The organism is Oryzifoliimicrobium ureilyticum (assembly GCF_037199735.1).
Taxonomy (GTDB): domain Bacteria; phylum Pseudomonadota; class Alphaproteobacteria; order Rhizobiales; family Rhizobiaceae; genus Rhizobium; species Rhizobium ureilyticus.
In genome coordinates this window covers 115,343-172,323 of record NZ_JBBBVQ010000011.1, presented here as the reverse complement: position 1 = coordinate 172,323, position 56,981 = coordinate 115,343, and the positions used below count along the sequence as shown (strand labels likewise).

Below are 56,981 nucleotides of genomic sequence, written 5' to 3'. Positions count from 1 at the left end.
TGATATTAGCAAGCTTATAGAAGCCGCAAAAAGAGCGGGCGCCGATGCTGTTCATCCTGGTTATGGGTTCCTGTCCGAACGCGCCGAGTTTGCAGAAGCGGTTATATCGGCTGGCTTGACATGGATCGGTCCTGCTCCATCCGTCATCGAAACTCTCGGAGACAAAGTGAAGGCCCGGCAGATTGCCGCAAGCGTGGGTGCACCTCTTGCCGCCGGCAGTGATGGTCCCGTTTCATCCTCAGCCGAAGTCATCGCCTTTGCAAAGGCACACGGTCTTCCGGTAGCCATCAAAGCTGCCTTCGGCGGCGGTGGGCGGGGCTTGAAAGTTGCCTGGAAGATTGACGAGATCGAAGAACTCTATCATTCAGCCGTCCGTGAAGCCGAGGCTGCCTTTGGCCGCGGCGAATGCTTTGTAGAGCGTTTCCTAGAGCGCCCCCGCCATGTCGAGGCGCAGGTGATGGCAGATCAGCACGGTAACGTCATCGTCGTCGGGACACGCGACTGTTCCATGCAAAGACGGAACCAAAAACTGATCGAAGAGGCACCAGCGCCATTTTTGACAGCAGCCCAAAGAGATGAGATCGAGGCTTCCGCAAAAGCGATTTGTAAAGCTGCTGGCTATACGGGTGCAGGCACAGTCGAATTTCTTCTCGGCAAAGACGGCACGCTCTCCTTCCTTGAGGTCAACACAAGGCTCCAGGTGGAACATCCGGTGACGGAAGAAACCAGCGGTATCGATCTTGTTATTGAGCAACTCCGTGTGGCGGACGGTCAGCCTTTGTCCTTCATCGAAGCGCCAGAGCCGCGTGGCCATTCCATCGAGTTTCGGATTAATGCCGAAGATCCAGGGCGCGGTTTTCTGCCCATGCCGGGCACGATCACGCGTTTTAACGCACCATCCGGCCCCGGTGTGAGGCTCGACAGTGGTGTCATGAGAGGTTCCGCCGTTTCCGGCTTTTACGATTCGCTTGTCGCTAAGCTGGTTGTCACAGGCAAAACGCGCGAGGATGCCATTCGTCGTGCCCGACGCGCTCTGGCGGAATTTGAAATCGATGGACTGTCGACAGTGCTACCCTTCCATCGCACAGCACTTGAGGCGCCAGACTTCACCGCGGAAAACGGGTTCAAGATATACACCCGCTGGATAGAAGACGATTTTGCATCGACGCTCGAGCCAGCCCGTCGACCGGAAGCGCCCGTCGGAGAGAACCTTATTCGCACGCATATCGAAATCGATGGCAAACGTCATCAAGTCGGAATTCCCGCAACTCTGCTCTCGCATTTCAGCGCACCGTCTTCTCCAATCGTCGCCAATGTAAAATCGGATGACAATTTGAACGACGGTATGGTTGTCGCGCCTGTATCCGGAACTCTTCAATCATACAAAGCGGAAGACGGAGATCATGTTGAGGAGGGCGATCTGATCGCGATCATTGAGGCCATGAAAATGGAAACGCAAGTGCGGGCGATCCGCAGCGGAAAACTCCTTCGGCAAGCCGTCGAAGGCGCTTATATTGAGGCAGGCGCTAGCCTTGGTCGGATTGATTAGGAAACTTTTGCCAGATGGGCAACGGCATCAATCTCGACCAGATATCCGTAGTGAAGCTCGGGTACTGGTACGACCGTGCGCACCGGTCGCACATCTTTGAGACGCTCAGCAAAGACCTTGTCAAACATCGGCCAGTTGACCACGCCAACGATATACGCAGTCACGCGCACGAGATCGGCTGGCATGCCGCCAGCAGCCTTCAAAATTGACAAAACGTTATCGATTGCCTGACCTGCCTGCGTTTCGAAGTCGCTATCATTTAATAACTTCCCGTCCGTTCTGATGGGCAGCTGGCCGGAGATGTACAGCTGGTCGGCCACACGTTTGGCCTGGACGTAATGTCCTGCAGGCCGGGGTGCTTGATCGGTATAGATATCGATGAATCTCGACATTACCAGCCTCCAAATCTTGCCCATCGGGCTTCGACCAGCTGCGATGGTCCACGCACGACATGATAGACGTCGTGCTGGGCACCAGTGGCGCAAGCATGGTTCGGTAAGATCCGTACCCGATCTCCAACCGCTAGATCCGGCAACCGACCGGTCGATCCGGGACGCAGAGCAAGGATGCCGTGCTCCTGATTGGCATCCGACATGATGAGATCGGGATAGACATGCCCCATCAGATCACAGACAAGACCGTATCCCTGGTCAACGGCCTGTTTGCTGGTGCCGCGGTCGCGTGAGAGAGACATCCATCCACCGTCGGTGATAATCCAGCCCTTTTCACGCTGATGCCCGATAACGGTTGCCAGCACGCTCAGCGCGATATCGTCGACCTCACAGATGCCAATCCCGGCCATCACCAGATCGAAAAAGACAAAGACACCGGCGCGAACCTCAGTCACCCCGTCCAAGTTCTGTGCATGATGGGCCGTTGGCGTTGAGCCCACGCTTACCACGGGGCATGGCAAATCTGCTGCGCGTAAAGCTTGAGCTGCGTCCACGACGGCTTTTCGTTCGACTTCCGCATAATGTTCCTGCGCCTTTGCTCCGCCGCCCCGATAGCTGTCACCAGCGTGCGTTAGAACACCACGCAGTTCAGCGCCCGACGCCAGTTCCTTGCCGATGGCAAGCAGGCTCGCTTGATTGCCCGGCGCTACACCGGAACGATGCCCATCACAATCCACTTCGATCATCGCTGGAATTCGTACTCCCGAAGAACGGGACGCGTCGGAAACCGCTTGTGCCTGTTCGACGCTATCGACAACGACGATGAGATCGACACCGCGGGCCCTCAGCCCGGCCACGCGCGCGAGCTTGGAGGGTACGATGCCGACGGCATAGATCATGTCGCGCACGCCAGCTGCGGCGAACTGTTCCGCCTCCTTCAAGGTCGAGACAGTGGCCGGACCTTCCGGGGATGCCATAACGCGGCGCGCAACCTCCACCGATTTTGCGGTTTTCAGATGCGGACGCAGCGTCACCCCAAGCTGACCAAGCCGATTTTGAAGCCTTGCAACGTTACGCTCCATCCGCTCGACGTCCAAAACCAGACAGGGCGTCTCCAGCGTTTCGAGCGACGTCTCCGGTGTCCCGCTGGTTGGTGCGGTGATCGAGTGTGTGTGCATGCGCATGGTCTCCGATTCACGGAAAGCTTGCCATGTCTGCATAAAGATGAGAATTAAGCTAAAGTGAATAATCCATTTAGCCTAAAGTTAATGCTGAATTCGGACGATCTTTCCTTTTTCGCAGTTATCGCCAGTTCTCGTTCGCTTGCTGAAAGTGCGCGAAAGTTGAACGTGACGCCTCCGGCAGTCACACAACGCTTGCAGGCATTGGAAGAAAAGGCCGGGGCCTTGCTTGTCGACCGCAGTGGAAAAAGGCTGGCGCTGACGGCGGAAGGCGCCCTCGTTGCCTCTCACGGCACGCTGGTAACAAGCGCTATCGAGTCACTGTCGGAGGCGCTTGCAGATCGCCGCGGCACAGTCAGGGGACATATGAAGGTCGCCGCCCCTCATGGCTTCGGAAGAAAATACATCGCCCCAGTCCTGAGCGCCTTCGCAAAGGAACACGGTTCTGCAAGCGTCTCACTAGAACTATCGGACCATCCCCTGGCTCTCGTCATGGAAAGTTGCGAGATCATCGTTCATATCGGCGCGCGAGGCCCGCTGGAACAGGTCATCACAACGCTTGCACCCAATCGCAGAATTTTGTGCGCAAGCCCTGAATATCTACGGGCAGTCTCACCAATCCTGCACCCTTCGGATCTTGTCCGCCATCGCTGCTTGGCGGTTCGGGAGAACGAAGAGGATGTGACGCTCTGGCGTTTTCGAGGGCCTCAGGAGCAACTCGCAACAGTTCGCGTCAATCCGAACATGGCTAGCAATGATGGCTCGGTGATCCGCGATTGGGCGTTGGCTGGGCAGGGAATCATGATGCGCTCGGAATGGAGCGTTGCCGAAGATCTCGCCGCCGGCCGCCTCCAGGAGGTGCTTCCCGCTTGGCAGCTTCCTTCTGCTGATATTGTTGCCATGCTCGGTTCACGTCATGGACGAACGGCGCGTTCAACCGCATTTCTTGCGATGCTACGTCAATCGCTGAAACCGCCGCCGTGGCAGACTGACAAGTCCGCGAGCTGACCAAGGCGCGACATGCTAGACCCGGCATCAATAACCGAGAATGGACTTGGTCTCCAGATATTCTTCTAGACCGTGGACGCCGTATTCGCGGCCGTTGCCAGAACGTTTGTAGCCACCGAACGCAGCTGTGCCATCCCAGGCCGGATAGTTGATATGGACCTGACCGGCGCGTATCCGGGCCGCAACCCGCCTTGCCCGCTCGCGATCCGATGACTGAATATGCGCGCCGAGCCCATAGACCGTATCGTTGGCTATGGTGATGGCATGCTCTTCATCCTCATACGGCATTATGCACAGGACGGGGCCAAAGATTTCCTCCCGAGCAATCCGCATTTCAGATGTCACGTCAGAGAAAACGGTGGGCTTTACATAATAGCCAGCGTTTAACTGAGGTGGACGGCCCTGCCCGCCTACCACAAGCTTGGCTCCATCTTCCATCCCAACTTCGATCATCGTTTGAACGCGTTCGAACTGTTGGCGATTGGCGATGGGACCCATAGTGGTCGCAGGATCAAGGGGGCTACCGACAACCATGGCATTGACCGCCTCTAACGCCAGGCCCTCGGCCTCGGCAAGCCTTTCTCTCGGCACCAACATGCGGGTTGGCGCGCTGCAGGACTGTCCCGCATTGCGCATTCCTGCGAGCAGTCCTTTGGGCACGGCCGTGCCGAAGTCAGCATCGTCAAGGAGGATATTCGGTGACTTTCCGCCCAGTTCCTGGACCACGCGCTTCACCGTTGGCGCAGCAGCTTGCGCGACCAGTACGCCGGCCCGTGTCGACCCGGTAATGGAAATCATATCCACCTCGGGATGAGATGAGAGAGCAGCACCGACAGATTCACCCGTGCCGCTCACCAGATTGAAAACGCCTGCAGGCAAGCCGGCGTCATGGATAAGTTCGGCGAACAAATGTGCACTGTAGGGCGACAGCTCGCTTGGCTTGAGAACTATTGAGCAGCCCGCTGCGATCGCAGGCGCCACCTTGGCGGTGATCTGGTAAAGCGGCCAGTTCCAGGGCGTAATGAGCGCGCAGACGCCAATCGCTTCCTTGGCAATCGCCGTTGGACCCTGGACCTTCAGGAAGGGGTAGCTCGAGAGCAACTCGGCCTGGATACGGATATGTTCTGCCGCGAAAGGGACCTGGGCGCTTCGAGCGAAGCTAATGGGCGTCCCCATTTCAAGGACCATCGCCTCAGCAAATGTTTCGGCCCGTTCAAGCACAAGCGCGTGCATTCGCTTGAGCAAGCTAACTCGTTCCGATACCGGCGACTGCGAGAAGGACGCGAAGGCTCGCTGCGCCGCGGCTACCGCCATGTCCACGTGGTGGGAAGCCCCTGCAGCAACATGGCCGGAAACTTCTTCCGTCGCCGGGTCGACGACCGGCAGACGGCTTACATCCGTGAAGGCCTGCCACCTGCCATCGATATAGAAGCTGTCATCTCGTTCTATCAATGAAATATCTCCGTAAGTTTGCCTGACGACATGGGGTGTTCCCAAACGATCAGAAGCTGAAAGGAGGGTGCAGATGGATCTGGATAGCGGGGCAACAAGTTTCAGCCCAAGGTCTGGCTGACGAGAGCATAAGTTGTAGGCGCTTGTGGCCCGGACGCAGTGTAGTCGGACAAACGCTTGCCGTAGGACATGGTGAGAACCGTATCAAAGACGCTTAGTCCACTTCCCACCAGATGAAGGGCAAAATCTCCTGCTTCGAAATGCGTATCGAGCCGCAGGAAATTCCCCACGTGATCGCCGATATGCGGCATGACAACAGCCACTGCATCTTGATCATCTGCGGCAGCAACCGGCCCGACCACATGCCCTCGTCCAAAGGGGCGGCACAAGGCAAAGGCTTGCAGAGCGCCGTCGCGAAAGAGACCGTAGCCGCGAGAGTGCTGAAAAAGCTTTTCTATCAAAATCGAGCGAGCCACGCCGAAGGCGTCGGCATCCAGCGCAACAGCGGCAGCTAGATCTTCCGGCCCCAGCAGTCGTACGTCTTTCGAGAGTGCATGGTCCTCCGGTCGCCTGGCGACGATACCTTGGCATTGGTAGACGGTTTTCTCTGGATGAAAGCCAAGCGACAGATAGAGCCTTTGCGCCGCGCGGGTGGCGTTCAACCTTAAATTCATGCCCGCGACATCCTTCAAAGCATATTCCATCATCCAAAGGCCTGTCCCCTGCGTCTGCAGACGCGGGGACGTGATGACCATACCGATCGTGGCCAGCTCGTTCGAATGGCGAAACCACATGGCCGAGCCCATGATGCGACCGATCTCGTCGCTGGCGATCACGCCTTCGCCGATATCGCGTAAAAACTGCCAGTCTTCTGCACGATGTGGCCATCCCACGGAGATCGACAGCGCATGAAGTTGCGCATGGTCAGCATCCGCCACATCTCGTATCTGCATAGCGAAGGCATCAATTTGCGCCTGTTCGCTCGGCATCAATCTGTCTGCCACCAGTATTTCCCCCGGAAGAATGTCAGTTGTCCTTGCCACACAGCGTGAATGCAGCACGCTCAGCATAAAACGCAATTTGCCGCAGCATTTGCTCGAAAATTCGCTGCAGACACAAGAATCGACCGAAAGACGCAGCAGCTTCGGCAGAGAATCCGGCTGAAAAGCTTCATTCTAAGAAAGATCGAAGCGGGCCGCAGATGGCCGATACCGCAATAGGATGAGCCATGAACGTCACCGACATCTTGGAAAAGCTGGTATCGTTTCCAAGTGTCGTCGGTACACCAAACGGCGAAATTGCCGGTTGGATCAGCGACTACCTATCTAAATTTGGCATTTCGACAGAGATATTGACCGGACCGGAAGGTGACCGCAGCAATATCTTTGCCACCATCGGTCCTCGCGACACGTCGGGCTATATCCTATCGGGTCATATGGATGTCGTACCTGCTGAAGCGGGCGAATGGACTTCCCCGCCCTTTGTTCTGCGCCGCGACGGTGAGAGGCTCTATGGCCGGGGAACGACAGATATGAAGGGATATCTCGCCGCGGTTCTGGCCACAGTGCCACATTTAAGCAAGGCAGATTTGAAGCGGCCAATCCATCTCGCCTTCTCCTATGATGAAGAAGCCGGTTGCCGTGGTGTACCTCACCTTCTTGCACGGTTGCCCGATCTTTGCGCGACCCCGTTGGGAGCCATCATCGGCGAGCCAAGCAATATGTCTGCAGTGCTTGCCCATAAGGGCAAGTCGGCAGCAAGGGTCACAATCCGTGGAAAGGCGGGGCATTCCTCGCGGCCCGATCTCGGGATGAATGCGATCCATGCGATGGCCGATGTCCTCAATGCTACCATTTCTGAAGCCGGGCGGCTGACCCAAGGTCCCTTTCAGGACGCCTTTGCACCCCCTTATTCGACCCTGTTGGCAGGTGTGATTTCGGGTGGAAAGGCGGTCAATATCGTGCCGGATCTCGCGACGCTGGAGCTTGAGGCGCGCGCGATCTCCGACGTCGATCCTGGGTCCCTGCTTGGACCCATACGGGCGGCGGCTGACAGATTGAAAGCGCTGGGGTTTGCCGTCGAATGGGAGGAACTGAGCGCCTATCCGGCTCTCGCGCTGTCCCCGCAAAGCGCGCTTGCGCAGATTGCATCGGAGTTGACGGGGCATACTCCAATCGATGCCGTCAGCTATGGTACGGAAGCTGGCCTTTACCAATCCGCCGGCATTGAGGCCGTGATCTGCGGTCCTGGCGACATTAGCCGTGCGCACAAACCGGATGAATTCATTCTCGAAAGCGAACTTCTCACCTGTCAACGCTTCGTGGAAGCGCTTGGCCGCCGCTGCGCCAAGGCATGAGCCGTTACATTGAGAGAGAAGGTCCATCCCCAAATCCACACCATGCGAAAGGTTCGATATGTCCCTCCTCAAAACGCTCGACCCAAACCCCACGTTCGCCCCACGGGAATCTGGCCCTCTGCCTGAGCGGCTGATCGCTGGCGCACCTACGTTCAAAACCTGGGCCGTGGATGAGGCAAAAGACGGCCAGGTTCGTTCCGGCGTCTGGGAGGCAACCCCGGGCGAAACAAAATCGATCAAGGGCGAAACATTTGAATTTTGCCACATCCTCTCGGGCGTCATTGAGATCACCCCGGACGGCGGCGATCCGATTATTTACAAAGCCGGCGACAGCTTTGTCATGAAGCCGGGGTTTACCGGCGTATGGAAGACCATTGAGACCGTGCGAAAAATCTACGTTGTCGTGAATTAAGCCGGGTCGGATCAGGACCAGCCAGATTGCATCATTTTCAACAATTGGAGCGGTAAAACGGATGAACACTCACCGGATCGCGTTGATTCCCGGCGACGGGATAGGTCAGGATGTCACCGAGGCCGCTTGGTCCGTACTGCAAACTGTCGCCAAGCACTCGGGTTTCGTCCTTGAAGCTACAGTCTTTCCTTGGTCGTGCGCCTTTTACAAGGAAACGGGCCAAATGATGCCGGACGATGCGATCGAAACATTGCGCAAATTCGATGCGATTTTGCTTGGCGCGGTTGGCTGGCCTGCCGAGGTGCTAGACTCTGTTTCCTTGCATGGCCTCTTGCTGCCCATCCGCAAGGCCTTCGTGCAATATGCGAACATCCGTCCTCATCGGCTTTTGCCGGGGGTACAAGGCCCTCTGAAAGCGGAAAGCTTCGACATTCTCTGCATTCGCGAGAACACGGAAGGCGAGTATTCGGGCGCAGGCGGGCGTATTCACCAAGGGACCAAGGATGAGGTCGCGATAGAAACCGCGATTTTTACACGCGTCGGCGTGGAACGCATTCTTCGCTTTGGCTTCGAACGAGCGCGGTCGCGACGGGGCAAGCTCGCCTCAGTCACCAAGTCCAATGCTCAGAAATATTCCATGGTTTTCTGGGACGAAATCACCCGGACGCTCGCTACCGAGTATCCTGACGTCGAAGTGACGAGCTATCATGTCGATGCGATGTCAGCACGGATGGTCATGGCCCCCGAAACTCTCGATGTCATTGTCGCCTCCAACCTGTTTGGCGACATTCTGACCGACCTGGGTGCGGCCATACAGGGCGGATTGGGTTTTGCGGCATCGGCAAATATCAATCCCGATCGTTCAGCTCCTTCCATGTTCGAACCCGTCCATGGGTCTGCGCCAGACATCGCCGGCAAGGGAATTGCCAATCCCATAGCGGCTATCTGGTCCGGCGCAATGATGCTCGAACATCTGGGCGAGACCGACGCCGCGGCAATGGTGATGAATGCGATTTCAGCGACCACGGCAAGCGGCATTGGAACCGTACCCGGAAAGCATACGACAGAGGCCATTGCCATGGCCGTCGCCGATGCCATCACAACCTTGGAAAGATAGTTCCATGCTGAAACTCGAAGACCAGGACCTTTTCCGCCAAACTGGCATCATAAATGGTGAATGGATCGCTGCTCGATCTGGCAAGACGGTGGAAGTTATCAATCCCGCGACACAAGCAGCAATTGGCAGTGTTCCGGATATGTCTGAGATAGAAACCCGTGCAGCGATATCTGCGGCGGAAGTCGGGTTTCACGCTTGGAGGGCAAAGACCAACGCGGAGCGTGCCGGACTTCTGGAGAAGTGGTTCGATCTGATGATCGAGAACCTGGAGGACCTTGCCCTCATCCTGACGTTGGAGCAGGGCAAACCGCTGGATGAGGCGCGCGGCGAAATCCGCTACGGCGCCTCCTTCGTGAAATGGTTTGCAGAGGAGGCCCGCCGCATCAAGGGCCACAGCATTCCCGCTCCCACGCGTGATCGTCGTATTCTCGTCCTCAAGGAGCCGGTCGGCGTGTGCGGGATAATCACACCATGGAATTTCCCGAATGCGATGATTACTCGCAAAGTCGCGCCCGCCCTCGCATCAGGCTGCACCGTTGTCATCAAGCCATCGGAATTCACGCCCTTTTCTGCACTCGCGCTCGCCGTACTGGCTGAACGCGCAGGGATTCCTTCAGGGGTCATCAATATCGTCACCGGCTTACCTGCACAGATCGGTAAGGAGTTGATGGCAAACGAAACCGTTCGCAAGATTTCCTTTACTGGGTCGACCCGGGTGGGATCGCTATTGATGCGCGGCGCAGCCGACAGCGTGAAGCGTCTTAGCCTCGAACTCGGCGGCAATGCTCCGTTCATCGTCTTTGAAGATGCCGATCTCGACCTTGCCATCGACGGGGTTCTGGCGTCTAAGTTTAGAAATGGCGGTCAGACCTGCGTGTGCGCGAACCGCATTCTCGTTCAAGATGGGATCTACGATGCCTTCGCTGCCAAACTGAAGGCGAAGGTGGAGGCAATGAGGGTCGGACCGGGTACGGTTGTAGGCGTCTCGATCGGTCCGATGATCAACCAAGCGGCCATCGAAAAGATCGAGCGGCATATCGCCGATGCGCTGTCGAAGGGAGCGAAGATCATTAGCAAAGCGCCTGCACTTCCGGACGGCAGGCAGTATACCGCGCCCGTCGTGCTGACCGATGCAACAACGGATATGCTTCTCTCTAAGGAAGAAACATTCGGTCCGGTCGCACCGCTCTTCCGTTTCAAGACCGAAGAAGAGGCCATCGCCATTGCCAATGGCACACCCTTTGGCCTTGCGTCTTACTTCTATACCGAAAATATGAAGCGCGCCTGGCGCGTCGGAGAATCTCTTGAATTCGGGATGGTGGCGCTCAACACAGGGGCTATCTCCATGGAGGTCGCTCCGTTCGGTGGCGTCAAGCAATCCGGACTGGGTCGAGAAGGTTCCGAAATCGGTATCGAGGAATATCTCGAAACCAAGGCGTTCCACATAGGTGGGCTCTGCTGAGTTTTCTTCCTTGAGCCAGTTGAATATCCCAGGTGGCGCGGATTTCTGCAATCCGCGCGTCAGGCCTCGGCAAAGTGCTCACTGAAATCTATCAAGCATCTTATAATATTGACCGACAAGCGGCAGGAACCACGGCTTGCCGAAGTGGCCGGGAACAGCGTTCCATGGATAATTGCGCATCGGATTGCGATCAGCGCGGCCAAGGATGGCGTCGGCGACGATCATGCCAAGATGCGTTGAAAGCTGCGCGCCATGGCCCGAATAGCCCATCGCGTACCAAAGGCCGTCGTGGAAGCCGGCCCGCGGGAAACGGTCAGCCGTCATGTCGATCGCCCCGCCCCAGCAGTAGTCGATATCGATCCCCGTGAGTTGCGGAAACAGACGCTCCATGGATTGGCGCAGAATGACGCCTCCCAGTTCGTCCGAGCGCTGGTCGGAGACAGCGGAAAAACGCGCTCGGCCGCCGAAAATCAGTCGATTGTCCGGCGAAAGGCGCCAATAATTTCCGACATTCATGGTGTTGACGCAGGTGCGGTTACCCGGCATGACCGAATGCAGCTCATTGTCGGTCAGAGGTCTGGTCGCGATGATGAAACTGCAGATCGGAATGATGCGGCGACGGAACCAGGAGAAGTTCTTCGTCGTGTAGGCTCCGGTCGCCACAATGACATTCGCGGCAGTGACCGTGCCACGCGCAGTCTGCAGACTATGAAGACCATTGTTGGCCTGATGCGCGGTGACAGTTGCCGCCTCAACGATCGTCGCGCCATGGCGAGTAGCCGCTTCGGCAAGCCCCGCAACATAGCGACCCATATGCATCATGGCGCTTTTCTTGGAGAGCATTGCGCCGTGGAATGGGGCGCCGACCTCCGACTTCAGATCCTCGGGCGTCATGAGTGCGGTCTCGGGGTCGCACTCCCGATGCAGGGCTTCGAAGTTTCGGACCAACGCCTCAAAATGCTTTGGTTTAGAGGCAAGCTTGAGTTTGCCCGCGCGCCGAAAATTGCAGTTGATTCCCTCCTCGGCAATGATCGATTCGATCGTGTCAATGGAATCGTCCAGTGACTTGTACAGCGCGATAGCACGCTCCTTGCCAAGCTCTGATTTCGCGGCAAGGTAGCTGTGCGCCAAGCCGTTGTTTAAATGTCCGCCATTGCGACCCGACGCACCAAAGCCGACATGTTCGGCCTCGAGAACGATCACCTTCGCTCCTGCCTTGGCAAGTTGCCGTGCAGCAGCGAGGCCTGTGAAGCCTCCGCCGATGACGGCAACATCATAATGACCGTGAACCGGTCCTTGTGCGGCACCTGCAAAGCGCGGTGCAGTATCGTGCCAGTAGGAAACGAATTTCATCAGAACAAGCTTCCCTTAAAGACCCACCACGCCCGGCAGACCGGAAATATCAGCAATCTCGGTATAGCCGTAGAAGGGATTGGCGGGCTCATGACGACGATTGACCCAGACCTTGTTCTTGATGCCGAGATCATGTGCAGACATGAGATCGTAACGGAAAGACGAGGAGCAATGCAGCACGTCTTCGGGACCACAACCTAGCATGTCGAACATATATTCGAATGCTTGAAAGCGCGGCTTGTAGGCCTGCGCCTGTTCGGCTGTATAGACCTTATAGAATGGCGCCCCGAGCTTCTCGACGTTCGACATGATTTGCGAATTCATGGCGTTGGAAAGAATGACGAGAGGAATTTCCTTGGCGACTTTAGAAAGACCCACAGGCACGTCCGGGTGCGGACCCCAAGTCGGCACTCGTTCATAGACTAGACGGGCATCCTCATCCTTGAACATGACGCCATTTGCCTTGCACGCGCGCGAGAGCGAATTGTAGACGACTTCAGAATAGGGTTTCCAAGCACCCATGACCTCATCAAGTCGATAAGCGGAGAAATTCCAGATAAATTTCTCCATCGCTTTTTCATCAAGCCGGTCGCCGTAAAGGTCGCGGGCCGCTCCCGCCATGTCAAAGTTGATAAGCGTGCCGTAACAATCGAAGGTGACATACTTCGGGCGAAAGGGGGCCATGACGTTCTTCCTCTGGCTTTCTGTTCCGTTGGAAAGATCATAGGACGGTGATGGCAGGCCGAGCAGACCAAATTGCCCCCTCCGAGAAGCATAAAGTTCTTTATCTGTGCTGCCCGTGGCAGACTATTGTGAAACCCTCGCCCTCCTATTTCCAATCCTGGCCATCTTGCGCAAGATGTCGGTGGACGCACCAGCATAAGATGCGGCGCCACCCTGCTGCTTTGGCGGAAGATATTGCGCCAGGCTCTTCTTTCAGACGAATAGCTTTCTCCTCGTGCACCACACTTTGGCGCAGGAAAGGATATGCCAATGCAAAACCAGATCGACATCGCTGCTTTCGGGCCTGAGCATCTTGACGGCGCAGTGGCACTGTCGCGCGGCGAACACTGGCCGCACCGACACGAGGACTGGATGATGCTGCAGCACTTGAGCGAAGGCGTCGTAGCAGTGGATGCCGATGGAAGGGTCGTGGGAACGACTTTCATGACCCCTTACGGTCAAGATTACGCGATGATCAATCTGGTCATCGTCGACAAAGCCATGCGCGGCCTAGGACTTGGTCGAAAGCTTATGGAGCATGCCATCGCTCTAGCAGGGAACAGACCGCAGCGTCTTACTGCAACCCAGGAAGGACTCCCGCTCTACGAGAAACTCGGCTTCGTCGCGACGGGGACGATATGCCAGCACCAAGGAAAAGTTCAGTCTATCGAATGTCCTGATGGGATCGAAATCATGTCGGGCGAAGATATTGATGGCTTGAAGGCCCTTGACCGTGAAGCTCTCTCTGCTGACCGATCCCGCCTGATCGATGCGATTATCAAGTGCGGCGAGGTTGCTGTTGCTCGCAGGGACGGCAAGACCGAAGCCTGGGCGGCAATACGCCCTTTCGGGCGCGGAGAAGTCATTGGTCCTGTCATTGCCAAGGACTTCGAGACCGCCCGCTCGTTGATTGCCTACCATGCTTCATCGCGCGCCGGCCGGTTCCTTCGGGTCGATACAGGAAAAGAAACGGGCTTATCCGCCTGGCTCGATGCGATCGGCCTCCCGCACGGCGGCGGTGGCGTTACCATGCGTCGTCCCCTTTCAAACAATCTTGCGCATGACGGGCCAAAAGTATTTGCGCTCGCCAGTCAGGCTCTCGGCTAACGCTCCTCACAACCGGTGTGGATCGACACAACAGAAGATCGTGCTGCAGGAGGACGGGTAGAGCACTCTGACACACCCTTTAAGACAATGAGGTCCATGAGTTTCCGAGAAGCTCTGTTCCTAACCCCGCTTAGACAATTCGGAGACTGAGAAATGCTCGCTAATTCCCTGATCGAACTTGATCGCGCCCATCTTATCCATCCTGTGGCCTCGTATCGAGGACATGAGCGGCAGGGTGTTCGCGTGCTTAAGTCCGCGCGCGGTGCAAGGGTCATGGAAGCAAATGGGCATGAGTTGGTCGACGGCTTCGCAGGTCTTTGGTGTGTCAACGCCGGCTACGGTCATGAGAGCATTGTGGAGGCGGCAACCCGACAATTGCGCGAGCTTCCCTATGCCACGGGCTATTTCGATCTTGGCTCAGAACCTGCGATCAGGCTTGCCTCTGAACTGGCTGAACGCGCTCCGGGCAACATCAACCGCGTCTACTTCACCCTCGGCGGTTCGGATGCGGTGGATTCGACAATCCGGTTTGTTCGGTACTACTGGCAAGCGAAGGGCAAGCCTGCACGCGATCAGTTCATCTCGATCCAGCAAGGCTATCACGGCTCTTCGACCGTCGGCGCGGGTTTGACTGCCCTTCCAGCTTTCCATGCCGGCTTCGGCGTTCCTCTCGACTGGCAGCACAAGATCCCCTCGCCCTATCCCTATCGCAACGCGGTAGGATCAGATGAGGCGGTGATCATCGCCAATTCGCTGTCTATCCTGAGAGCAAAGATAGAAGAGATTGGCGCAGACCGCGTCGCGGCATTTTATGCTGAACCAATTCAGGGCTCTGGCGGCGTTATCGTGCCGCCGAAAGGCTGGATCAAGGCCATACGCGAACTTTGCTCAGAATATGGAATCCTCTTTATTGCTGATGAAGTGATTACCGGCTTCGGTCGCACCGGACCGCTTTTTGCTTGCGAGGACGACGGCATCGTGCCGGACATGATGACGATCGCGAAGGGTCTGACATCCGGTTATGTGCCGATGGGCGCGGTACTGATGGCCGATCATGTCTATGATACGATTGCAGATGGTGCCGGCGATGCTGCCGTAGGACACGGCTTTACCTATTCCGCCCATCCGGTCAGTGCAGCTGTCGCACTCGAAGTCTTGAAGCTCTATGAAGGCGGATTGCTCGAAAACGGCCGGAAGGCCGGAGAACGATTGCGTTCTGGCCTGGAGAGCCTGAGCGACCATCCTTTGGTGGGCGATATCCGCGGTCGCGGAATGCTCTACGGTGTTGAACTCGTAACTGATAAAGCGCGAAAGACTCCTCTTCCGACATCGGCCATGCCGGCCCGACGCATCTTCGATCGAGCCTGGGACAATGGTCTCGTCATCCGGGCGTTTCCACAAGGCGTCCTCGGCTATGCGCCGCCGCTTTGCTGCACGAGCAGCGATATCGACGATATTGTCGAGCGTACACACAAGACACTTGATCAGACTTTGGAAGACCCGGACATCCGAAAGGTGATTGATTGAGGCGGCAAGCTTCACGGACGAAAGTCGCGCGAAATACCGTCACCGTCGGTAATTCGAAATTTTATGCTGCGGACCAAGTTGAATTCGAACGATACGCCCCGGACGACGTGCCAGACTGAACGTAGGAAGACTGAAGTTGGGAAAACTGGGAGTTTCCCATCGGTGCAACCGATCACGAATGGTCGCCACCGGTCAGAATGTACGAAGGTTGGGAATGTCCGCAGCAAGATGGATGACAGCCTGAAATCCAAAAAAAGGGGAATGACATGACTGACGACATCACCAATTGGACAAAAAGCGACGATGGGCGCGTCGAAGACGCCATCCGGCGCGGAGCCTCGCGCCGCGACCTCCTGAAATTGATGCTGGCGAGCGGCGTTGCCCTGTCGGCAGGCGCCGCAGTCTTCGGTCGCGCCGAGCGTGCGGTGGCGGCAACGCCGGTTTCCGGCGGCCACCTGAAAGTCGGTGGTATTTCCGCTTCCAATGCAGATACGCTGGATCCGGCCAAGGCATCACTCGGCACGGACTATGCGCGCTGTTGCGCGCTCTACAATCGCCTTACCTTCATTAATGCCAGCGGCGTCCCCCAGATGGAATTGGCCGAAAAGCTCGACACGAAGGACGCGAAAACATGGACCGCGACCCTTCGCAAGGGCGTGACCTTTCACAATGGCAAGGCACTGACGTCTGCCGATGTGGTATTTGCTCTCAAGCGCCATCTCGATCCCGCGGTCGGCTCCAAGGTCGCCAAGATTGCTGCGCAGATAACCGAGGTCAAAGCCATCGACCCCAGTACCGTTGAGATCGTCCTCACCGCAGCCAATGCCGACCTGCCATATATTCTAGCGTTGCACCATTTTATGATCGTTCAGGACGGGACTACCGACTTCTCGAAGGGCGTGGGTACCGGCGCTTTCGTGCTGGAGACCTTCGAGCCCGGTGTGCGCTCCATCATGAAGAAGAACAAAAACTACTGGAAGCCTAATCTGCCACATATCGACTCGTTCGAATTCTTCGCGATCGGCGACCAAAGTGCCCGCGTCAATGCCTTGCTGGCTGGCGATATCCAGGTTGCTTCGGCGGTCAATCCGCGTTCGGCCAAGCTGGTGAAAGCTCAAAGCGGCTTCGAGCTGATAAGGTCGACGACGGGCAATTACACCAACATGAACATCCGGGTGGATAAATACAATTCCGACTTTGTCACCGGCATGAAGTACCTCGTCGATCGCGAACAAATCATTGCGGCCGCATTGCGAGGCGACGGTGTGGTTGGCAATGATCAGCCTATTTCTCCGGTTAACAACTACTGCAACAAAGATTTAAAACCCAAAGCATTCGATCCCGACAAGGCGAAATTTCACCTCAAGAAGGCCGATGTCATGGGACAGTCGATCCCGGTTATTGCCTCCGAGGCTGCAGACGCATCTATCGATATCGCGATGATCGTGCAGGCCTCCGCCGCCGATGTGGGCCTCAAACTCGATGTCCAGCGCGTACCATCGGACGGCTACTGGGACAAATACTGGCTGAAGGCGCCGATCCACTTCGGTAACATTAACCCTCGTCCAACGCCGGACATCTACTTTTCTCTGCTTTATTCATCGGACGCTCCCTGGAATGAGAGCCAGTACAAGTCTGAGAAATTCGACAAGATGATGCTCGAAGCACGAGGCCTGTTGGATGAAGCCAAACGCCACGACATCTACAACGAAATGCAAACGATGATTTCTGAAGAAGCAGGTACGATCATCCCTGCTTACTCCATCAACTCCGATGGCATTTCGACAAAGGTCAAGGGCCTTGAGACCAACCCTCTTGGCGGCATGATGGGATACGCCCTTGCTGAATATGTCTGGCTGGAAGCCTGACCGGATTGGAGACGCCGGGAGGCGACAGCTGCCTCCCGGACCAGCTACGCATTCGCTTTGCAGCGCCTTTCGAGACTGTGATGTCTTTCCCAAAAGACGACGGATGGCTTAAGTTTGCAAAGATCGCATGATGGGCAACCTGTATGTCATGAGACATCAATTTCGCCATCGCGCGAATGTTTAATGGAAGGGCTTTGGCTAGGCTCACCCCAACGCGCTGGAGGTCCAGCATGAGATCTGTAATCCTGACGATGATCGGCAAACGGCTCTTCACTGCCGTCATAACCCTGATCATCGTTTCTTTCGCCGTCTTCTTTGCGACCAACATGCTCCCTGGTGACACAGCGACTATTCTTCTCGGGCAGGCCGCAACGCCTGAGGCTGTCGAAGGATTACGCAAAGCAATGCACTTGGACGATCCGGCTATCCTGCGTTTCATCCACTGGGGCTTCGGTATGCTGACGGGGGACCTCGGCAGATCTTATGCAAACAACATGGAGATCTCCGCGCTCATTTCGGATCGCTTCATTAACACCATGGAGTTGGCCGGCCTGACCACAATCATTGCCGTTCCGTTCGCCCTCACCCTTGGCATCACCTCCGCTGTGCTGCGCGGCACGCTGTATGATCGTCTCATAACGATTTTTACGATCGGCATTATTTCGGTGCCGGAATTCATGATCGCGTCCACGGCCGTGTTGGTGTTCGCCGTGTACCTGAAATGGCTACCCGCTATCTCCTTTGTCAACGAGGTGCACTCGCTCTCAGACGTGTTCAGGATGTATGCGATGCCGGTCGTCACACTCACCTTTGTCGTATCCGCCCAGATCATTCGTATGACCCGTGCCGCCGTCATCGAAACACTGTCTACACCTTATGTTGAAATGGCGCTGTTCAAGGGCGCCTCCCACAGCCGGATCGTGCTGCGCCACGCGCTGCCAAATGCATTGGGACCTATTCTAAATGCACTGGCTTTGTCTTTGTCCTACCTGATCGGCGGGGTGATCATCATCGAAACCATTTTCAACTATCCCGGCATCGCGAAACTGATGGTGGATGCAGTTGCCACCCGTGATCTGCCATTGATCCAAACCTGCGCTGTCATCTTCTGCGCCGGCTATCTGTTGCTGATCACGGTTGCGGATATCATCGCGATTATCTCCAATCCGAGGCTCCGCTGATGAAGCCAAGCATCTCGCTCCCCTCTACCGGGCTGTTCGGCTACACGTTCAGCCCGCTCGGGATGATAGCCCTCGCCATTATTCTTTTCTGGGCCGTCGTTGCACTTTTCGCATCGTCAATTGCGCCCTATCCGATCGGCCAGATCGTCGATTTGGACTATTTTGGTCCGATCAGCGCCAAACTTTGGTTAGGCTCGGATTATCTGGGCCGCGATATGCTTTCCCGTATCATCCTCGGAGCGCGCTATACGCTCGGCATTGCGCTCGCAGGTGTGCTGATAGCCTCCATCAGCGGTGTCATCCTCGGCATGGCGGCCGCTGTCATTGGTGGCTGGTTCGATACGCTGCTGAGCCGCTTCATGGATGCGATGATTTCCATTCCAAGCAAGCTTTTCGGGCTAGTCGTCGTTGCCGCTGTGGGTTCATCGCTGCCAGCGCTTATCCTCACGCTCGCCTTTATCTACACTCCGGGTTCCTATCGTTTTGCACGGGCACTTGCGGTCAACGTCAACACGATGGATTTCATCATGGCGGCGCGTATCAGGGGGGAAAGCACGCTTTATTTGGCCATTTCAGAAATCTTGCCGAACATCATTCGCCCAGTGCTCGCCGATTTCGGTATCCGCTTCGTCTTCATTGTTCTGCTTCTTTCCGGTCTGTCGTTCCTCGGCCTCGGCGTGCAACCACCAGCCGCGGACTGGGGCGCGCTGGTGCACGAAAATATTCAGGGCCTCTCCTTTGGCGCACCAGCGGTCATCGCCCCCTCAATCGCAATTGCCAGTTTGACCATCAGCGTCAATCTGCTGATCGACAATCTACCTCGCAAGATCAGGGATCGGAGCGCCGGACATGAGTGATGACGCAGCCAAGCTCGTTCAGATCAAGAAGCTAAGTGTCGAGGCAAAAACCGATTCAGGACGGTTGATCGAGATTATCAAGGAAGTCGATCTCCAAGTTGCGAGGGGCGAGATCGTTGCACTGATCGGCGAGAGCGGTTCTGGAAAGACGACAATTGCTCTAACCCTAATGGGCTATGCGCGCCCAGGCTGTCGGATCTCCGCTGGCTCGGTCCTTGTGGATGGCAAGGACATGGCAAAGCTCAGCAAGCCCGAAAAAGCAGCGATGCGTGGGACGGAAGTTGCCTATGTGCCGCAAAGCGCTGCGGCGGCCTTCAACCCATCACAGAGCATCATGGATCAGGTCATCGAAGTAACCCGCATCCATGGACTGATGTCGCCAGAAAAAGCACGGAAAAAAGCGATCGAACTTTTCGCTGCCCTCGCACTGCCCTCTCCTGAAACAATCGGGGAGCGCTATCCTCATCAGGTGTCGGGGGGACAATTGCAGCGTCTTGCAGCCGCTATGGCGCTGATCGGAGAGCCGAAGCTCCTTATCTTCGACGAACCGACAACAGCCCTCGATGTCACGACACAGATCGACGTGTTAAAAGCATTTAAGTCCGTCATGCGCTCCGCCGATATTTCCGGTGTTTATGTCTCTCACGATCTTGCCGTAGTGGCCCAGATCGCAGACCGGATCGTTGTGCTCAAAGGCGGCGAAGTCCAGGAAGAGGGAGCAACGGAAACGATCCTATCGACGCCGACCCATCCCTATACGAAGGAATTGCTGGCGGCTTTCGAGCCGAAAGAAACAGCGTTTGCTGGAGAAAGAGCTGAAAAAGCGCCCCCCCTCCTGAAGATTGAAAAGGTGATCGGCGGCTACGGCCCGATCCAATCCGATGGGCATCCATTCGTCAAGGCTGTCAACGCAGTCAGTCTGGCGGTGGAGAAAGGTCGAAACCTTGGCATCATCGGCGAGTCCGGCTGCGGAAAATCGACGCTGGCCCGCTGCATTGCCGGCATACTTCCCGCCGCCTCCGGCAATATGGTGCTCGACGGGCAGGAACTGCATCCTTCGGCGAGAAAACGACGGCACGAGCAACTGCGTGAAATGCAGATCGTTTTTCAATATGCAGACACGGCCCTAAACCCTGCGAAGCCTATAGAGGACATTCTGGGCAGACCCCTGAGGTTCTATCACGGTCTGAAGGGCGCGGAACAAAACCGCCGCATCGACGCCCTGTTGGAGATGGTACGCCTGCCGAAAGCGCTCCGTTATCGGCATCCAGCAGAGCTATCCGGCGGACAAAAGCAGCGTGTCAACTTTGCTCGGGCACTGGCAGCAGACCCTAAACTGATTATCTGTGACGAGATCACGTCGGCGCTCGATACGGTGGTTGCAGCTGCAATCATCGATCTCTTGAAGGAGCTGCAGCGCGAACTCGATCTTTCGTATATTTTCATCAGCCATGACCTTTCGGTCGTCGAAGCGATCTGCGACGAGATCATGGTGATGTATCGCGGCGAGAAGGTGGAACATCTGACCCGGGAAAGCGTGAAAGCACCAACGCATCCCTATTCGAAACTGCTCTTCTCATCCGTTCCGAAGCTTGATCCCAACTGGCTCGATAGACTGGTGCTGGAGCCAGAACTCGTGCAGCAATATGGAAGGACGTAATAAAATCCCAGCGCTGGTCGCCACTCTTAAACTGAAAACAGACTGGTCAGCGGCAGGTGCGATTTGACGATCGGCGACTTGAGGACCACGAAGCTGAAATACTTGTCGATGCCGATTTCCATATCTGTCAATCGCTCCATGATAGTCTGATATTCGCCGATTCCGGCCGTGACGAATTTGATCAGATAGTCATAGCCGCCCGAAACAAGATGACACTCGATGACTTGATCGACCTTTTCAACGACGGTGAGGAAGCGGGCAAAATCGACCTGACGATGATTTTTCAAGGTGATTTCCGTAAAGACGGTCAACGTTTGACCGAGCTTGCCGAGATTGATTTGTGCCGAATAGCCCTCAATGTAACCCTCCGACTGAAGGCGCTTCACCCGCATGAGACAGGGGCTCGGCGACAGATGGACGAGTTCGGCCAATTCCACGTTGGTGATGCGGCCGTTCTTCTGCAACTCATACAAAATCTTGATGTCGGTTCGGTCGAGTTTCATCATCAAGATACCGCCTGTGTTATCAAACGCATGCAGCATAAAATGCTGCACGCCATTGGGTCTGAAACTACCACAGCATTGCGTGCTGTCTATCCAAGATAAGGGCGGCAATTGACGCAGAAGATTTCAATGTGGACGTAGGCTCAAGAATTTTCTGCTGTCTCTGACGAAATTGCGGTGCCGCATATCTGGAAAGGGGGCTTACTCTTGCCGATGAACTGGAGAGTAATATGCCTGCGCCCTTGACCCAAATTGAAACCACGCCGGATTTACCGAGAACGGCTGATGTCGTTATCATCGGCGGCGGCATTATTGGCGTGTTTGCCGCCTATTTTCTGACGAAACGCGGACTGAAGACCGTCTTGCTTGAGAAAGGGCAGATCGGCGCGGAACAGTCCAGCCGAAACTGGGGCTGGTGCCGCCAGCAGAACCGCGATGCACGCGAGCTCCCTATTGCGACCAAGAGCCTTGATCTTTGGGAGCAGTTCGTTGCGCAAACCGGTGAAGACATCGGCTTCCGACGATGTGGCCTTCTTTACCTCAGCAATAACGACGCCGAGATTGCCGGCTGGGCGCGTTGGCGCGACTTTGCAAGAACCGTTGGCGTCACGACACACATGCTGTCTGCAGCCGAAGCCACCGAGAAAGCGAGAGCCACGGGCAAATCTTGGAAAGGCGGCGTCTTCTCGCCGACAGATGGTATTGCCGACCCGTCCAAAGCCGCCCCGGCCGTTGCCCGCGCCATCATGAAGATGGGTGGGACTGTTATGCAGAATTGTGCAGCCCGCGGCATCGAAACGGAAGGCGGTCGCCTCAGCGCCGTCGTCACCGAAAAGGGTGTGATTCGCGCCAAAACGGCCGTTCTTTCCGGCGGTGCGTGGACCTCTTCCTTCTGCAGGCAATTGGGCATCCGATTTCCGCAGGCGACGATACGCTCTTCGATCGTCGCTGTTTCAGGCGCCGAGGGCATACCGCCGGCGCTGCATACTTCAGCTGTTTCGCTGACGAGCCGCAGTAATAACGGCTATACGATTGCCATCAGCGGGCGGGCCAAGGTCGATATCACGCCGCAGCAGATGCGTTTCGCCCCGCAATTCCTGCCGATGTTCGCCAAACGCTGGAGACTGTTAAGCCCTGGCGGGCTTGAAGGGGTCCGGAGCGGTCACGAGTCGTTGACACGTTGGCGATTGGACCGGCCGACTCCCATGGAGCGCATGCGCATTCTGGATCCCGCCCCAGATGCCGTGACTGTGAAGTTGATGCATCGTCGTGCACTAGAACTGATTCCAGCCCTGAGGAGCACGAAGATCACAGGAACCTGGGCGGGCTATATCGACTCCACGCCGGATGGCGTGCCTGGTATCGGCGAGGTCGAAAGCCTTCCGGGCTTCATCCTGGCTGCCGGCTTTTCTGGCCACGGGTTCGGTATTGGCCCCGGAGCAGGCCATCTCGTCGCGGATATCGTCTCGGGGGCTGAGCCGCTGGTTGATCCCAGGCCTTACCATCCGTTGCGCTTTCAATCGTCTACCTGGGGTAAAGTCGCTGATTTTTAAGACCTTAAACCCAGCTCATTGGACATCTTAGCTTACTATTCACAGACGGTTCCGAAGAGATAAACCTTTGCCTCTTCATGCCGGAACGTCTCTTGCTCTGCACGTTCTCGCTACTATCTTTCCGAAATAACAACTGGGAGAGGTAGATGCAAACCGAGGACCTGCAAGACAGCCCTGCAGCAAGGATTGCTCTTTACGACTTTGCTTTCGAACATGCCCCTATCGGACTTGCAACCGTCGATACCAAGGGACGGATCATTCGCGGCAATCAGACCTTTTCCCGCCTTGTGGGTATTGAGCAGGAAAAACTTTCCGGCACACCATTCGCCGATTTCACGCATCCTGACGATCTTCACGCCGATATTACTCTGTTCAATGAGGTCTTATCGGGTCTCCGAGACGGATATACGATTGGAAAGCGCTATGTACGTCCAGAGGGAAGCATCGTCCATGTGGTGATCCATGTCGCAGCGATGCGAGACGCATCGGGAAAGGTCGTTCGCTTTCTGTCTCAAATCGAAGATGTCACTCTGCAAAAGCAACAGGAGCGGGATCTCGCAGAAAAGGCAGCACAGCTCGAACTTGCCATGGAGGCAGTGCAAGGCGGCTTTTGGCATATGGATGTGGCGACCGACCGGTTCGAAACCTCTGATCGACTTGCGCAATTTATCGACGGTCCAGCCGCAGCAAAGCTTGATCTTCAGCATTACCTGGACAAGGTGAATCCGAAAGATGTGGGCGCTGCCGACCTATCGCTGCTCTTATCCGGTCAAGTCGATCAGTCGGTGGCGGAATATCGTCTGCAAACGGTGGATGGTGAGAAATGGATCCGGTGCGACAGAAGGCTTCTGCGGGACGTCGACGGCCGGCCGCGCCGCATTGTCGGCGTCGCTATAGACTTTACGACCGAGCGTCGTCGTATTGAAGCATCGGAGCGCAACTCCGAAACGGACGCATTGACCGGGCTTTTGAACCGTCGCGGGCTCTACAATCGTTACGGTCTGATGACGTCGACGGGCGGTTGGTCGGTTCTGGCAATTGATCTGGACGGCTTCAAGGAGATCAACGACACGACCGGCCATGCAGGCGGCGATAGGGTCCTCGTAGAAGCGGCGAAAAGGCTGACCGAAACGGTTGGGCAAACCGATCTAGTCTGCCGAGCCGGCGGCGATGAATTCGTCCTCGTCGTGTCTGGCACGAAGCAGCACGGGGAAGAGGTTGCAGAGCGGTTAGTTCAGATTTTGCGCAAGCCTTTGGACGTCGGTCTCGGACCGACGCGGCTCAGCGCATCCGTCGGCGTGGTGTGGTCACCGGGAAAGTCAGACATTCAGGAACTGAATGTGCTTGCCGATGCCTTGCTTTATCAGGCAAAAGCAGCCGGTAAAAACCAATGGAAGTCCTGCAATAGTCAATAGACCCGTCAGGTGATCTCACATAGTCATCGGATCGGCTCCGATTGCCAAAAGCCCTGCCCTCGCAACGTCCTCGTCCTGATTGCCGCTGCCGGAACCAACGCCAATACCCCCGACCAACAGACCGCCGATGCGGATCGGAAGACCGCCCTTCAAACCGGTGACCTCCCCCTGCGTAGCGCCCGAAATAAGCAGGCGCGCCTCTTCGGGAATAGCCCTTGAAGGCCCGTTGATCGAAGCGGCGGTTCTCGCCTTCGCAAGTGCGCTCTTCAGAGAAAGAAAACGCGCACCCTTCATGCGGAAAGAGCAGAGTACGACGCCGCTCGCGTCAACGATGACGATGCACTGGGGCTGGCCCATCACCGCGGCTGCATCGATTGCCGCAGTCAGCATAGACAGGATACCCTTATCCGTCAGCTGTGCCGCAGGTTCGATGAAATTGCTCATGCATGCCTTCTCTCGCCACGCTGTTGTTTGATCTATCGCAGCAGCCGGCACGGTAAAGCCGCGCCGGCTCAATATGCGAGATCTATTTACCCCAGATCTTTGCATATTGATCCCGGTAGCCGTTACCCGGATCAAAGATGTTTTTGTCGCCACCGTCGGAATTGATGTTGGCCTTGGTGACGACATGCAGGGGCGACGTATAGCCGGACCATTTGGCTTTGCTGATGGCGCGGTTCAGTTCATCGATCAACTGCCAGCCCTGGAGATTGAGCGGCTCAGCGACTGTCACGGCTTGATACTGTTCTGAACGGATACGCTGATAGGCTGACTCCGATCCATCGCCCGCGGCCACTGCCTTCGGAGCTCCGTCCCCAGGAATACCGGCGGCAGCAAGGCTTGGTCCCATAAAGTCAAAATAGATATCGTTGATCGCCAGAGCATGCGTCCACTTGGCACCATACTTTTGCAGCAACGAAGTGGTTAGCGTCGGCATCCGGTTCGATGTGTCGGCAATCGGGGTATCGACATATTCAAGCACCGTGCCGCCGAGTTTTTCGATCGTCTCCTTGATCTTGTTCGCTTTGGCGATAGCAATCGCATAGGTCGAGTCAGTGAAGATCACCACACCCGGCTTGCCGCCGGCATCGGCAAAAGCCCATTTGGCGGCAGCGGCGGAAACTTCCATCGCATCGGTCGAGACATTGGCGAAGAGGCAGTTGGCCTGGTCGGGGCCGATAACGGGGCTGGCATGCCAGCTCACCATCGGAATACCCGCATCGCATGCCTGCTTCAGCGAGGCCTGCTGCTCGACCGCATCAAAACCGTTGATGATGATGCCATCAGGTTTCAGGGCAAGCGCCTGACCGAACGCGCCGGCGCGGCTTTGCACTGAACCTGCACCATCCAGCACGGTTACCTGCCAACCGATTTTAGCCGCAGCCTCCTGGATGCCATTGGTCACGCCAAGGATACCGCCGTTCTTCATATCAGCGGCCAAGACGACGATCTTTTTGCCCGCAGCAGCGGTCGGACCGCTTGTTGGGCCATCCCAAGTCTTCTTCTCACCAGCATATTTTTGTACGTCCGCCATCGCGTCCGAAACGGCATCCGCAAAGGCCGGCATGGCGGCCGTCAACACCAGAAATGATACTGCTAGGGCTCTCTTCAGCATGGTTTCCTCCCGATAAAGCTGAATGAACTATTTGGTTTGCGCGCCTTTTTTCCGTTGCGCGTAACCGGCAATTCCAATGGCGATCAGCAATGTCACGCCGTTAAACAGCGGCTCGACCCAGAAGCTGCCTCCAAACTGCTGGATGCCTGAAATACCGACGGCGAGGATCATCACGCCGACAATGGTGCCCCAGACATTGACCCTCCCGGGCTTAATTGTCGTAGAACCAAGAAAGGCACCAACGAGCGCAGGCAGCAGGAATTCAAGACCGACCGAAGCCTGACCGATGCGCAGCTTAGAGGCGAGCAGGACACCGGCAAGCGCCGTCATCAGTCCCGAGGTCACGAAGGCACCGATCACAAACTTGCGTGTTGGAATGCCGTTAAGCTCGGCCGCGCGCTGGTTCGCACCGATTGCGTAGAGATAGCGGCCGATTGGCGTATATTCGAGCGCGATCCACAGCGCGACCGTAATGACCAGGACATAGATTGCCGTGATTGGCAGGCCGAAGACAAAAGTGCCGTTGATCGCATAAAATGCGGTGGGCAAGGCACCGACCATCTGGCGCCCGCCCGTGTGCCAAAGCGCAATGGCGTAGAGAATCGTACCCGTGCCCAGCGTGGCAATAAAGCTATCGATGCGCGCGACCTCGACCAACAGACCGTTCAACGCGCCGATCAAAACGCCGAGCACGAGCACGACGGCAACCGCTAACGGCCATGGAAAGCCGTAAAGCGTCTGCAGGCTGATGGCCAAGATGTGCCAGAGCACGATGCCGTAGCCGACTGTCAGGTCGATGCGTCCGGCGACCATCGGGATCATCGCGGCCAAGGATAGAAGCGCGATGATCGCCTTGTCGGAGAGGATTGCCCTTAAGTTGAGCATGGTCGGGAATGTGGCTGGCAGGAGAATGGAGAAAATGACGATCAAGCCGAACATCAGGATGACGAGACCGTAGGTCGGCGCAAGCCTCACCAATTTGCGGGCGGGGGAAAGGCCCTGCAGTTCATCTTTGGTGGGTTCGACAGCGTTGGATTGAATACCGGGCATGGCGGTCCTCAGGCGGCTTCACCGGCCGATGCGGCCTGGATCAGGGATTCGGTTGAAAGTTCGACGCCACTCAGTTCGGCCACGGGCAGGCCGCGACTGAAGACGATCGCGCGATGGCAGATGTTGGCAGTTTCTTCAAAATCGGTGGACACCACGAGGACGCCCATGCCGCTTGCAATTGCCTCATAAAGAAGATGATAAATCTCGGCCTTTGCACCGACGTCCACACCCGCCGTTGGATCCTCTACGATCAACAGACGGCGCCCGGAATCAAGCCACCGGCCGACAACTACTTTTTGCTGATTGCCTCCGGAAAGGGCCTCAATCGCGAGTGTCGGATCGTTCGGCGACAGCGCAACCCGTCGGCCAAGCTCGTGGGCGACAGCGTCTTCGGCCTTGGGCGATAAAAAGCTCAGAAGACTTCGACCCGTCGCAGAAGGGTTGAGAAAGGCGTTCTCGCGAATGCTCATTCCCGGCGCCACGCTTTCGGCAACGCGGTCTCGCGCCACCAGACCGATGCCAGATCGCATCGCGGCTCCGGCATGTCGGAGATCCGGGGTAGCGCCGTTCAGCGTGACTTCTCCCGCGTGCGGAATGACACCGAAGAGCGCGCGCCCCACATCTTCGTGACCGGCGCCGCGAAGGCCGGCAAGTCCTAGCAACTCACCGCGTCGGATTTCGAAGCTCACGGGACCAACAGTTCCAGTTGTAAGCCCCGAGACTTTCAAGATTGAAGCGCCCTCAAGGATTGCCGGCCTTGAGATTTCCCGCGCCTTTCGCCCGACGATCAACCCGACAAGTTCTTCAGGTGTGGTGTGCTCGATGAGCCTCATGCCAACCATCTGGCCATCGCGCAAAACAGCAACACGATCGGCAATGCGGAAGATCTCATCCAGCCGGTGACTGACATAGATCATCCCGACCCCGCGCCGCTTCAGGGGACGCAGTGCAGCGAACAGCCGCTCGACCTCATCCGCCGGTAGACTTGCGGTCGGTTCATCTAGGACGAGATAGTCGCAATCGGCAGCAAGAGCGCGCGCGATGGCCACGAGCGACTTCTGCGTTCGGGTCAGACTCGAAATGCGAGCACTCGCCGAAAAATCAGCCTCAACCAGTGACAGCGCTTTGTCGGCCAGAGCTTCCGTTGCGGCCCAGTCGATCCGTCGGCCCTTTTTCACATAACCAAGGGAAAGCGCAACGTTCTCAGCCACGGTCATCCATTCGATCAGGCCAAGATCCTGGTGAATGAAGGCTACCTTCTGGCCGCCTCTTTTTCCAGCTTCGTGGGCATAAGGCATGCCGTTAATGAACACGCCGCCTTCATCGGGGCGGTAAATACCGCCAAGAATCTTGATGAGTGTCGATTTGCCGGCTCCGTTCTCGCCGAGCAACGCGACGATCTCGCCGCGCTCGACCTTTAACGAAACACCCCTGAGGGCCTGCGTGCCGCCAAAGGATTTCGCAATACGATCAAACAGCAGGCCGTCTGCGGACGGTTGCATAATGTATCTCCTCCCATGCCGGATCCAGATCTTGCTTCTAGGTTACCGGTAACGTAAAACAAACTACTTCCAATATCCGCCGAGTCAAGAAAAAAGTTATCGATAACATGACCTCTCTTTCCCATATCGCATTGGCCGGCCATCGTCTGCAATGAAAGCCAATCTGGAAGACATCGCGCGGGCCGCAGGCGTGTCGAAAATGACGGTTAGCCGCGTCCTGCGCGGCGGTTCCGGCTTCTCGGACCAGACGCGCGAAAAAGTCATGGATATCGCTTCTCAGTTGGGATACGTGCCAAACCGGCTTGCGGCCGCCTTCGGCTCCGTCCAGGCAGAAACCTTGGTTGGGATGTGCGTGCCTCGGCTAACATCTGGCCTGTTCGGTCACGTGCTTGATGGGGTAGATCGAGCGCTTGGACGTCTCGGCTACCAATTGATCATTGGCGCAAATGATCATTCGATGACGGAGGAAGAAGCCTGGATCCGGCAGGTGGTAAGCTGGCGGCCGGCAGGGCTTATTCTGTCTGGCCGCAACCACACACCGGGCACGATCGGACTTCTACACGCCGCCTCTATTCCGGTCGTTGAGATCTGGGATCTGACGACACGCCCTATCGATATGGCTGTCGGCTTTTCCCATGTCGATTGCGGGGCAGAGATGGCGCGGCATCTCCTATCGCGCGGACGCCGAAAAGTAGGATATGTCGGCGCCCTAGCTCGTTCCGACGTCATGGGTCAGGCGCGCTTGGAAGGATGCCGGGATGAACTCGCGCGTGGCGGCCACCCGTTGGTCGATGCGGAGATGCTGCATGATGCACCCGGTTTTTATGCTGGTTACTATGGGTTGGAAACCTTGCTGAGCCGCAAGAACGACTTCGATGCGGTCTATTTCCATAATGACGAGATGGCGATCGGCGGCCTTGCCTTCTGTCAGGCACGCGGCCTTCGTGTGCCCGACGATATCGGCATCGCCGGCTGGGGCGGGATGGAAGCCGCGTCCATTCTTGAAAAACGCCTGACGACAACCGTCGTGCCGACGACAAGCATCGGCAAAGCTGCCGCCGAAGCGCTTGTCGCCAAGCTCAAAGGCGAGCCTGTCCAAACCGTCACCTTTGTGCCGACGCGGCTTGTTCCAGGCGACACTGCCTGACGCTCTGTGTTGGGTCAGGGCGTCTGGATCCCACGTCGATTGAGCACGACAGAATAGATGCTCGTGGTTGCCGTCATGAACAGCCGATGCTTGGCATGCCCACCGAAACAGATGTTTGAAACCAGTTCCGGCACGAGGATCTTGCCCATCAGATGTCCATCGGGCGCAATGCAATGAACACCATCGGCGGCAGACGACCATAGATTTCCATCGCTGTCGACCCGGATTCCATCAGCGCATCCCGGCGAGATGGTGTGAAAGACACGGCCGTTAACCGGCCGACCACCAACCATATCGTAGACACGAATATGCTGCGGATCGGAGGAGAACATTCTGCCGGTATCAGCGACGTAAAGATGGGCGCCATCCGGGCTGAAGGCGAGGCCATTGGGGCATTGCATATCCGTGATAACGGCTTCGATAGCGCCGTCAGGCGAGACGCGATAGACAGCGCACGGCAATTCCTGCTCGGATTTTGTGCCCTCATAATCCGTCATGATTCCATAATGCGGATCGCTGAACCAGACCGCACCATCAGACGCGACAATCACATCGTTGGGACTGTTGAGGCGCTTACCCTGGTAGCTATCGGCAACTAGAGTGATTGATCCGTCCCATTCAGTCCGCGTTACGCGGCGCGTTCCATGCTCGCAGGTGACGAGCCGCCCCTGACGATCGCGGGTATGGCCATTGGCATGGTTGGACGGCTGGCGATACGTCGTTACGCCATCCTCGCTCCAGCGAACGATCCGGTTGTTGGGAATGTCGGAGAACAGTAGGCAACCGGCATCACCGAACCAGACGGGACCCTCAGTCCAGTCAAATCCCGTTGCCAGCCGTTTGACCGGCGCATTGCCAAGGACATACGTGCTGAAGACAGGATCGATCACTTCGAAAAATGACATAGCGGAAACCTCTCTCTCAACACTGCAGCGCTCAGGCCGCAAACTCGATCTGCGCCTTCATGGCCTGGCTTCGGTCCGAAGCGAGCTGAAAGCCTCTCTCCGCCTCGGCGATGGAAACGGTATGGGTGATCAAAGGTTTGACGTCAATCAGTCCCTTTCGCATCAGCTCAACCCCGATTGCAAATTCCGTGTGGAAACGGAATGAACCTCGCAGTTCGAGTTCCTTGGCCGTAATTGCCATCACAGGCAGTGTCATGTCACCCCCAAGCCCAAGTTGCAGGATGATGCCACGCGGCCTCAGCGCCGGGATCGCGCCGGCAAGCGCTGCGGCGACGCCAGTGCATTCATAAAGCACATCGAAGGTTCCTTTGTCGCCGGTATATTCAGACAGCGCATCCGGCTCCTTCGCAGTATTGATGACTCGATCCGCCCCGACTTTCGCTGCAAGCGACAACGTGAAATCTGCAAGATCGGTTGCGACGATCTCCGCTGCGCCCGCTCTGCGGGCCGAAAGAATCGACAAGACGCCGATCGGACCGCATCCTGTCACGAGCACACGCTTTCCAAACAGGCTGCCGGCGCGGGTCGTAGCATGCAGCGTGACGGCGAGCGGCTCGGCCATTGCAGCCTCGCCCGCCGATAAACCAGTCGCATCAACGCATTGATAAGCATCTGCCACCAGGCTTTCCCGGAACGCGCCCTGAATATGGGGAAAGGGCATGGCACTCCCGTAGAAACGCATGTTGAGGCACTGGTTCTGCAGCCCCTCGCCGCAATAGCGGCAGTGTCCGCATGGTCGTGATGGCGAGACCGCAACGAGCTGGCCAATCTCGAAACCAGACACACCGGGACCAATCGCCTCGACCCTGGCCGAAACTTCATGCCCTAGAATCATCGGTTCTCGCAGCCGGACGGCGCCAAATCCACCGTGATTGTAATAATGCAGGTCGGAACCGCAGATACCACCTATCGCGAGGCGCAGGCGCAATTGACCTGCCTGTGGTTCTTCTACAGGACGATCTTCGATCCGCAGATCACGAGCGGCATGAATAACAATTGCTTTCATCAGAGCACCGGAGTGAGGAGAGGTTCACCAGCGAAATGCGCGGCGAGATTATCACGAACGAGTTTACCCATGGCCTTTCGTGTTTCCACTGTGCCGCTGGCATGATGCGGCTGGAGAAGCACATTGGGCAATGAAAGGAAGCGTGGGTTTAGCTTAGGCTCGCCCTCGAAAACATCAAGGGCGGCGGAACCCAGTTTGCCGGTCTCCAGAGCATCCAGAAGAACCTCCTCATCGATGTTGGAGGCGCGACTGATGTTGATCAGCATACCTTCCGGCCCAAGTGCCTCAATGACCTTGGCTCCGACGATATGCCGGGTCGCGGCAGAGGCCGCCAGCGTCACGAAGAGAAAGTCGGAGCGCGCTGCAAGAGCGACTGGATCGGCGATGAAATCCCACCCTGCAGCAAATTCCTTGGCCGATACGTCGCTATAGGCAATCTCCATATCGAAGCCAGCGAGCCGCTTTGCCACTTCAAAGCCAATTCTGCCAAGGCCAAGTATCCCGGCGCGCCGTCCCCAGACCCTTCGCTTCAGCGGATAAAGTCCCTTGGTTGCCCAGGATCCGTCCTTCACCCACGTTTCCGCGCCAATAATGCCGCGCGATTGCACAAGCATCATTGCTACGCCAAGATCGGCGACGTCGTTCGTCAAGACATCGGGCGTGTTTGTCACCCTTATTCCTCTTTCTCGGCAAGCAGCAAGATCGACTGCATCAAAGCCAACGCCATAGACCGAGACGACTTCGAGCTTGGGGCAGGCTTGGATGATGTCCGCGCTGGCCCCGAGCTCACCGCGGGTTGCGATACCTGTTATTTTCGGACCCACTTCCCTTAGAAAGGCTTCTTTATCGGCAGCCTCGAAATATCGATGCATGTTAAAACTTGTTTCGAGGGGAGCCTGATCCCACTCCGGATAAGGTCCCATTTGAAGGATGTCGGGCTTGATCATGGTGTCTCCCAAGAATGCTTGACTTTCGATTGTTATCGATAACATATACAAATCATCCGACGCTTGTCGAGAGAAACTTGAAGGAGAAAGCCGTGGCACTGAACCTGTTCGACCTGAGCGGCAAACGCGCCCTGATTACGGGATCATCGCAGGGCATCGGCTTTGCACTGGCCGAGGGCTTGAGGGCCGCTGGCGCAGACGTCGTCCTCAACGGCCGAAACGAATCGAAGTTAAAGGATGCCGCGAGACGGATTGAGGGCGCGGATGTGCTTGCTTTCGACGCCACTGACCATGAGGCAGTCCGCCGCGCCGTCGATGCTTACGAGGCCTCGAATAAAGCGATCGACATCCTGGTCAACAATGCCGGCATGCAGCATCGTTCACCTCTCGAAGACTTTCCGGCCGACGCATTCGAACGCTTGCTGCAGACCAATATTGCCAGCATCTTTCATGTCGGTCAGGCGGTTGCCCGGCATATGATTGCTCGCGGTCGGGGCAAGATCATCAATATCGCCAGCGTTCAGACCGCTCTCGCACGTCCCTCGATCGCTCCGTATACAGCAACCAAAGGAGCCGTTGGCAATCTGACCAAGGGCATGGCGACGGACTGGGCCAAGCACGGACTCAACTGCAATGCGATTGCGCCTGGCTACTTCGACACCCCCCTCAACGCGGCTCTTGTTGCAGACCCTGCTTTCTCGGCTTGGCTGGAAAAACGCACGCCGGCCGGCCGGTGGGGTAAAGTCGAGGAACTTCAAGGTGCATGTATTTTCCTTGCTTCTGAGGCGTCCAGCTTCGTCAATGGACATATCCTTTATGTCGACGGCGGGATCACGGCGTCGCTATGAGTCTGCGCCTCGTCATTATGGGCGTTGCGGGCTGCGGCAAGTCGACCGTGGGCGCTGCACTGTCGCAAAGCCTCGGTATTCCCTATAGAGATGGCGATCATCTTCACAGCCGCGAAGCGGTTGAGAAAATGCGCGGCGGAACGCCATTGACTGATGAAGATCGGTGGCCATGGCTCGATCGGATCGCACAGGCGCTGAAGCATGACGCGCCTTTAATTATTGGATGCTCGGCGCTGCGCAGGGCCTATCGCGACCGAATTCGTTCCGGTGCTGGCGGACCGGTGATCTTCGTTCACCTTGTTGGCGATCGCGACCTCATTGCGTCCCGAATGGCCTCACGATCTGGTCATTACATGCCGCTATCGCTGCTCGACAGCCAATTCGCGACCTTAGAGTGGCCTGGTCCGGACGAAGCTATTGAAGCGGCAATCGCACAACCGATAGACGCCATCGTCGAAAAGGTCCTTTCCCATCTTCAAGGAGTTCCCCAATGACAGACAAGATCGCCTTGATCGGAGCCGGCGCCATGGGCGGCGCAATTGGCGCTCGCCTTGTTGAAACTGGAACGAATCTCGTCGTCTATGATCGTGACCCTGACAAGATAGCAGCCTTGACATCGAAGGGCGCTGTCGCCGCAGTCTCCGCGGCTGACGCAGCAAGCCAAGCTAAGGCTGTTATCCTTTCGCTCAACTCTGCCACCATTGTCAGAGCCGCCGTTTTCGGCGATGGCGGCGTTGCCGAGGGGGCTAAGTCCGGAACCTTGATCATCGACATGTCATCGATTGACCCCGAGACGACGAAGTCACTGGCCGACGAAGGTGCGGCAAAGGGTTTGCGCTGGGTCGACAGTCCGCTTTCCGGCGGCATCCCCAAGGCGGCCGCGGGTCAATTGACGCTGATGCAGGGCGGCTCGGAAGAGAATGTTCGGGAAACGCAGTCCATCCTCTCGAACCTTGCAGGGAACCAGACGCATATGGGTGGCCCTGGCGCCGGCCAGACGACGAAAATCATCAATCAAGTCCTCTGCGGCCTTGGCTTTCTTGCCGTGGCAGAAGCCACTGCACTTGCAGAGGCGGCCGGCGTCGATGTCGAGAAAATCCCTCAGGCGCTAAAGGGCGGCCGCGCCGATAGTGCTCTGCTGCAGGAATACATGCCGCGCTTTGGAAAAAGAGATTATCGCCGGACAGGCCGCATCGACAACATGGTCAAGGATCTGAACGCCGCTCAAGACCTCGCAAGGCTGAGCAACACTTCGATGCCGCTGACGGCAATCTGCGCCGAGGTGCATCGCATGCTGACGGCAGCCGGCCTTGGCGGCGAGGACCAGGCCGCATTGATGGAATACTTCACGGGACCCAACAAGGAGTTTGCCCCATGATTACTCGCTACGCCTTCTTCGAAGGCCAGATCCACGCTGGTCAGACAGATGCGTTTCGCGCTGCCGTTTTATCGGAGATCCTGCCGAAATGGCGCGCTTTTCCGGGTGCCTTGTCCGTGCGCGTCACGTTCGCTGAAAGTCGCGATAACGGAGCACAGGAATATCCACTGATCCTCGCTATTAGCTATCCTGACCTCGCGAGCGTCGACGCCGCCCTCGCAAGCCCGGTCCGCGCCGAATCCCGTGCGGCCACCGAAGCTGTTCTGTCGCGTTTCTTCACCGGAAAAATCCATCATCATGTCACCACGGCTCACGAATATGCTCCCTTGTGAAAGGCGACTCGCAACACTGGATTTTCATAAGAGATAACGATAACAAAAGGTGATGAGCACGCCCCGAAAAGCACCCACTATGGCCGATGTCGCCCGTTTAGCGGGCGTTTCGCCCATGACGGTTAGCCGGGCGTTCAAGCGGGATGCATCTGTCAGCGATGCAACCCGCAGCACTATCCTGGAGGCAGCCGACTCGCTCGGCTACATGTTTGACAGCACCGCATCGAACCTCCGTTCGCAGCGCACCGATTTCGTCGCGGTCACTATCCCTTCGATCAACAATGCCAACTTCGCCGATACGGTTCGCGGACTGTCCGAAGGACTGAAGGAACGTGGTCTGCAGATCCTGCTTGGCTACACCGACTATGACATACGCGAAGAAGAGCGGTTGATAGAGCAATTGCTTCGACGGCGCCCGGAAGCCATCGTCATCACGGGAGGGCGACACACGCCTCGCGCGCGCAAGCTGCTGGAAAATGCAGGCATTCCCGTCATCGAAACCTGGGACTTGCCCGAAGCCCCAGTTGGACATGTCGTCGGCTTTTCCAATGCAGGGGCGGTTCGTTCCATGGTCGATCACTTCGTGTCGATCGGTATCACGCGCATTGCCTTCATCGGCGGCGACGCCGACCGTGACACCCGGGGAACGGATCGCCGCGCGGGTTTCATTGCAGCCATGCATGCCCATGGCCTTGATGCCGATCGGCTGATCGCCGCCGGGACGCCGCCGATTTCCATGCGGGAAGGCGCTGACGCCATGAGCCGGCTGCTGGATACGCTCCCCGACACACAGGCCGTTATCTGCGTGTCCGACCTGTCCGCCTTCGGCGCCTTGACCGAATGTCAAAGGCGCGGCGTCAAAGTTCCCGAGCAGATTGCCGTTGCCGGGTTTGGTGATTACGAGATCGCAGGGATCTGCGTACCCTCGCTCACCACGATCAATCCCCTGCCGCGCGATATCGGCAGACGATCGGCCGAACTCATCCTAGACGTGTTGGACGGCCGGCAAAAAGACGCAGCGACGATTGCGATAAAACCGATCTTGATGCTGCGCGAATCCAGCCCCTGATCAGATGAACTGGCGCGAGAGAGACAAAATTCGTCTCAACGAAAAGGCTCCTGCACTCCGATAAAGAAGTTGAGAAAGCGATCCGTATCGTTGTAGCAATCCGGTATCAAAGAGAAATCGATATGACCGCTGCAAAAATCAATTCCTTCGTCTCAACGCTTTCGGCTCCGCCTATCCCCTCAGTCATCGCGTGGGGCCGGGAATATAATGGAGCAATGGGATCTCTTATTGATCTGTCTCAAGCCGTGCCCGGTTATCCCACACATCCTGACATGCTGCGTCTCCTCGGCGAAACCGCTGCCCAGCAGGCACTGACGGGATATGGGCCGATCGAGGGAGAGCCGTTGCTGCGCCAAACCTATGCCGCGCATGTCTCGGAAGTCTACGGTGCCAAGATCGCGGCAAGCAATATTCATATCACGGCCGGTTGCAATCAGGCATTCATGTGCACGGCAATTGCACTGGCTGGCCCTGGCGATACTGTAGCGCTCACCAATCCCTTTTATTTCAATCACGATACGACCCTTTCCATGTTGGGGATTGGGCGGCGGCTGGTCGATTGCGATCCCGTCGGTGGCTTTCTTCCCGATCTCGGCTCTGCCGAGGCCGCGCTCGCCGCCGGTGCAAAGATGCTTGCCGTCGTCACGCCCAACAATCCGACGGGGGCAGTTTACCCGCCTGATCTGCTGCACGCGCTTTTTACGCTGTGCCGGAAATACGGAGCGTGGCTCGTCGTTGACGAGACTTATCGCGACTTTCTCGCCGAAGACCACGGTAGGCCCCATACCCTCCTGTCAGAACAGGGTTGGGAGGAGACGCTTGTTCTTCTGTATAGCTTCTCTAAGTCCTTCTGTATCCCCGGCCATCGCCTAGGTGCCATCACCGCCGGTCCGCAACTCATCACTGAGGTTGCGAAGGTGATGGACAATATGCAGATCTGCGCACCCCGCTCGGCTCAAATCGCTGTCGCTTCGGCCTTGCCGATCCTTTCAGGCTGGCGTGCCGGGAACCGGCTTGAAATCGCACGGCGCGCTGAGGCCTTGAAGCAGGCGGTGTCGGAATTGCCGGGCTGGGAGATTGCAGCTCTCGGCGCCTATTTCGCCTTCATTCGCCATCCCATGGCGAACCGATCTTCTTCCGAAGTTGCCGAAAAACTTGCGAGGGAGCGCGGTGTGATCTGCATCCCCGGCGCATATTTTGGAGAAGGGCAGGAGCAATATCTTCGATTTGCGTTTGCCAATGTTGATGCGGCGTCCATTGGATTGCTACCTGATAGGCTTCGCTAGCAGCCGTATTAGCTGCGTTGAGCCGCGAGCGGAAGCTCATGATAGCCGCCCCGCCAATAAAGGAGCGGCCCAATGCCATGCCGGATTTCCATAGCGCAAATGTGCCCGATCAATATCGCATGGGAATGGTGATGGAAGGCGGCGTCGAGCTTGCAGTCGAGTGCCGTCAAGGCTTTGTCGAGGACGGCCGCGCCTGTCTTGAGCCGATACCACCCGAAGCCATCGTAGCGTTCAGCACCTTTGCGTCCATCAGTGCCGGAAAAGGATTGCGCGACATCTTGCTGATCGGCTGCCAGCACATTGACACAGAAACTGCCATAGCGTTCGAACGCCGGCCAGGAGGACGAGGCTCTGTTGATGCTGACGAGCACAGAAGGACGATCGGCAGAAAATGAAGAGACAGACGTCGCGGTAAAGCCCGTTCGCTCTTGGCCCTCACCGATCGTCACGACACTGACGGCCCCGGCAAGGTGACGCATCGATAGCTTGAATTCTTCGTCGCTGATTAAAACCTCGTCATTCATTGCCCCGGCCTCAGCGTTTGGCAAAACGGTTTGCCGGCATGGAAATGCCAAGGTTCTCACGCAATGTCTTGCCTTCATATTCCGTGCGGAACAGTCCCCGGCGGCGAAGTTCCGGCACGACCAACCGCACGAAATCATCGAGACTGGCCGGCAAGGTGGGAAACATCAGGATAAAGCCGTCGGCAGCACGTGTCTCGAACCACTCTTCCATGTAATCGGCAATTTGCGTCGGCGTGCCTGTTATGCCGTTGCCAGTATGCTTTTCGGCATAATGGCGGATCAGCTCGCCAACAGTGTGACCGCTTTTGACGAAATCGACCAGTTCGTCGAACAGAGCGCTTGATCCTTTTGGCGCCGCCGGCAGTCGCTCCATCGGGAACGGCGCATCGAGTGCCACATCACGCAGATCAGCTTCCAGGAATTCAGAGAGCATCAAGCGACCGACGTCCGGATGCATTTTGTCAATGAGATAGTCAACCTTGGCCTTCGCCTCGGCCTCCGTTTCACCGACATTCACGACAATGCCGGGCATGATCTTCAGATCATCCCGATCGCGGCCATAGGCGGCCATTCGGCCTTTGACATTCTCGTAGAATGACCGATTTCGGTCAATGTTAGAGGCAAGGCTGAAGACGATCTCGGCGGTGCGCGCCGCCATATCCATTCCCGGCTCGGATCCGCCCGCCTGTGCGATCACGGGTCGGCCTTGAGGGGACCGGGCGATATTGAGCGGCCCACGAACCTGAAAATGTTTGCCCTTGTGATTAAGCGTATGGTGCTTGTCCTTGTCGTAGTAGATGCCGGATTCGCGATCGAGAAGAAGAGCGCCTTCCTCGAAGCTGTCCCAAAGGCCAAAGACGACATCGACGAATTCGTTGCCCCGCTCGTAACGCAGCGCGTGCGGGTCGAGCCCCTCGCGGTTGAAGTTGTAGCCTGTTTCATCGTGGTCGGATGTCACGACGTTCCAGCAGGCACGGCCATTGCTCAGATGATCGATCGAGGAAAAGAGGCGCGCCACATTGTAAGGCTCGTAGTAACTTGTGGAAACCGTTGCCACGAGTCCAAGATCATTAGTCGTCACTGCCAATGCCGAGAGAAGGGAAAGCGGTTCGAAGCGGTTCATCTTTGTTGGAATGCGAGCGAGCGCATTTGGATCCCCAACGGCGGCTGCCGGAGAATCAGCCATGAACATGAAATCAAACTTTGCGGCCTCGGACCGTTTGGCAACATTGAGAAGATGTGAAAAATCATTGGCGCCGTTGACGTCGCTTGCCGGATGCAGCCACGAGGCGGGATGAAAGCCAAAGGTATAGACGAACGTTCCAAGCTTCATCTTGTCAGTTCTTTTCATCGGCCTCTCCGTTGCTTGTACATGCCGCCCTCTCAAGGCGAATGAACAAATTATCGCCAAGCGTAAAAATTCATCAATGCCCTATCATTGAGTTCCGTTTTAGTTTTTCTAAACTTTGTTGCTCGGCGCCGATATAAGACCTTGCTGGCGCGAAATGGCGACGAGCCAATCCCGAAATTGACGCCCATTCGGCTTTTGCAGGGCAGCGCGATCCCATGCGAGAAAATAGCTTTCAGGGAGGGGAATGCGTATGTCGACCGGGATGACGAGGGTTTGCGCCTCGAGTTCGTCGGCAATCATCGACATCTGGGCGAGGACGACGCCGCGCTTGTTCACGGCTGCGTCAATGGCGCTGCTCGACAAGGTGAACGACAGTCCAGCTGCAGTGTCCCTGAGTATCGTGCCAGCCTTCTCAGCGAAATCGGACCAGCTTGGGTAGGGCGTGAAATGTCGTTCCCATTCGACATGCAAAAGCGGATATTCGAGAAGTTCTGCAGCAGAGGGAGTCTCGCCCTTGATCAAAGCAGGCGAGCAGGCGGGAACAACCCAATCTCGAAACAGCTCCGTATAATGCTCATGCTGCAGGACGTCCGATCCGTAGCTGATACGAAAGTCAATGTCGTCGAAACCCATGCGAGGTTCCTTGTCGCGTCCGACGATCCGCACGTGTGCATTGGGATGAAGCGCCTGCCAGTCAAAGATCCTGCGCCCAATCCATTTGTTGACGACGGAAGACAGCGCGCTGAGCACAAGGCCGTTTTCGTTACGTGCGCGCTCCAGAATCTGTTCAGCCAGTGCGAACTGTTCGAACCCTTTGGAGACCTCCTGATAATAAAGCCGCCCCCATTGCGTGAGCTCAACTGTCCTGCCATTGCGCTCCAGCAAGGTGACACCCAGGAAACTTTCGATCTTGCGGATCTGCTGGCTGATTGCCCCGGGCGAAACCTTGAGCTCAAGCGCCGCAGCACTGACACTTCCGCAACGGCCGACACTTTCGAAAGCTTGCAAACCCCTAAGAGGAACCGCCCTGCTGATCCGTTTATCGTTCAAGAAATATCTCCCTGACGCGGCGGATCGGCGACAGTTGCGTCGTGAGGATAAAAGTCTCCAGCGAACTGAAACCGATCACCAGGATGGATAAACTCGACGAAGGTGACTGTTTTAGTGTCGTTCCATGTTTGCCGGATAAGGGTAAGACAGGGCTTGCCGCGCTCTGTATCGAGCAGGCGCGCCGTCGCCGAATCGGCCGAAACGGCCCGAACGACGTGCCGTGCCTTCGACCAAGGCACGCAGTCCAGCAACCATTTGCCGGGAGGAACCGTCGCAAAACTCTCGTATCTCGCTGATGGCACAAGATCGAGCATGATGATACGGCGCTCCAGCGCATTCGCCTTGCCGTCCACCGCATGAAGGCAGTGAAGCCGAAGGATTTCCTGCCCGTTGGTTTCACCAAGCCGCATCGCAGTGGCCGTATCCAGCCTCTCGATTTTCCGAAGCAGGATCGTGTGGCTGTGATGGTGCCCCGCCAGCTCCGCTTCGGTCGAAATGTCCTTGATATCCATGACGGTGCGGTCGATCTGCCGTTCGGTGACAAAGGAGCCGAGCCTGCGGCGCCGGACGATCATGCCTCGCTCGACCAACATAGACAGTGCCTTGTTCACGGTCATGCGCGAGCATTCATATTCTTTCAGAAGCTGATGCTCGACAGGAATACGGTAGCCTGGCGGCCATAGGCCGCTGACGATCCTGCTTTCGATATCCTTCAGAATTTTCTGATGAATGGGGACCAACGTTCGCCTTGCTCCGACACTGAGTTCAGCATTCAATGGAAAGCGCACTCGCCAATCTCAGCAGCATCATGCGGCATATTTCTTGCGTTCGTTCTGTTTTCTATTTGACAGTGTAGGCTAGGCTGTATCTATTTGTATAGACAAAAACACCAATAAAAGCGGCCCCAAGGGCCAATGCCTGGGAACCTGGACCTTCCATCGGAAGGGCGTAAAACTGGAGAGCAAGACATGAGAAGAAATTCGTTTTTGAAAGGGCTGGTCGGTGCCGCACTGTTATTCGGTACGACGATAACCGCCCATGCAGCCGATACGCTTGCCGCCGTGAAAGCTGCCGGCACGTTGAAGGTGGGCACTGAAACGGCCTTTGCGCCCTTTGATTTCATTGATGCGGGCAAGCATGTCGGCCTCAACGTCGACCTTTTCGACGAAATCGGCAAGGAACTGGGCGTAAAGATCGAATGGGTCACACTTCCCTGGGACGGCGTTTTCCCGGCGCTTGAAGCCGGCAAGTTCGATGTCGTCGCCGGTCCAGCAACGATCACGAAGAAGCGCATGGAGCGCTACCGCTTTACACCCCCCTTGGCAGAAGCAACCATCGCAATCCTGAAAAAGGCCGGTGATACGACAATCAACAAACCGGAAGATATTGCCGGCAAGAAGATCGGCGTCGGCAAGGCCACAGCACAGCTCGATCAGCTAAAGGAATTCTCTGAAACTCTGCCAAAGAAGGTCGATATTCGCGAATATCCCGCCTTCACTGAATCTTACGCTGATCTTGCGGCGGGCCGCATCGCGGGTGTTGCCAATTCACTGCCCAATATCGCGTTCGTCGCCACACAGCGTAAGGGAACGTTCGAAGTCGTTCTTCCTCCATTCGGCAAGAAGTCTTATTTCGGCTTCATCGGCCTGAAGGATGCTGATCATGCCCCACTGATGGACGCCATCGATGCTGCCATGTTGAAGATCAAGGCCGACGGCCGCATGGCGACGCTGCAGAAGAAGTGGTTTGGCGCAACCTTCGACACGCCGGACTCGGTCAAGGATCCTGCATTCTAATTTGTGCTCGTTGACCGGCTGTGCCCCCGTTCTGGCGGGCACAGCCGGTCAACCGAATTTCCGCTCTTTTGATCATCACGCGGGCAAACCTCAACAATGTCCATCGAGCTCTTTGGATTGCTTTTGCAAGCGTCCATCTACACGGTGACGATAAGCTTTGTGTCGATCTTCATCGGCTTTGCAATCGCCATTCTGATTTCAGGAATGCTCCTGACGCAGAGTAAGCTTTTTGTGCTGCCTGCCCAGTTTTTCGTCAGCTTTTTCCGCGGTGTGCCGCTCTTGGTGCAATTGCTCCTGATCTACAACTTGCTTCCGGCCATCGGCATCAACGTGCCAAGCATCGTTGCCGCAATTATTGGGCTCTCACTGTGCACCGCCGCTTATCAGGCAGAGAATTTGCGGGGCGGTTTTGCCAGCGTTCCGGTGGGTCTTGTGGAGTCGGCAGAGATGGTCGGCTTGACACCGCGTCAGATCTTTCGCCGCATCAAGGTTCCAATTGCCCTGCGCCTCACCTTTCCGGCGCTCGTCAACGAGGCAATCCTTATTTTGAAGGCGTCCTCATTGGTCTCTGTGGTCGGGATCGTTGAGCTCACTCGTATGGCTCAGGATTTAGCTGGCAGCACCTTCCTGCCGTTGCAGATCTTTGCGTCGGCCGGCCTTATCTATTTTGTGATCAACTGGGTGGTCGCGCTTGCCGGCGGGCTGATCGAAAGCAGATTGCCCGGAGTGGCGCGATGACCTTTGACATCAATGTCCTGATCGGCCAATGGCCCGAAATCCTCAGCGGCGCCGGTGTCACGATCATGATCTGGATCATAGGGACCATTGCTGCGGCCATCATCGGTTTCCTGGTTGCGGTCGCTCGACAATATGGCGGTGTTATCATCGACAAGGTTCTGGGTGTCGCCGTTGCCGTTCTACGCGGCACGCCATTCCTCATTCAGATCTTCCTCGTCTATTATGGTGGCCCATTCGTTGGCCTTGAGCTTGATCCGATTCCGGCGGGACTCATTGGCATTTCAATCTATGGTGCGGCTTACTTCAGCGAAATCTTCCGTTCTGGGTTTCGCGCCGTACCAAAGGGCCATATCGAGGCTGGCGAATGCGTGGGTTTGAATCGTTTGCAGATCATCAGGCGCATTTTGTTGCCTGAAATGACGATGCTGGTGCTGCCCCCTTGCGTGAACATGGTCGTTATCTTGATGAAAGAAACAGCGGTGCTTTCCATCATCACCGTGCCGGAATTGACGGCGACGCTCAGTGCGATCGGATCCCAGCAATACGCCTTTGTCGAGGCACTGTCGGCGCTTGCGATCTTCTACTGGGTGCTGGTCGAACTGACGGGTTGGATTGGCAACCTCGCCGAAACGAAACTTTCCAGATTCAGGTTTTTTAACGCATGAGCGTACCCGCTATCGCAGTCAGAAATCTCGTGAAGACGTTTGGCGAGACAACAGTGCTTCACGGTATCGACCTTGTCATCGAACCGGGACAGGTCTCCTGCCTTATCGGTCCGTCCGGCTCCGGCAAGAGCACGCTCTTGCGATGCATGGCTTTCCTGGAAGAGGCAACGCGCGGAACAATCTCCATCAACGGCGAAGTGCTTGGCTTCACGGAGGATACGCAGGGGCGGCGAGAACGCATCTCGGCCGCAACCAATCGCTCCATCCGCGCCCAGATCGGGATGGTGTTCCAGCAGTTCAATCTTTGGCCCCATATGACAGCGCTCGGTAATGTCAGCGAGGCATTGAAAACGGTTCACAAGATGAGCCGCAAGGACGCCGAAGATGCGGCTATGGCACAACTCGTCAAGGTTGGACTTGAGGCCAGAGCCGGGCATTATCCCTCCCAGCTGTCCGGCGGACAGCAGCAACGCGTTGCGATCGCTCGCGCCTTGGCACTGAAGCCGAAGATCATGCTCTTTGATGAACCGACATCATCGCTCGATCCGGAGCTGACCGGAGAGGTCTTGAACGTGATGCGTGATCTGGCTGCCGAAGGAATGACTATGGTGGTCGTATCGCACGAAATCGGATTTGCCGCGACCGTCGGCCAGCAGATCATCTTCCTCGATCATGGCAAAGTTCTCTTCAGCGGGCCGCCGCAGGAGGTTTTCAAGAAGCCGAGAAATCCGCGTTTGGAGCAATTCCTCGATACCTATCTCGACCGAGGAGCCTCAATGTTGCTGTAGCGCGCGACTTCGTCGGTCGAATGGATATCCGAGCGCTCTTAGGCAACGATGCGCTCTTCCAAGAAGGAGTTGGCGACAGACTCTAATGAAAAAAGGGCAGCGCCGCGCTGCCCTTTCCTCTTTCGTTCTTCAGCCGACGAGACGTTTACTCCGCTGCCACGACCGCACCGGCCACAGGTCGCAGCGTTAACATGCTGAACAGCACGACCATCATTGAGCAAAGGCCGATGCCGGCAATCATAGGCAAGGACGTGCCGTCAAAGAATAGCGAGACCAGCGCCGTCACCAGCGAGGCGGCCACAAATTGCAGCGTTCCCATCAAGGCAGAGGCGGTACCCGCTATACGACCATGCGCTTCCAGAGCCAGTACCGCCGCAGACGGAACCACGAGGCCGAGGAAGCCGTAGCCTGCGAGCAGAAGGACGGTCATGACCGCAAAATTGTCGATACCCGCAAGACGCGTCGCTAGAAGCAAAACCATCATGGACGAGTAGAGCAACGCGGCTGTGCGCACGACGCGGCGCAAGCCGTAGCGCTTGGCGAGCCGCGCATTCATCTGCGAAAAGACAAAGAACGGGATCGCGTTGAGAGCGAACATCATTCCGTAGGCAGACGGCGAAAGGCCGAAATGCTGGATAATCACAAAGGACGAATTCGAGACGTAAACCATGTAACTGGACATTCCAAAGGCGGCTATGCCGACGATGCCCAGAAAATAGGGATCGACCAACAGTCGTCCGTAATTGCCCAACGCTCCAGATAGACTGCTTTCGAGCCTCTTCTCACGGGTGCGCGTCTCGTTGAGAACAAAGGTGACAAGAAACATGCCGAGCAGCCCAAAAACGGTCAGAACCCAGAAGATGTCGCGCCAAGTCGCCATGGAAACGATCAAGCTGCCTGCCAGCGGGGCAAGCAATGGCGAGATACTGAAAACCAACATGAGGAGCGACATCAATCGGGCAGCCGCCGGACCGGTATGTAAATCGCGAACAATGGCGCGGGCGATGACGGCCCCGGCTCCGGCCCCTAAGCCCTGAATAAACCGGAAGGCAATCAGCGCATGGACGCTCGGCGCAAGCGCACAGCCGATCGCGCCAATCATGTAAATGGTCATGCCTGCAATGAGGGGTGGACGCCGACCGAACATGTCGGATAGCGACCCATAGACAATCTGAGCAATCGCCATGGCGATAAAGTAGGACGTCAGGCTTAACTGCAGCGTGCTGCCATCAGTATGAAATTCCTCCGCAATCGAAGGCAGAGACGGCAGGTAAATATCCAGCGCCGAAACGCCAACAGCGGATAGAAAGCCAAGAATGAGAGCATAGTAGAGCGTTGAGGACTTCATGGAAATCTCTCCGGATTTTTTGGAGGATGGCTGCAGCCGCAATAAGCATTCGCGGCCACCATTGTTAACTGCATTTTAGACACTAATGTCCAATTGGACAAGACTGTCCAATTTGAAAATTTTCGATGCAAGGATTATCTTGGCGCCATGAGCACAGAAGCAGTTGAAACACCGGCGCTAGCCAAATCCAAGCGTGACCGCATCATAGAGGCGGCAGCGACCATTTTCTGTCAGGATGGTTATGCCGGTGCCAGTATTGACGCTGTGGCAACAAAGGCCTCGGTCTCGCGGCAGACCATCTACAACCACGTCGGCGATAAAGATGGGCTCTTTAAGGAAGTCGTTTCTGCGCTCACTGAGAAGAGCGCGGCCCGTTTCGATAGTCTACTGCAAACATTTCCGACCAAACCGCATGACCTCAATGCCGAGCTGACGGAATTCTCTGCCCGATTCCTGAACCAGCTGACCCAAGATAAGACGAGCCGATGGTTGCTGCGCCTGGCGGAGAACGAAAGTGGGCGCTATCCAGAATTGTTCACGATATGGCGCGAATATGGCTCGGGCCGTAAACGTTCGCTGATGGCGGCGCGTATGTCGGAACTGGCGTCAGGTGGCTATCTTGAATTTGACGATCCGGTTCTCGCCGCACGCCAATACATGGCGCTTTTGACCGCCGAGTGGCGTGCCGAATTTCAACTTGGCCGCTTCCCGAGCGAAGAAGAATGCACCCGTATGGCGGAACGGGCTGCAAAGACATTTTTGCGCGCCTTTGCTCGGCGCTGAAGAGAGGCAGTGCCTATATGGCCGCCAAAGCCGAGATGGCATCCCAGGCAAACTTTTCAAGCCGTTGCCGTTCGCAGGGCGCATGGGCTCGCTCAGTTAACCCTTGACGGACCCAAGCGGCAAGATCCGAATTTCTTTTGGATGCTGCTTGAGGATGCGGAGCAGAGGTCGAGCAGACCCTCCGGCAGCATGAAATCTAGTGACCGGCGAAGCCGCCGACACTTGCGGCATGGCTGATGCGGAAACGCTTGCGACCAGATAGCTCCGAAGCCAAGCATCTCCCTTTGGCCCGTCTGCAGCCAGAAGCACGCCAAGCGTATAGATCTATAGTTGCATCAATTCTGAGACAAGCGCCGCTAGTACACGCGTACTATTGTGAATCTCCTGCTTTTCTTATTTTTGGACACTGCAATCAGAGATCATCACCTTTCCTGAGATGACCTGATTTGAAAGCAGATGTTTCGAAGAAGGAGACTGATATGAACACTTCTGTCAGACTGGATGACACCACTCAATCAGCCGTGCGTGAGCTGGATCTTCACGAAATGGAACAGGTCAGCGGCGGAGCCATCGAATTCACTGTACTCGGCTACACGTTCTTTCACGGTGGCATTGCAGGTGGTGGATCGATGACGACGATCACTCACAATGGTGGCTACGTTTACTATGAGACCTGCTGGCCTAAGAACTAAGGCCTGACAGGGTTGCATGACTTGGAAAACGCAGCGTCACCCTGCGTCAAGTCATGCAAGCCATCGGTTCACAGCGGAAGTCAGCGCTCGTCAACTATTTTCGCCTTTTCCAAAGCCAGTAGACGACGCACAGCATCCATTACCACAAGGCAGACCTAAAGCGGGAGCAATGCCCTGAAGCACCAACCGGCACACCTTTTCCGACCGGAAGTTCGGGAAGCGCAATCGCTTGCATGGCTTGGTCGGCCGATCGCCGTTCAGAGCGTACCTCTTGAGCTCAGTTCGCTCGTATCTTTAATCATCGTTGGACTTGCTGTCCTTCTCCTCACCTTCGGGCAGTACACCCGTAGGGTCAGGGTTGAAGGCGTCATCATGCCGTCTGCCGGCATTACCCGGCTCCTCGCACCCAATAGCGGATGGATTAGCAAACAATGGGTGAAGGATGGCCAGCCCGTGCACCAAGGCCAACCACTCTATGCGCTGCGGCTGGATAATGTGACATCCGACGGCTCGACTGGCCAGAGGATGATCGCGCTGCTGAAGGACAAGCGAAGCGTCCTGGAAAACAAGATTGAAAGACAGGACGCGCTTAACAGGGAAAAGAAGGCTGCTTTAGTGGCTGTCCGCAATGATATCGAGGCGGAAGGCAAACAGATTGATTCCCAGATCGCTCTTGCAACAGAACACCTGCAGCTTCTCAACGAGATGGCGGAGAAGCAGAAAGCAAATCTCAAGCGCGGCTTCGCGAAAGACTCTGACTATGAGCCAAGGCTGCAAAGTTATATGGCGCAGCAGGCGCAGCTCGAACAACTAAGGCGGGACAAGGCCGAGCTTCAGACACGCCTTCAGGATACGACGTCCCAGCTTGCTTCGTTTGATCTGACTGCAGCTTCCGATTTGAGCCAGACGCGTCAGGAAATTATCGACGTTGAGCAAGGCATCGCGGATGCCCAGTCGAAGTGGGAGATCACCGTGACGGCTCCGCGGGATGGTGTCGTCTCTGCAATGATCGCACATGAAGGGCAGTCTGTTTCAAGCGGCATGCCTCTTCTTTCCGTCATTCCCAAAGGCGATGCATTGTCCGCCCAGTTGCTGGTTCCCAGCAGCGCCATTGGATTCATAAAGCCGCAACAACGCGTTCTGCTGCGCTACGACTCATTCCCCTATCAGCGCTTCGGCCAATATCTTGGAACCGTCGCGGCAATCTCCGGGTCCACAATGTCGGCTGACGAACTGCGCGTTGCCGGGCTTGAAGTATCTGATGGTGAGCAACGCGATCAACTGTACCGCGTTACGGTGCAGCCCGATCTCACCGGTGTCGAGGCCTATGGAAAAACTATGCCGCTGCAACCCGGAATGCGCTTGGAGGCAAGCATTCTGACCGATACTCGCCCGCTCTATCAGTGGATCCTCGATCCCCTCTATAGCCTCACTCGAACCACCGTCTCCCGACCGTGAGGTTTCCATGAACATTCCGCCAGTTCTATCCCTTTTCTTCGAGAAGACTGCCGGCGCGTTGCGCTCACGCACTCCAATCGTTATCCAGTCGGAGACGACGGAATGCGGCTTGGCATGCCTGGCGATGGTCGCCGGACATCACGGATACTCGATAGACCTGCCCGCGATGCGGCGCAAATTTTCGACCTCCCTTCAAGGCTCGAGTTTGCGTCATCTGACCTTGATTGCCACTGCCTTGTCTCTCGCTACGCGGGCTCTCAAGGCTGACCTTCCTGCGTTAAAGACACTGAGGCTTCCGTGCGTTCTGCATTGGGATCACAACCACTTTGTCGTCCTCACCAAGGTCGATCGAAAGGGCATTGTCATTCACGATCCCGGCCTCGGCAGACGATGCCTCAGCTTGGACGAGGCTTCCAAGCATTTTACCGGTGTCGTCCTTGAAGCTTGGCCGACCGAGCAATTTGAGCGCAAGACCGAAAAGGAAGCCGTCAGTATTTGGGAAATGGTCAAGCGCACCAGAGGCCTTTCTCGATCTGCCTTTGTCGTGCTGGGCCACTCGCTTCTCCTCGAGGCCGTGACGATTGCAATGCCGATTGCCTTCCAGCTCGTCATCGATCAGGTCGTCGTCACGTCAGACCACGATCTCTTGACGCTGATCGTCCTTGGCCTGTTTCTCCTGTTGATGGTGAAGGTCTTCACCAGCTTTATCAGGTCAAGGATTGTCCTGATGGTCGGCTCGACCATTGCCATGCAATGGAAAGTCGGCCTCTTCGATCACCTAATGCGCTTACCGCTCGATTTCTTTGAAAAGCGTCATGTTGGCGATGTTGTTTCCCGTTTCGGCTCGTTGGACGAAGTCCAGAAGACGGTGACCAATAAAGCAGTCTTCGCGATCGTTGACGGCCTGATGTCGATCGCGCTCGTCTTCATGATGGTCTTGTACGGCGGGAGCTTAATCCTCGTCGCTGCGATCTCGACGCTCCTTTACGCTTTGCTTCGCTCCTTCACCTATGCACGATACCGCTCTCTTTCTGATGAAGTGATTGTCCATGAAGCACGGGAAAACTCGCACTTTATGGAAACGGTTCGGGGTGCCGCCAGTCTCAAGGCCCTCAATCTTGAGGCGCAGCGCCGAAGCCTTTGGATAAACTATCTCGTTGAACGCGTCGGGGCCAAGGTTCAGGCAGAAAAATTCAATATCGTCTTCCAGGCCGCAGGTCAGATCCTGTTCGGTGCAGACCGGATCCTCATGATCTATCTTGGAGGCAGCGCCATCCTGAGCGGCTCGCTCTCCGTCGGAATGTTTATCGCATTCCTATCTTATAAGGATCAGTTTGCCGACAGGATCAACAATTTCCTCGACACATTCGTGTCGCTTCGCATGCTTTCTCTGCATGGCGAGCGCATCGCCGACATTGCCCTCACAACGCCGGAAGAAGACGATCTGCCGTCGCCCGCCATCATCATCGACAGGAACGCTTCGAACTATGGCTCTCTTTCGCTTCGCAACATTGGCTTCCGCTATTCCGAAAATCAGCCTGACATCTTGAAAAATGTCAGCATGACAATCGATCAAGGTGCGAGTCTCGCCATCATCGGCCCGTCTGGCGCAGGAAAGTCGACATTGCTCAAGATCATGGGTGGGCTGATCAAACCAACGCACGGAGAGGTGATTTTTTCCGGCCAACCCGTTGACGCGATTGGCAGGGCGAACTATCGCGATCATATCGGCTTCGTCCTGCAGGAGGACCGTCTTTTCACCGGATCGATTGCCGATAATATTGCCGGGTTCGCCAGCGAGATGGACAGAAACCTGGTGCAGTTTTGCGCACGTTTGGCAGCTATTCATGACGATATCATGCAGATGCCGATGACCTACGAGACGATGGTCGGCGATATGGGTTGCGCCTTATCGAGCGGGCAGCGGCAGAGGATCATTTTGGCGAGAGCTCTTTACCGCAAGCCCAAGCTACTTCTGCTCGATGAAGCAACAAGCCATCTGGATGAAGACAACGAAGCGCGCGTCAATGCCGCTCTCAAACAGCTTTCGATTACCCGCGTGATAGTCGCGCACCGTCCGTCTTCAATTGCCGTTGCGGACCATGTGTTCGAGATTGCTGGGGTTTCGATGTCGGCTACTATGTGATCACTTCGTGATCGGCATTTTTTCCCAGATGCCGGTAGGGGATTGGCCCGACAGCACCGGCCCGAAATTCGGGATCGCGTTTCGCTAGTCTTATGCGGGAGGAGATAAGCCTTGACCAAGGACCTCAGACAGCCGATCCGCCACGTTACCCTCCCATCGCAACTTTCGAGAACATCAAGAGAGCATCATCATCTCCAAAAGCGCCGATAAGCTGAGCTCCGATGGGTAGACCGTCCTTGGATGTCGCGACGGGAAGGCTGATGGCTGGAAGTCCAGCGATATTTACCCACCCAGTAAAAACGGCGTGACCTCTTGGCCCGGCAGTTTTTCCGTCAATCCGATCCGGATAGGCATCCTCTGCAGGCCATGGAAGTGCTGCGGCGCTGGGCGTAAGGATGAAATCGTAGTCTGCAAAGACATCTCTCATTCGAGCTCGTAGCGCAGCGACCCCTTCGAGCGCCTCGACATAGTCTGCACCGCTGATCGTGTTCCCATCTTCCGCCATTACCTGAGCAGACACGCCGCCCAGCGAAGCGAGATTAGGGTATTGACGCATGAGATAGGCGACACCCGATCGGGAAACAATGCGCCAAATTTTATTTGCAAGATCGAGATCGAAAACGATCTTACCCCGCACGAGATCACCCCCTAGACCCGCCAGGCGCTCTGCGAAATCATCGATGGCATTGGTGATTTGTGGATCGACCGGGCTGTCGCCAAACCGTGGGATATAAAGGATTTTTGGATTGCCGGAACGTCGAGAAGGAGCTTCTCGAAGCAAAGATCGACGGTCCAGGGGATGCGAGCCCTTCAAGACACCGTCGAGAAGGATCGCGTCAGCAACATTGCGGGTCGCCGTTCCAATTACTTCGAAATCGAGCAGGATGGCGGGAAAGCCCAGGGCCCGCGCAACGCGTCCTGTTGAAGGTTTCCAGCCGACAAGTCCCGTGTGGCATGCCGGTCTACGGATCGAGCCACCGCCATCCGTGCCGATGGCGGCTGGCACCAGTCCTGCCGCGACGCCAGCCACCGCGCCGCCGGACGAGCCGCCTGGGGTCAATCGCGTGTCCAAGGGGTTGCGAGTCACACCGAAGAGATCGTTTGCGGTATATCCCTCCAGCGTCAGTTCCGGCACGTTGGTCTTGCCGATCAGGATAGCACCGGCTTCTCGCAACCGCGCAACCGGCAGTTCATCCTGTTCGGGAACGAATTCCTTTAGCGCGCGACTGCCCCATGTGGCAGGCACGCCTTTCATCAAAAGGTTGTCCTTGATCGACAAGGGAATGCCTTCCAACGCGGAGCGTGCTTTGCCTTGCGCCAAGTGCTTGTCACTCTCGCGGGCAGCATTTTCTGCGCCCGCATAGTCGATCGCGACGAAGCTGTTGAGAACGCCATCCAGTTTCTCGATCCGTTCAAAGCAGCGCTGAAGCAGAGCTTCAGCCGTCAAGGCGCCGCTTCGCAGCGCCTTGCACAGGTCGCCGATATCCTCCGGCATGGTCATTTCCTTTCGTCAATCAGAGAGGTTTGCCGATGGACGCCGGCAATTTGCTGGAACGTCCGAGCCCAGCGAGCACGGCAAGTGCGATGACGTAGGGAGCCATCTGCATGACATAAGAGCTGACGGGAACGCTCATCGACTGAAGTCGGAGCTCGAGTGCCTCCGTCGCGCCGAACACAAGACAAGCAGCAGCCGCACCCCACGGGTTCCAACGCCCGACAATCAGGGAGGCAAGTGCCAGATAGCCACGACCCCCTGTCATTCCGTCGGTGAAAGTTCCAACCTGCTGAAGGGAAAGAACTGCTCCGCCCATACCAGCGATAGCACCGCATCCGATGACTGCAGCGATGCGGATTTTCATGGGGTTGCTACCCGCCGCAAAGACAGCTTCAGGATTTTCGCCCGTCGCGCACAGCATGAGGCCCGTTTGCGTCCTGTAAAGAAGGAACGAAAGGATCGCACAACCGGTCAGCGCCAGATAGGTCAAAGGGGGCTGGATGAAAAGCAGGGGGCCGACAACTGGGATCTTCGACAGGCCGGGGATAGCCCAGGATGCCAAGGGGTCGAGATGGATGGCGATTGGGCTGCCGCTGCCCGACACGATGCGCATGATGTAAGTGGTCAACCCCAGCGCCAGGATGTTGCAGGTCAGGCCCGTCACCATATTATCTGCCCGGTGTCGTACCGTCACGATGGCAACAAAGGTGGCCATCACGCCACCGCCAATCGCCGCGAATATTACGCCAGCAGTTGAAAAGCCGGTCAGCCAAGTTCCGAGAACTGCGGCGAATGCCCCGGTCAGCATCATGCCCTCCAACCCCACCGCAAAGACACCTGCGCGTTCGGACAAAATCCCCCCAAGCGCAGCAAAAATAAGGGGTGTGGCGATACGAATGGCGGCAGCAAGAAAATCGATCATGTTCGACGCACCGTTGCGGCTAGGATAAAGAGCATGGTCGCGGCCTCGATGACTGTGACAAGCGATGAAGGCACGCCGATTTGCCTTTGCATGGCAAGGGCTCCCGTTTCGAGAAAGCCGACGAAGAGGGCCGCAGGAATGGTCAGCGCAGGCTCCAGCGCGCCCAGCAAGGCGACGGTAACGGCCTTGAACCCAAATCCGCTGGAAAACCCTTCGATCAGCCGATGCTGCAGTCCGAGGATTTCCACGCCGCCGCCAAGCCCCGCCATAGCGCCTGCACTCAGCATGAGCTGCCAAGTAATGCCGGCGATCGAGAAACCGGCATAGGCCGCAGCGGGTCTGGAACGGCCGGCAACACGGACGCCAAAGCCAAAAGTTGTTTTCCATAGGAGGAAGGAAACCAAAGCTGCAGCAAGGACGGCGAGGACGATGCCGATATGAAAATCGAAAACGGGAATGCGCGGCAACCAAACGGTCCTTGGCATCAGAGGGGACTGAAGAAAGCCCGCGCCTGGTTGGCCGAGTACGCTGGAAAGCAACAATTGAACAAGCAGCAGCGCCACGAAATTCAACAGCAGCGTCGCCAGGACCTCATGCACGCGTCGAAAAAGGTGAATTGCCGTGGCAAGTCCCGCCCATAGACCGCCCGCCAGAGCCGCCACGACGAGAGCCGTTATGGCGGCTGCGGGCCCCGGTATGCCCGGCCAGGCGAGGATCGTCGCCGTCGCCCCGATCCCGCCCATGGCGATCTGACCATCAGATCCCATGTTGATGACGCCGGCCCGGAAGCACAAAGCAAGACCAGCGCCGGCAAACAGATAAGGTGAGGTGCGATTGAGGGCAACGCCGATCTGGTGCGGCGAACCGAAGGCGCCGGCCAACAGCGCCGAAAAGGCTTCCAGCGGATTTTTCTGCGCAAGCAAGATAAGCACGGCCGCTACCACGACAGACAGGCCCAGTGCGACGAGGATCCGCGGCAGAAAGCCGTCCTTTTGTAGCCGTAGGGAAAAGCGCTGCGGCGCTTCGCTCGGCGTTAACGCACTATTGCTCATGCAGCCCGCTCCGACATCCACAAGCCGATTTGCGGCATGTCGACGGCCTCGCGTGCCACGACACCGGCAAGTCGGCCTCCTGCCAAAACTGCAACGCGATCGCCCACTGCAAGGACTTCTTCCAGTTCGGAAGAGATATAGATCACGGCAGATCCAGCATCCCGCAAAGCGATGATCTGCTCAAGAACGAAGCGCGTTGCGCCGGGGTCGAGCCCCCAGGTCGGCTGGTGGGCCACGAGCACTGAAGGGCGACGAGCAAGCTCGCGTGCAATCACGATTTTCTGTTGGTTGCCGCCAGAAAGACTGCCAGCCTTCGTAAGCGGCGATGATGCCCGGATATCGAACTCCTGCATCAAAGCCTCCGCTCTGCGGCGGGCCGGCATCATCGTCAATAAACGTCCTAAGCTATAGGGCGGGCGGGCGACATCCCGCAGCATCAGGTTTTCCATGATCGTCATAGTCTTGACGAGAGCCGTCATCGAGCGATCGGCCGGCATATAGGCAAGCCCAGCGCCTGTCCGATCTGACGGTTTCGCAAGCGTAATATCGCCATCGTCAAGGGTCACTCGTCCGGCAGTAAGAGGCCGCAGTCCCGCCAGCGTTTCTGCCAGCTCCAGTTGCCCATTTCCATCAACGCCGGCTATGGCTAAGATTTCGCCGCCGCGAACCTCCAAATCGAGGGGACCGATGCCGTCTCCTGTCAGTTCGCGCACGGAAAGACGAATGGGGCCTTTCTCCTGCGCTTTCACCACGTAAGGCGTGGTGACGTCCCGGCCGACCATCATCTCGGCAAGCTGCGCCTTATCGGTATTTGCGACCACGGCCTTACCAGAAACCTTTCCGGCCCTGAGAACAACGACCTTGTCGCAGACTTCGATGACTTCCGGCATTTTATGCGTGATGAAGATGATGCCCTTTCCCTCGCTGCGCAAACGCTTCAGGATGATGAGCAGATCACGCACCTCCACTGGCGCAAGATTGGACGTCGGCTCGTCAAGAATGAGGAGTTCAGCGTCTCGCAGCACAGCCTTCAATATCTCGACGCGCTGCCTTCGTCCTAAAGGCAGGTCCGCTACACGCGCATCGGGATCCAGGTCAAGGCCAAGCCGACGGTTGGTTTCCCGGATTTTCTCGGCGATCGCCTGCCGCTTCAATAGCTTGCCCGCTTCCGGCCATCCTAGCATGATGTTTTCCAGAACCGTCATGGCGTCGACAAGCATGAAATGCTGGTGGATCATTGCGATACCAAGCGCCATGGCCTCGCGCGGGCGATGGTCGGAAAGCTCACGGCCACGGAATACGATGCCGCCGCCGTCGGCTTCGACCATGCCGAAGAGCACTTTCATCAGCGTGCTCTTTCCGGAGCCATTTTCGCCCAGCAAGCCAACGATCTCACCTGCAAAGACATCCAGATCGATACCGTCGTTGGCGCGCAGGGTGCCATAGACCTTCACCATGCCGCGCATTTCCAGAAGAGCCGCCATCGAAATCCTCGATTAGACAAAGGTGGAAGCGCGAAGCATGTCGCGCCCCCGCTTTAGCATCAGCTGCCGCTACGGGCATCCTTGTCGGTCGGTGTGATCTTGAGTTTACCCGAAGCAAAATCGGCAGCCATGGCCTCGACATCTTTAGCAACCGCTTCAGGCACAGCCGGTCCAAACGCCTTGTCTGCGCTGTATTTCAGCGATGCACCTGTGGTCTTGCCGCTATCGTAGCCATACTGCACGAAAGTGCCGAAGAGCTTACCCGCCTTGACCTCGTCCGCTGTGCTGCCGATCATTGACGGCCAATCTTCCACGATATTTGTCAAAACGAGATCGGGTGCGATGGCTGTCTGATCGAAACCGCGCCCGGTGACGAATACCTTCTTTTCCTTTGCGGCTTGAACAAGACCTGCCTCGGCGGCATTCAACTTGCCGGTCAGAACATCTGCGCCATTGCCGATCAGCGAAAAGGCAGCTTCCTTCGCCTGTGCGGCATCTTCCATATCCTTGATGTAGAGAATGGTGACCTCAGCGCCTGCCTTTGTCGCGCAGAGCCTGAAAGCGCCCGCTTGCGCCGTGATGTTAGGCACGCCTTGCAGGCCGTATATGCCGCCGACCTTATGGGTTTTGCTCATCTTTGCGGCCAGAAGACCGAGCTGGCAACCAAATTGCGCGTTGTTATAGTCGATGGACATAACATTCGGCTCGGCGCCTTCGTTACCGCTCACGGCGATAAACTGTGTCTTTGGAAAGTCTGGTGCGACTTGCTGCATAGCCGAGACGAAGCGTCCTGAATGACCGAGAACGATGTTATAGCCCTGGCTTGCATAATCGCGAACGGCTTCGGCTTCGTCGGCATCGGCGACGT

53 protein-coding genes (2 of these 53 running past the window's edge) are annotated in these 56,981 nt (G+C 56.7%); 29 read left to right on the top strand and 24 right to left on the bottom strand.

Annotated elements, in window-relative coordinates; all coding sequences use genetic code 11:
- Window positions 1-1,549, top strand: partial view of an acetyl/propionyl/methylcrotonyl-CoA carboxylase subunit alpha gene (locus VQ830_RS16440; RefSeq protein ID WP_337269224.1) — the 3' portion only. Its footprint begins 179 nt before the window's first position; 1,549 of the gene's 1,728 nt are visible here — the last part of the coding sequence; its start codon lies off the left edge, out of view; it ends in the stop codon at window positions 1,547-1,549.
- Here VQ830_RS16440 and VQ830_RS16435 read toward each other — a convergent pair.
- Complete coding sequence (locus VQ830_RS16435) at window positions 1,546-1,941, bottom strand: RidA family protein (RefSeq protein WP_337269223.1); 396 nt, start codon at window positions 1,939-1,941, stop codon at window positions 1,546-1,548. The genes VQ830_RS16440 and VQ830_RS16435 overlap by 4 nt on opposite strands.
- Window positions 1,941-3,119 carry a DSD1 family PLP-dependent enzyme gene (locus VQ830_RS16430; RefSeq protein ID WP_337269222.1) on the bottom strand — a complete coding sequence of 393 codons (1,179 nt, stop codon included), beginning with the start codon at window positions 3,117-3,119 and terminating at the stop codon, window positions 1,941-1,943. The genes VQ830_RS16435 and VQ830_RS16430 overlap by 1 nt, the downstream gene beginning before the upstream one ends.
- Before the next feature lie 90 nt (window positions 3,120-3,209).
- Between VQ830_RS16430 and VQ830_RS16425 the strand changes: the two genes are divergently transcribed.
- On the top strand, window positions 3,210-4,130 hold the full coding sequence (locus VQ830_RS16425; RefSeq protein ID WP_337269221.1) for a LysR family transcriptional regulator: 921 nt from the start codon (window positions 3,210-3,212) through the stop codon (window positions 4,128-4,130).
- Window positions 4,131-4,157: 27 nt separating this feature from the next.
- Here the strand turns inward: VQ830_RS16425 and VQ830_RS16420 are convergent, their stop codons facing one another.
- Window positions 4,158-5,582, bottom strand: coding sequence for an aldehyde dehydrogenase family protein (locus VQ830_RS16420; protein WP_438618047.1), 1,425 nt, complete (start codon window positions 5,580-5,582; stop codon window positions 4,158-4,160).
- Between the two features lie 101 nt (window positions 5,583-5,683).
- Complete coding sequence (locus VQ830_RS16415; protein ID WP_337269244.1) at window positions 5,684-6,571, bottom strand: GNAT family N-acetyltransferase; 888 nt, start codon at window positions 6,569-6,571, stop codon at window positions 5,684-5,686.
- 239 nt (window positions 6,572-6,810) lie between these two features.
- On the opposite strand from VQ830_RS16415, the gene argE reads away from it, so the two are divergent.
- From argE to VQ830_RS16395, 4 genes are all read left to right on the top strand, one after another.
- Window positions 6,811-7,938, top strand: a complete 1,128-nt coding sequence (gene argE, locus VQ830_RS16410) for an acetylornithine deacetylase (protein ID WP_337269220.1) — start codon at window positions 6,811-6,813, stop codon at window positions 7,936-7,938.
- Between the two features lie 58 nt (window positions 7,939-7,996).
- Entirely contained in the window at window positions 7,997-8,350 is a 354-nt protein-coding gene (locus tag VQ830_RS16405) for a cupin domain-containing protein (RefSeq protein WP_337269219.1), read from the top strand.
- Between the two features lie 61 nt (window positions 8,351-8,411).
- Complete coding sequence (locus VQ830_RS16400) at window positions 8,412-9,467, top strand: tartrate dehydrogenase (RefSeq protein WP_337269218.1); 1,056 nt, start codon at window positions 8,412-8,414, stop codon at window positions 9,465-9,467.
- A gap of 4 nt (window positions 9,468-9,471) precedes the next feature.
- Window positions 9,472-10,929, top strand: a complete 1,458-nt coding sequence (locus VQ830_RS16395) for an NAD-dependent succinate-semialdehyde dehydrogenase (protein WP_337269217.1) — start codon at window positions 9,472-9,474, stop codon at window positions 10,927-10,929.
- A gap of 78 nt (window positions 10,930-11,007) precedes the next feature.
- Here VQ830_RS16395 and VQ830_RS16390 read toward each other — a convergent pair whose 3' ends face one another.
- Together VQ830_RS16390 and VQ830_RS16385 are read right to left on the bottom strand one after the other, a co-directional pair.
- Window positions 11,008-12,282 (bottom strand): NAD(P)/FAD-dependent oxidoreductase, encoded by a 1,275-nt coding sequence (locus tag VQ830_RS16390; protein WP_337269216.1) that lies wholly within the window; start codon window positions 12,280-12,282, stop codon window positions 11,008-11,010.
- A gap of 15 nt (window positions 12,283-12,297) precedes the next feature.
- Window positions 12,298-12,966 carry a haloacid dehalogenase type II gene (locus tag VQ830_RS16385; RefSeq protein ID WP_337269215.1) on the bottom strand — a complete coding sequence of 223 codons (669 nt, stop codon included), beginning with the start codon at window positions 12,964-12,966 and terminating at the stop codon, window positions 12,298-12,300.
- Window positions 12,967-13,275: 309 nt separating this feature from the next.
- On the opposite strand from VQ830_RS16385, the gene VQ830_RS16380 reads away from it, so the two are divergent.
- The 6 genes from VQ830_RS16380 (at window position 13,276) to VQ830_RS16355 (ending at window position 21,205) form a co-directional block, all read left to right on the top strand.
- Window positions 13,276-14,112, top strand: coding sequence for a GNAT family N-acetyltransferase (locus VQ830_RS16380; RefSeq protein ID WP_337269214.1), 837 nt, complete (start codon window positions 13,276-13,278; stop codon window positions 14,110-14,112).
- Window positions 14,113-14,265: 153 nt separating this feature from the next.
- On the top strand, window positions 14,266-15,639 hold the full coding sequence (locus VQ830_RS16375; protein WP_337269213.1) for an aspartate aminotransferase family protein: 1,374 nt from the start codon (window positions 14,266-14,268) through the stop codon (window positions 15,637-15,639).
- Window positions 15,640-15,905: 266 nt separating this feature from the next.
- Window positions 15,906-17,507 (top strand): ABC transporter substrate-binding protein, encoded by a 1,602-nt coding sequence (locus VQ830_RS16370; RefSeq protein ID WP_337269212.1) that lies wholly within the window; start codon window positions 15,906-15,908, stop codon window positions 17,505-17,507.
- A gap of 230 nt (window positions 17,508-17,737) precedes the next feature.
- Complete coding sequence (locus VQ830_RS16365) at window positions 17,738-18,688, top strand: ABC transporter permease (RefSeq protein WP_337269211.1); 951 nt, start codon at window positions 17,738-17,740, stop codon at window positions 18,686-18,688.
- Window positions 18,688-19,545 (top strand): ABC transporter permease, encoded by an 858-nt coding sequence (locus VQ830_RS16360; protein ID WP_337269210.1) that lies wholly within the window; start codon window positions 18,688-18,690, stop codon window positions 19,543-19,545. The genes VQ830_RS16365 and VQ830_RS16360 overlap by 1 nt, the downstream gene beginning before the upstream one ends.
- Complete coding sequence (locus VQ830_RS16355) at window positions 19,538-21,205, top strand: ABC transporter ATP-binding protein (protein ID WP_337269209.1); 1,668 nt, start codon at window positions 19,538-19,540, stop codon at window positions 21,203-21,205. The genes VQ830_RS16360 and VQ830_RS16355 overlap by 8 nt, the downstream gene beginning before the upstream one ends.
- A 26-nt stretch (window positions 21,206-21,231) precedes the next feature.
- On the opposite strand, the gene VQ830_RS16350 is transcribed toward VQ830_RS16355, so the two are convergent.
- Window positions 21,232-21,708, bottom strand: coding sequence for an Lrp/AsnC family transcriptional regulator (locus VQ830_RS16350; protein ID WP_337269243.1), 477 nt, complete (start codon window positions 21,706-21,708; stop codon window positions 21,232-21,234).
- A gap of 230 nt (window positions 21,709-21,938) precedes the next feature.
- Here VQ830_RS16350 and VQ830_RS16345 point away from each other — a divergent pair, with 230 nt between their 5' ends.
- Entirely contained in the window at window positions 21,939-23,261 is a 1,323-nt protein-coding gene (locus tag VQ830_RS16345) for an NAD(P)/FAD-dependent oxidoreductase (protein WP_337269208.1), read from the top strand.
- 146 nt (window positions 23,262-23,407) lie between these two features.
- Window positions 23,408-24,676: a diguanylate cyclase domain-containing protein gene (locus tag VQ830_RS16340; protein ID WP_337269207.1), complete on the top strand. Its 1,269-nt coding sequence runs from the start codon at window positions 23,408-23,410 to the stop codon at window positions 24,674-24,676.
- A 15-nt stretch (window positions 24,677-24,691) separates the two neighbouring features.
- On the opposite strand, the gene VQ830_RS16335 is transcribed toward VQ830_RS16340, so the two are convergent.
- From VQ830_RS16335 to VQ830_RS16320, 4 genes are all read right to left on the bottom strand, one after another.
- Window positions 24,692-25,120, bottom strand: coding sequence for a GlcG/HbpS family heme-binding protein (locus VQ830_RS16335; RefSeq protein WP_337269206.1), 429 nt, complete (start codon window positions 25,118-25,120; stop codon window positions 24,692-24,694).
- A gap of 82 nt (window positions 25,121-25,202) precedes the next feature.
- Window positions 25,203-26,291: a substrate-binding domain-containing protein gene (locus VQ830_RS16330; protein ID WP_337269205.1), complete on the bottom strand. Its 1,089-nt coding sequence runs from the start codon at window positions 26,289-26,291 to the stop codon at window positions 25,203-25,205.
- 27 nt (window positions 26,292-26,318) lie between these two features.
- A complete protein-coding gene (locus tag VQ830_RS16325; RefSeq protein ID WP_337269204.1) occupies window positions 26,319-27,341 on the bottom strand; it encodes an ABC transporter permease in 1,023 nt (340 codons plus the stop codon).
- Window positions 27,342-27,349: 8 nt separating this feature from the next.
- Window positions 27,350-28,843 carry a sugar ABC transporter ATP-binding protein gene (locus tag VQ830_RS16320; protein WP_337269203.1) on the bottom strand — a complete coding sequence of 498 codons (1,494 nt, stop codon included), beginning with the start codon at window positions 28,841-28,843 and terminating at the stop codon, window positions 27,350-27,352.
- A 151-nt stretch (window positions 28,844-28,994) separates the two neighbouring features.
- Between VQ830_RS16320 and VQ830_RS16315 the strand changes: the two genes are divergently transcribed.
- A complete protein-coding gene (locus VQ830_RS16315) occupies window positions 28,995-29,990 on the top strand; it encodes a LacI family DNA-binding transcriptional regulator (RefSeq protein ID WP_337269202.1) in 996 nt (331 codons plus the stop codon).
- Window positions 29,991-30,004: 14 nt separating this feature from the next.
- On the opposite strand, the gene VQ830_RS16310 is transcribed toward VQ830_RS16315, so the two are convergent.
- Genes VQ830_RS16310 through VQ830_RS16300 form a run of 3 tightly spaced genes read right to left on the bottom strand, consistent with a single transcriptional unit; the run spans window position 30,005 to window position 32,908 of the window.
- Window positions 30,005-30,895: an SMP-30/gluconolactonase/LRE family protein gene (locus VQ830_RS16310; RefSeq protein WP_337269201.1), complete on the bottom strand. Its 891-nt coding sequence runs from the start codon at window positions 30,893-30,895 to the stop codon at window positions 30,005-30,007.
- 31 nt (window positions 30,896-30,926) lie between these two features.
- Window positions 30,927-31,961, bottom strand: a complete 1,035-nt coding sequence (locus VQ830_RS16305; RefSeq protein ID WP_337269200.1) for an L-idonate 5-dehydrogenase — start codon at window positions 31,959-31,961, stop codon at window positions 30,927-30,929.
- Window positions 31,961-32,908, bottom strand: coding sequence for a 2-hydroxyacid dehydrogenase (locus VQ830_RS16300; protein ID WP_337269199.1), 948 nt, complete (start codon window positions 32,906-32,908; stop codon window positions 31,961-31,963). The genes VQ830_RS16305 and VQ830_RS16300 overlap by 1 nt, the downstream gene beginning before the upstream one ends.
- Window positions 32,909-33,000: 92 nt before the next feature.
- On the opposite strand from VQ830_RS16300, the gene VQ830_RS16295 reads away from it, so the two are divergent.
- The 6 genes from VQ830_RS16295 to VQ830_RS16270 all read left to right on the top strand — a co-directional run bounded on the left by VQ830_RS16295 (window position 33,001) and on the right by VQ830_RS16270 (window position 37,821).
- Window positions 33,001-33,756 (top strand): SDR family oxidoreductase, encoded by a 756-nt coding sequence (locus tag VQ830_RS16295; RefSeq protein WP_337269198.1) that lies wholly within the window; start codon window positions 33,001-33,003, stop codon window positions 33,754-33,756.
- Window positions 33,753-34,250 (top strand): gluconokinase, encoded by a 498-nt coding sequence (locus VQ830_RS16290; RefSeq protein ID WP_337269197.1) that lies wholly within the window; start codon window positions 33,753-33,755, stop codon window positions 34,248-34,250. The genes VQ830_RS16295 and VQ830_RS16290 overlap by 4 nt, the downstream gene beginning before the upstream one ends.
- Window positions 34,247-35,134, top strand: a complete 888-nt coding sequence (locus tag VQ830_RS16285) for an NAD(P)-dependent oxidoreductase (RefSeq protein WP_337269196.1) — start codon at window positions 34,247-34,249, stop codon at window positions 35,132-35,134. The genes VQ830_RS16290 and VQ830_RS16285 overlap by 4 nt, the downstream gene beginning before the upstream one ends.
- Entirely contained in the window at window positions 35,131-35,466 is a 336-nt protein-coding gene (locus tag VQ830_RS16280; protein WP_337269195.1) for an NIPSNAP family protein, read from the top strand. The genes VQ830_RS16285 and VQ830_RS16280 overlap by 4 nt, the downstream gene beginning before the upstream one ends.
- A 52-nt stretch (window positions 35,467-35,518) precedes the next feature.
- The gene (locus tag VQ830_RS16275) at window positions 35,519-36,535 is read left to right on the top strand and encodes a LacI family DNA-binding transcriptional regulator (protein ID WP_337269194.1); all 1,017 of its coding nucleotides are present in this window, start codon (window positions 35,519-35,521) and stop codon (window positions 36,533-36,535) included.
- A gap of 122 nt (window positions 36,536-36,657) precedes the next feature.
- The gene (locus tag VQ830_RS16270; protein WP_337269193.1) at window positions 36,658-37,821 is read left to right on the top strand and encodes an aminotransferase; all 1,164 of its coding nucleotides are present in this window, start codon (window positions 36,658-36,660) and stop codon (window positions 37,819-37,821) included.
- 8 nt (window positions 37,822-37,829) lie between these two features.
- Here VQ830_RS16270 and VQ830_RS16265 read toward each other — a convergent pair whose 3' ends face one another.
- From VQ830_RS16265 to hutC, 4 genes are all read right to left on the bottom strand, one after another.
- The gene (locus VQ830_RS16265) at window positions 37,830-38,345 is read right to left on the bottom strand and encodes a flavin reductase family protein (protein ID WP_337269192.1); all 516 of its coding nucleotides are present in this window, start codon (window positions 38,343-38,345) and stop codon (window positions 37,830-37,832) included.
- 10 nt (window positions 38,346-38,355) lie between these two features.
- Window positions 38,356-39,696, bottom strand: a complete 1,341-nt coding sequence (locus VQ830_RS16260) for an LLM class flavin-dependent oxidoreductase (protein WP_337269191.1) — start codon at window positions 39,694-39,696, stop codon at window positions 38,356-38,358.
- A gap of 108 nt (window positions 39,697-39,804) precedes the next feature.
- Window positions 39,805-40,746 carry a LysR family transcriptional regulator gene (locus tag VQ830_RS16255; protein WP_337269190.1) on the bottom strand — a complete coding sequence of 314 codons (942 nt, stop codon included), beginning with the start codon at window positions 40,744-40,746 and terminating at the stop codon, window positions 39,805-39,807.
- Window positions 40,743-41,486: a histidine utilization transcriptional repressor HutC gene (gene hutC, locus VQ830_RS16250; RefSeq protein ID WP_337269189.1), complete on the bottom strand. Its 744-nt coding sequence runs from the start codon at window positions 41,484-41,486 to the stop codon at window positions 40,743-40,745. Before hutC ends, VQ830_RS16255 begins: the two co-directional genes overlap by 4 nt.
- A gap of 228 nt (window positions 41,487-41,714) precedes the next feature.
- On the opposite strand from hutC, the gene VQ830_RS16245 reads away from it, so the two are divergent.
- The 4 genes from VQ830_RS16245 to VQ830_RS16230 all read left to right on the top strand — a co-directional run bounded on the left by VQ830_RS16245 (window position 41,715) and on the right by VQ830_RS16230 (window position 44,733).
- On the top strand, window positions 41,715-42,542 hold the full coding sequence (locus tag VQ830_RS16245) for a transporter substrate-binding domain-containing protein (RefSeq protein WP_337269188.1): 828 nt from the start codon (window positions 41,715-41,717) through the stop codon (window positions 42,540-42,542).
- A gap of 96 nt (window positions 42,543-42,638) precedes the next feature.
- Window positions 42,639-43,280, top strand: coding sequence for an amino acid ABC transporter permease (locus VQ830_RS16240; protein WP_337269187.1), 642 nt, complete (start codon window positions 42,639-42,641; stop codon window positions 43,278-43,280).
- On the top strand, window positions 43,277-43,945 hold the full coding sequence (locus tag VQ830_RS16235) for an amino acid ABC transporter permease (protein WP_337269186.1): 669 nt from the start codon (window positions 43,277-43,279) through the stop codon (window positions 43,943-43,945). Before VQ830_RS16240 ends, VQ830_RS16235 begins: the two co-directional genes overlap by 4 nt.
- A complete protein-coding gene (locus tag VQ830_RS16230) occupies window positions 43,942-44,733 on the top strand; it encodes an amino acid ABC transporter ATP-binding protein (RefSeq protein WP_337269185.1) in 792 nt (263 codons plus the stop codon). The genes VQ830_RS16235 and VQ830_RS16230 overlap by 4 nt, the downstream gene beginning before the upstream one ends.
- Before the next feature lie 145 nt (window positions 44,734-44,878).
- Here the strand turns inward: VQ830_RS16230 and VQ830_RS16225 are convergent, their stop codons facing one another.
- Window positions 44,879-46,081 carry a multidrug effflux MFS transporter gene (locus tag VQ830_RS16225; RefSeq protein ID WP_337269184.1) on the bottom strand — a complete coding sequence of 401 codons (1,203 nt, stop codon included), beginning with the start codon at window positions 46,079-46,081 and terminating at the stop codon, window positions 44,879-44,881.
- Window positions 46,082-46,228: 147 nt separating this feature from the next.
- On the opposite strand from VQ830_RS16225, the gene VQ830_RS16220 reads away from it, so the two are divergent.
- The 4 genes from VQ830_RS16220 to VQ830_RS16205 all read left to right on the top strand — a co-directional run bounded on the left by VQ830_RS16220 (window position 46,229) and on the right by VQ830_RS16205 (window position 51,160).
- The gene (locus tag VQ830_RS16220; protein WP_337269183.1) at window positions 46,229-46,864 is read left to right on the top strand and encodes a TetR/AcrR family transcriptional regulator; all 636 of its coding nucleotides are present in this window, start codon (window positions 46,229-46,231) and stop codon (window positions 46,862-46,864) included.
- Window positions 46,865-47,343: 479 nt separating this feature from the next.
- Window positions 47,344-47,556, top strand: a complete 213-nt coding sequence (locus tag VQ830_RS16215; protein WP_337269182.1) for a hypothetical protein — start codon at window positions 47,344-47,346, stop codon at window positions 47,554-47,556.
- Window positions 47,557-47,928: 372 nt separating this feature from the next.
- On the top strand, window positions 47,929-49,014 hold the full coding sequence (locus VQ830_RS16210; protein ID WP_337269181.1) for an HlyD family secretion protein: 1,086 nt from the start codon (window positions 47,929-47,931) through the stop codon (window positions 49,012-49,014).
- 7 nt (window positions 49,015-49,021) lie between these two features.
- Window positions 49,022-51,160 (top strand): peptidase domain-containing ABC transporter, encoded by a 2,139-nt coding sequence (locus VQ830_RS16205; protein ID WP_337269180.1) that lies wholly within the window; start codon window positions 49,022-49,024, stop codon window positions 51,158-51,160.
- Window positions 51,161-51,305: 145 nt separating this feature from the next.
- Here VQ830_RS16205 and VQ830_RS16200 read toward each other — a convergent pair whose 3' ends face one another.
- The 5 genes in view from VQ830_RS16200 to VQ830_RS16180 are tightly spaced (at most 59 nt apart) and all read right to left on the bottom strand, a layout consistent with a single transcriptional unit that may run on beyond the window.
- Window positions 51,306-52,655, bottom strand: a complete 1,350-nt coding sequence (locus VQ830_RS16200) for an amidase (RefSeq protein WP_337269179.1) — start codon at window positions 52,653-52,655, stop codon at window positions 51,306-51,308.
- 19 nt (window positions 52,656-52,674) lie between these two features.
- Entirely contained in the window at window positions 52,675-53,577 is a 903-nt protein-coding gene (locus VQ830_RS16195; RefSeq protein ID WP_337269178.1) for an ABC transporter permease, read from the bottom strand.
- Window positions 53,574-54,629, bottom strand: coding sequence for an ABC transporter permease (locus VQ830_RS16190; RefSeq protein WP_337269177.1), 1,056 nt, complete (start codon window positions 54,627-54,629; stop codon window positions 53,574-53,576). Before VQ830_RS16190 ends, VQ830_RS16195 begins: the two co-directional genes overlap by 4 nt.
- Window positions 54,626-56,113: an ABC transporter ATP-binding protein gene (locus VQ830_RS16185; RefSeq protein ID WP_337269176.1), complete on the bottom strand. Its 1,488-nt coding sequence runs from the start codon at window positions 56,111-56,113 to the stop codon at window positions 54,626-54,628. Before VQ830_RS16185 ends, VQ830_RS16190 begins: the two co-directional genes overlap by 4 nt.
- 59 nt (window positions 56,114-56,172) lie before the next feature.
- Window positions 56,173-56,981 carry the 3' portion of a BMP family protein gene (locus VQ830_RS16180; RefSeq protein WP_337269175.1) on the bottom strand. 223 nt of this gene lie beyond the right edge of the window, so the window shows 809 of its 1,032 coding nt (coding positions 224-1,032); the start codon falls outside the window, past its right edge; it ends in the stop codon at window positions 56,173-56,175.

Excerpts from the sequence above, each read along its gene's own strand:
- VQ830_RS16215 (WP_337269182.1), top strand. The coding sequence starts at position 47,344 with ATGAACACTTCTGTCAGACTGGATGACACCACTCAATCAGCCGTGCGT.
- VQ830_RS16385 (WP_337269215.1), bottom strand. The coding sequence starts at position 12,966 with ATGGCCCCCTTTCGCCCGAAGTATGTCACCTTCGATTGTTACGGCACG.
- VQ830_RS16350 (WP_337269243.1), bottom strand. The coding sequence starts at position 21,708 with ATGAAACTCGACCGAACCGACATCAAGATTTTGTATGAGTTGCAGAAG.
- VQ830_RS16345 (WP_337269208.1), top strand. The coding sequence starts at position 21,939 with ATGCCTGCGCCCTTGACCCAAATTGAAACCACGCCGGATTTACCGAGA.
- VQ830_RS16200 (WP_337269179.1), bottom strand. The coding sequence starts at position 52,655 with ATGCCGGAGGATATCGGCGACCTGTGCAAGGCGCTGCGAAGCGGCGCC.
- VQ830_RS16370 (WP_337269212.1), top strand. The coding sequence starts at position 15,906 with ATGACTGACGACATCACCAATTGGACAAAAAGCGACGATGGGCGCGTC.
- VQ830_RS16285 (WP_337269196.1), top strand. The coding sequence starts at position 34,247 with ATGACAGACAAGATCGCCTTGATCGGAGCCGGCGCCATGGGCGGCGCA.
- VQ830_RS16195 (WP_337269178.1), bottom strand. The coding sequence starts at position 53,577 with ATGATCGATTTTCTTGCTGCCGCCATTCGTATCGCCACACCCCTTATT.
- VQ830_RS16270 (WP_337269193.1), top strand. The coding sequence starts at position 36,658 with ATGACCGCTGCAAAAATCAATTCCTTCGTCTCAACGCTTTCGGCTCCG.
- VQ830_RS16430 (WP_337269222.1), bottom strand. The coding sequence starts at position 3,119 with ATGCACACACACTCGATCACCGCACCAACCAGCGGGACACCGGAGACG.
- VQ830_RS16230 (WP_337269185.1), top strand. The coding sequence starts at position 43,942 with ATGAGCGTACCCGCTATCGCAGTCAGAAATCTCGTGAAGACGTTTGGC.
- VQ830_RS16330 (WP_337269205.1), bottom strand. The coding sequence starts at position 26,291 with ATGCTGAAGAGAGCCCTAGCAGTATCATTTCTGGTGTTGACGGCCGCC.
- VQ830_RS16395 (WP_337269217.1), top strand. The coding sequence starts at position 9,472 with ATGCTGAAACTCGAAGACCAGGACCTTTTCCGCCAAACTGGCATCATA.
- VQ830_RS16390 (WP_337269216.1), bottom strand. The coding sequence starts at position 12,282 with ATGAAATTCGTTTCCTACTGGCACGATACTGCACCGCGCTTTGCAGGT.
- VQ830_RS16265 (WP_337269192.1), bottom strand. The coding sequence starts at position 38,345 with ATGAATGACGAGGTTTTAATCAGCGACGAAGAATTCAAGCTATCGATG.
- VQ830_RS16340 (WP_337269207.1), top strand. The coding sequence starts at position 23,408 with ATGCAAACCGAGGACCTGCAAGACAGCCCTGCAGCAAGGATTGCTCTT.
- VQ830_RS16275 (WP_337269194.1), top strand. The coding sequence starts at position 35,519 with ATGAGCACGCCCCGAAAAGCACCCACTATGGCCGATGTCGCCCGTTTA.
- VQ830_RS16415 (WP_337269244.1), bottom strand. The coding sequence starts at position 6,571 with ATGCCGAGCGAACAGGCGCAAATTGATGCCTTCGCTATGCAGATACGA.
- VQ830_RS16290 (WP_337269197.1), top strand. The coding sequence starts at position 33,753 with ATGAGTCTGCGCCTCGTCATTATGGGCGTTGCGGGCTGCGGCAAGTCG.
- VQ830_RS16190 (WP_337269177.1), bottom strand. The coding sequence starts at position 54,629 with ATGAGCAATAGTGCGTTAACGCCGAGCGAAGCGCCGCAGCGCTTTTCC.
- VQ830_RS16335 (WP_337269206.1), bottom strand. The coding sequence starts at position 25,120 with ATGAGCAATTTCATCGAACCTGCGGCACAGCTGACGGATAAGGGTATC.
- VQ830_RS16305 (WP_337269200.1), bottom strand. The coding sequence starts at position 31,961 with ATGAAAGCAATTGTTATTCATGCCGCTCGTGATCTGCGGATCGAAGAT.
- VQ830_RS16380 (WP_337269214.1), top strand. The coding sequence starts at position 13,276 with ATGCAAAACCAGATCGACATCGCTGCTTTCGGGCCTGAGCATCTTGAC.
- VQ830_RS16365 (WP_337269211.1), top strand. The coding sequence starts at position 17,738 with ATGAGATCTGTAATCCTGACGATGATCGGCAAACGGCTCTTCACTGCC.
- VQ830_RS16375 (WP_337269213.1), top strand. The coding sequence starts at position 14,266 with ATGCTCGCTAATTCCCTGATCGAACTTGATCGCGCCCATCTTATCCAT.
- VQ830_RS16280 (WP_337269195.1), top strand. The coding sequence starts at position 35,131 with ATGATTACTCGCTACGCCTTCTTCGAAGGCCAGATCCACGCTGGTCAG.
- VQ830_RS16400 (WP_337269218.1), top strand. The coding sequence starts at position 8,412 with ATGAACACTCACCGGATCGCGTTGATTCCCGGCGACGGGATAGGTCAG.
- VQ830_RS16310 (WP_337269201.1), bottom strand. The coding sequence starts at position 30,895 with ATGTCATTTTTCGAAGTGATCGATCCTGTCTTCAGCACGTATGTCCTT.
- VQ830_RS16260 (WP_337269191.1), bottom strand. The coding sequence starts at position 39,696 with ATGAAAAGAACTGACAAGATGAAGCTTGGAACGTTCGTCTATACCTTT.
- VQ830_RS16405 (WP_337269219.1), top strand. The coding sequence starts at position 7,997 with ATGTCCCTCCTCAAAACGCTCGACCCAAACCCCACGTTCGCCCCACGG.
- VQ830_RS16360 (WP_337269210.1), top strand. The coding sequence starts at position 18,688 with ATGAAGCCAAGCATCTCGCTCCCCTCTACCGGGCTGTTCGGCTACACG.
- argE (WP_337269220.1), top strand. The coding sequence starts at position 6,811 with ATGAACGTCACCGACATCTTGGAAAAGCTGGTATCGTTTCCAAGTGTC.
- VQ830_RS16320 (WP_337269203.1), bottom strand. The coding sequence starts at position 28,843 with ATGCAACCGTCCGCAGACGGCCTGCTGTTTGATCGTATTGCGAAATCC.
- VQ830_RS16245 (WP_337269188.1), top strand. The coding sequence starts at position 41,715 with ATGAGAAGAAATTCGTTTTTGAAAGGGCTGGTCGGTGCCGCACTGTTA.
- VQ830_RS16315 (WP_337269202.1), top strand. The coding sequence starts at position 28,995 with ATGAAAGCCAATCTGGAAGACATCGCGCGGGCCGCAGGCGTGTCGAAA.
- VQ830_RS16240 (WP_337269187.1), top strand. The coding sequence starts at position 42,639 with ATGTCCATCGAGCTCTTTGGATTGCTTTTGCAAGCGTCCATCTACACG.
- VQ830_RS16185 (WP_337269176.1), bottom strand. The coding sequence starts at position 56,113 with ATGGCGGCTCTTCTGGAAATGCGCGGCATGGTGAAGGTCTATGGCACC.
- VQ830_RS16220 (WP_337269183.1), top strand. The coding sequence starts at position 46,229 with ATGAGCACAGAAGCAGTTGAAACACCGGCGCTAGCCAAATCCAAGCGT.
- VQ830_RS16225 (WP_337269184.1), bottom strand. The coding sequence starts at position 46,081 with ATGAAGTCCTCAACGCTCTACTATGCTCTCATTCTTGGCTTTCTATCC.
- VQ830_RS16205 (WP_337269180.1), top strand. The coding sequence starts at position 49,022 with ATGAACATTCCGCCAGTTCTATCCCTTTTCTTCGAGAAGACTGCCGGC.
- VQ830_RS16355 (WP_337269209.1), top strand. The coding sequence starts at position 19,538 with ATGAGTGATGACGCAGCCAAGCTCGTTCAGATCAAGAAGCTAAGTGTC.
- VQ830_RS16325 (WP_337269204.1), bottom strand. The coding sequence starts at position 27,341 with ATGCCCGGTATTCAATCCAACGCTGTCGAACCCACCAAAGATGAACTG.
- VQ830_RS16210 (WP_337269181.1), top strand. The coding sequence starts at position 47,929 with ATGCCGTCTGCCGGCATTACCCGGCTCCTCGCACCCAATAGCGGATGG.
- VQ830_RS16425 (WP_337269221.1), top strand. The coding sequence starts at position 3,210 with ATGCTGAATTCGGACGATCTTTCCTTTTTCGCAGTTATCGCCAGTTCT.
- VQ830_RS16435 (WP_337269223.1), bottom strand. The coding sequence starts at position 1,941 with ATGTCGAGATTCATCGATATCTATACCGATCAAGCACCCCGGCCTGCA.
- VQ830_RS16300 (WP_337269199.1), bottom strand. The coding sequence starts at position 32,908 with ATGATCAAGCCCGACATCCTTCAAATGGGACCTTATCCGGAGTGGGAT.
- VQ830_RS16235 (WP_337269186.1), top strand. The coding sequence starts at position 43,277 with ATGACCTTTGACATCAATGTCCTGATCGGCCAATGGCCCGAAATCCTC.